The sequence below is a fragment of the Cupriavidus oxalaticus genome (assembly GCF_038900635.1).
Taxonomy (GTDB): domain Bacteria; phylum Pseudomonadota; class Gammaproteobacteria; order Burkholderiales; family Burkholderiaceae; genus Cupriavidus; species Cupriavidus oxalaticus_B.
This window is the reverse complement of sequence record NZ_JAYMRX010000031.1, coordinates 1-56022: the sequence shown is the minus strand read 5'-3', so window position 1 is coordinate 56022 and position 56022 is coordinate 1. Positions and strand designations below refer to the sequence as shown.

Genomic DNA, 56022 nt, shown 5'->3' with positions numbered 1-56022 from the left:
CCACGCAGCAGGGCACGCTCGACGCCGTGCTGGAAATCCAGCGCGAGGGCATCGAGGCCGCGCCGCACCTGTCGTGCGTGGGCTCGTCGCGCGATAGCATTCGCGCGGTCCTGCAGCAGTACCGCGAGGGCGGCATCCGCCATATCGTCGCGCTGCGCGGCGACATGCCGTCGGGCATGGGCGAGATCGGCGAGTTCCGCTACGCCAACGAGCTGGTGGAGTTCATCCGGGCCGAGACCGGCGACTGGTTCAATATCGAAGTCGCGGCGTACCCGGAGTACCACCCGCAGGCGAAGTCGCCGCGCCATGACCTCGACAACTTCGTGCGCAAGGTCAAGGCCGGTGCCGATTCGGCGATCACGCAGTACTTCTACAACGCCGACGCATACTTCCGCTTTGTCGACGACGTGCGCGCGCAGGGCGTGGACGTGCCGATCGTGCCGGGCATCATGCCGATCACCAACTACTCGCAGCTGATGCGCTTCTCCGAGATGTGCGGCGCCGAAGTGCCGCGCTGGGTGGCCAAGCGGCTGGAGAGCTTCGGCGACGACCGCGAATCGATCCGCGCCTTCGGGCTGGACGTGGTCACCGCGCTGTGCGAGCGACTGCTCGCCGCGGGAGTGCCGGGGCTGCATTTCTACACGCTCAACGCGGCCGGCGCGACCAAGGCGATCTGGCAGCGGCTGAAGCTGTAACGCACCAGGACGCGCCATGGCCACGCGCCGCCCCGATCCCTTCGTCGAACACCTGCTCGAGCTGATGGGGCCGCTGGCGGCGCGCATCGGGCCGGTGACGGCCAGGCGGATGTTTGGCGGCCACGGCCTGTTCTATGACGGGCTGATGTTCGCGCTGGTGTCCGGCGGCACCTGCTACCTGAAGGCGGATGACGCCACGCGCGGCAAGTTCGACGCCGAAGGCAGCGAGCCTTTCCGCTACCAGTCCGCGAAGCGCGAGGTCACCATGCGCCACTACCTCAGCCTGCCGCCCGCCGCGCTGGAGTCGCCTGCGGCGATGACGCCGTGGGCGAAGCTCGCGGTGGAGGCGGCGCTGCGGCTGGGGAATGCGGACTGAGCCTGCGCCAGCGCGCAATCCATGCGGAATCGGTGCCATACTCGCCCCATGGTCACCGCCACCTTCCGCTTCTACGAGGAACTGAACGACTTCCTCGCGCCGGACCAGCGCCGGCGTGACCTGCCCTGCGCGTGCGCGCGCGCCGCGACCGTCAAGCACATGATCGAGGCGCTGGGCGTGCCGCACACCGAGGTCGAGCTGATCCTGGTCAACGGCGAATCCTCCGGTTTCGAGCGCCAGCTGCAGAACGGCGACCGGGTCTCGGTCTATCCCAAGTTCGAACGCCTCGACGTCACGCCGCTGCTGCGCGTGCGCGAACACCCGCTGCGCGCGATGCATTTCGTTGCCGACGCGCACCTGGGCGGACTGGCGCACCTGCTGCGCATGACCGGCTTCGACACCCTCTACGACAACCATTTTGAAGACAGCGAGATCGAGCGCATTGCGGTCGACGAAGGCCGCATCGTGCTGACGCGCGACCGCGAACTGCTCAAGCGCCGCGGTATCACGCACGGCTGCTATGTGCGCGCGCTCAAGCCGCGCCAGCAGGTGCGCGAGATCTTCGCGCGGCTGGACCTGGCGCGCAGCGCGCGGCCGTTCTCGCTGTGCCTGGACTGCAACGTGCCGCTGCACGCGCTGGAAGCGGCCGCCGCGGCCGGGCGCGTGCCGGACGGCGTGCTCGAGCGCCATCGCAGCTTCGTCACCTGCGACCAGTGCCGGCGGGTGTTCTGGGAAGGCTCGCACTGGCGCTGCATGCGCGCGCTGGTGGACGAGCTGGTGCAGGCCGGCTGAACCCCGGGCCCGCACGCTGCCGTCACCCTCTCGGGCTAGAACGCTCCCGCTTCAGTGACGATCCATTCCATCGCCACGTCATGCGGCTGCGCGGGCAGTGCGATGCGGCACGCTTCATAGCCGATGCCGATCGCCACGGGCCGATGCGCCATCGCCGCGAGCGTGCGGTCGTAGAAGCCGCCGCCGTAGCCCAGGCGGAACTTGTCCGGGCTGAAACCGACACAGGGAATGAGCAGCGCGTCGGGCGTCACGGCCTCGGTGCCGTCGGGGACCGGGATGCCGTAGTGGCCCTTGGTCATCGGCGTGTCCGGGTCCCACAGGTGAAAGTCCAGCGGCGCGCCGGGGCGGCTTACCGCCGGCAACGCCGCCTGGCGCCCGGGCACCGCCGCGAGCCATTGCGCGACCGCGCCGCGCGCGTCGAACTCCTGCTGGATTGGCCAGTAGAAGCCAAGGCAGCGCACGGCCAGGCCCGCCAGCAGCTCGGACAACGCGGCGGCGATGCGCGCATCGGCATCGTTGCGCGCTGGCAGGCCGGCACGCAATGCCAGCAGGCGCGCACGCTGCGCGCGGCGGTCTTCAGTCGCGTCCGGGAGCGGGGTGGCAGGAGAGGTGGCGGCCGAGGGGGCGGAACTTGAGGACATGGCGTGGGATAATGCCCGCGTCCGAACCAACACGGACGGCGGAAGCTGCTGCGGCCCTTGCCTTGCATGGCGGGCACCGGCGCCGCCGTCATCGACAAGGAAGCAAAGAATGCTGAAGGGAGTATATCTGCAGCGTGCAGGGCGGGCCGCCTGGATTGCCATGGCATGTGCACTGCTTGTCACGCCGGTCCATGCGCAGAAGCGCCCGCAGGCGCCCGTGCGCCAGCAGCAGCCGGCGGTGATCCCGAGCGATCCGGACGAGGCCTTCGCCGCACTGCGCGAAGCGGCGCGCAAGAATGACGTGGAGCGCGCCTACGCGATCTCGGCCACACTGGTCGACTACCCGATCCCGTCGTACGTCGAGTATTTCCGCATCAAGCCGCAGATGTTCGACGCCAGCGGCCTGGCGCGCATCGACGCGCCCGATGACCAGGTGCGCGCCTTCCTGCAGCGCTACAAGGGCCAGGCCATCGCCGACCGCATGCGCAACGACTGGCTGCTGGTGCTGGGCAAGAAGCGCGACTGGGCCAACTTCGATGCCGAGTACCCGCAGTTCGCGCTCAAGGACGACACCCAGGTCGAATGCTATGCGCTGCTGTCGCGCGCGCTCAAGGGCCAGAACGTTGCCGCCGAGTCGCGCCAGGCGCTGAGCGATCCGCGCTATTACGGCGAAGGCTGCGTCGACCTGATCGGCTACCTGGTGCAAAGCCAGCAGATCCAGCCCAGCGATGTCGCCTTCCAGGCGCGGCTGGCGCTGGAGCAGAACTACCTCACGCTGGCCGGCAAGATCGCCGCGCTGCTGCCCGATGCGCGCGTCGACGGCGACACGCTCGCCACCCTCGTCAAGATGGCGCGTACCGACCCGAACCAGGCCGTCGCCTACCTCGGCACCGTCCAGGGCACCTTGTCGCGTGATGAGCAGGGCGCGGCCTGGGGCGTGATCGGCCAGTTCGCGGCCAAGAAGCTGCTGCCCGAAGCGGCAACCTACTACCGTCGCCAGATGGACCTGGGCGGCAACCAGTGGCTGTCCGACGACACCCAGGAATGGCGCGTGCGCTCCGCGCTGCGCCAGGGCGACTGGAAGCAGGTGCGCCAGGCGGTCGAGCTGATGCGTCCCGAGCTGCGCGCCAAGGACCCGGCGTGGCTCTACTGGTACGGCCGCGCACTCAAGGCCGAAGGCCGCGACACCGAGGCGCAGCAGAACTTCCAGCAGATCGCCGGCCAGTTCAACTTCTATGGCCAGCTCGCCAGCGAAGAACTGGGCAACCGCATCACGCTGCCCGCGCGCACTGCCGTCAGTGATGCCGAAGCCAATGCCATGCGCTCGCGTGCCGGCTTCCAGCTCGCGCAGAAGTTCTATGCGATGAACATGCGCTTCGAGGGCAACCGCGAATGGAACTGGGAGCTGCGCGGCATGAACGACCGCGAGCTGCTTGCCGCGGCTGAATACGCGCGCCGTCTCGAACTGCTCGACCGCACCGTCAATACCGCCGACCGCACCCGCAACGAGCATGACTTCGGGCTGCGCTTCCTGATGCCGTACCGCGACATCATGCAACGCGCGACCGACGATGTCGGCCTCGACATGGCGTGGGTCTACGGACTGATCCGGCAGGAATCGCGCTTCCTCATGAACGCGCGCTCGTCCGCCGGCGCGCACGGCCTGATGCAGGTGATGCCGGCGACGGCCAAGTACGTGGCGCGCAAGATCGGCATGAACGATTTCTCGCCGCAGATGATGGGCGATCCCAACATCAACATCCTGCTGGGCACCAATTACCTGAACATGGTGCTGACTGACCTGGACAGTTCCTGGACGCTGGCGTCGGCCGCGTACAACGCCGGTCCGGGCCGGCCCAAGGCCTGGCGCAGCACGCTGGCGCGGCCCGTGGAAGGCGCGATCTTTGCAGAGACCATCCCGTTCAATGAAACGCGCGGCTATGTGAAGAATGTGCTTTCCAACGCCACGTACTATGCTGCATTGATGAGTGGCCGTCCGCAGTCGCTGAAATCGCGCCTTGGGACGGTCGCGCCGTCGCCGGTGACCACCACCAGCCTGCCCTGACGGGCACCCGACGGAACGGGCCGCTGGTGTGCCGTGCCGGGCGCGTTGCGGCGGCCCGGCTGGCACAATGCGCCGCGACGTGCAGTTCACTTTGCACGGAGGCATCATGCAGACCAGCAACGTCCTCGTCATCGGTGGCGCCGGCTTTATCGGCAGCCACCTTGTCTCGCGCCTGGCCGGCGCCGCCTCAGCCTCCGGTGCGCCGCTGGAACCGGGCAGCAATCCCGATTCGCCGATCGCGCCCGACCGCATCGTGGTCGGCACCCGCAACGTCGAGCACGCACAGCACCTGCTGCTGCTGCCGCGTGTCGAGGTAGTGGAACTGGGGCTGGCCGACAATGCCGCGCTCGATGACGCCATCGGTTCGCTCGGGGTCGACGGCATCGTCGTCAACCTGGTGGGCGTGCTGCACGGCGAGCGTGCCGATCCCTATGGCGAGGCCTTTGCCAGCGCCCACGTGGAAATGGTGCGCCAGATCGTGGCCTCGTGCCTGTCCACCGGCGTACGCCGGCTGTTGCATATGAGCGCGCTCGGCGCCGACAGCCAGGGGCCGTCGATGTACCTGCGCAGCAAGGGCGACGGCGAACGCATCGTGCGCGCCAGCGGGCTGGACTGGACCATCCTGCGGCCATCGGTGGTGTTCGGCCCGGACGATCATTTCCTCAACCTGTTCGCGCAGATGCAACAGATGGCGCCGGTGGTGCCGCTCGCGTGCGCGCAGGCGCGCTTCCAGCCGGTGTTCGTGCAGGATGTGGTGCAGGCCTTCCTCAATGCCATGGTCAACCCCGCCACCATCGGCCGTGGCTATGAACTGGGCGGCCCGCAGGTCTATACGCTGGAGGAGCTGGTGCGCTTCGCCGGCCGCGCATCCGGCCATCCGCGTCCGGTGATCGCGCTGCCGGACGCGCTGGCGCGGGTGCAGGCGACCATCATGGAACATATGCCCGGCGATCCGCTGCTGTCGCGCGACAACCTCGATTCGATGCAGCTGGACAACGTGCTCGAGCATCCGGTCGCGCCGGAGCTGGACCTGCATCCGGCCAGCCTGGAATCCGTGATGACCGACGCGCTGGCCGGGCGCAACCGCGATGCGGCGCTGACTTCGATGCGCGCCAGCGTGCACCGCTGAAGGGCGGACGGCCCGGGCCGCGGGTGGCCTATGTGACCCATTTTCGGATCGGTTGCGAGAGCATTTCACTTTGAGGCAGGCGGGCGCGCTGGCAAAATGACCGGTCCGGCGCGCCGCCGCCGCCGTCTCCCTTCGCCTCTCCCAAGGACCTACGATGAAGCTCGTCATCGGCAACAAGAATTACTCCTCCTGGTCGCTGCGCCCCTGGCTGCTGCTGCGCCAGGCCGGCATTGAATTCGAAGAGGTACAGGTGCGCCTGTTCACCGCCAGCTTCGCCGCCGAGATCGCGCGCTATTCGCCGGCCGGCAAGGTTCCCGCGCTGGTCGATGGCGATGTCACCGTGTGGGACTCGCTGGCGATCGCCGAATACGTGGCCGAGCGATTCCCGGAAAAGACGCTGTGGCCCGCCGACCGCGCCGAGCGCGCGGTGGCGCGCGCGGTCTGCGCCGAGATGCATTCGGGCTTCGGTAACCTGCGCAGCCAGTTGCCGATGAACGTGACCGCGGTGCTGCCCGGATGCGGCTGGAACGTGGCGGTGCAGCGCGACGTCGACCGCATTGCCGCGATCTGGAGCGGGTTGCGCCAGCAGCATGGCGCGCGCGGCCCGTTCCTGTTCGGCGAATTCACCGTGGCCGACGCCTTCTTCGCGCCGGTGGTGAGCCGCTTTGCCACCTACGGCATCCATCTGCCGGAAGACGCCAAGGCCTATGCCGACTTCATGCTGGCGCTGCCGACGATGCAGGAATGGATTGCCGCCGCGCGCGAGGAGCGCGATTTCCTGGCCGACGACGAGCCTTACCGCGTGGCGCCCGACCGGCCCGACGCGATCATCGTCAATCACTGAACAACCACCGAGCAATTCGCGCCGGCGCCGGGCGCCGGCACCAGCACCAGAAAAAGGGTCACAACGATGCAGGTGTATGCCGTCGGCGGCGCGATCCGCGACGAACTGCTGGGCAAGCCCAGCCAGGACCGCGACTACGTAGTCGTCGGCGCGACCCCGCACGAGATGGAAGCCGCGGGATATCGCCCCGTCGGCAAGGATTTCCCGGTCTTCCTGCATCCGCGCACCCATGAGGAATACGCGCTGGCGCGCACCGAGCGCAAGACCGCGATGGGCTACAAGGGCTTTGCCTTCTACTGCGAGCCCGATGTCACGCTGGAAGACGACCTGGTCCGGCGCGACCTGACCATCAACGCGATGGCGCGCGAGGTCGATGCCGACGGCAACCTGGTCGGCCCGGTGCTCGACCCGCACGGCGGCCAGCGCGACCTGCAGGCCCGCCTGTTCCGCCATGTCTCGGATGCCTTCGCCGAAGACCCGGTCCGCATCCTGCGGCTGGCGCGCTTCGCCGCGCGCTTCCACGAGTTCACCGTCGCTGCCGAGACCCAGCGCCTGATGCGCGAGATGGTGACGGCAGGCGAGGTCGATGCGCTGGTGCCCGAGCGCGTCTGGCAGGAACTCGCGCGCGGCCTGATGGAAGCGCATCCGTCACGGATGTTCGAGGTGCTGCGCGACTGCGGCGCGCTGGCGCGGCTGCTGCCCGAGCTTGATTGCCTGTGGGGCGTGCCGCAGCGCGCCGACTTCCATCCCGAGGTCGATACCGGCGTGCACGTGATGATGGTGATCGATACCGCCGCCGCGATGGGCGCGCCGCTGCCGGTGCGCTTTGCCGCGCTGGTGCACGACCTGGGAAAGGGCACGACGCCCGAGGACGTGCTGCCGCGCCATATCGGCCACGAGACGCGCAGCGTCAAGCTTCTGGAAGAGGTCTGCGTGCGGCTGCGCGTGCCCAACGATTGCCGCGACCTGGCGCTGGTGGTGGCGCGCGAGCACGGCAATATCCATCGTTCGCTGGAATTCAGCGCCGCCGCGGTGGTGCGGCTGCTGGAACGCTGCGATGCGCTGCGCAAGCCCGACCGCTTCGCGCTGGCGCTGCAGGCGTGCGAGGCCGACAAGCGCGGCCGCAAGGGCTTCGAGCACAGCGACTATCCGCAGGCGGCGCGGCTGCTGGCGGCGCGCGAAGCCGCGGCCGGTGTCGACGCCGGCGCGATCGCGCATGCCTGCGCGGACGACGTAGGGCAGATCAAGGACCGCGTCCATGCGGCCCGGGTCGCGGCCGTGGCGCAGCGGCTGGGCGAGCACGCGCCGGAGTGAGATGCCGCGGCGGCTGTTCCTACAACAGCTTGCCGATCACCAGCGCCACCAGCGACAGCAGGATCGTCGATGCGAACGGCAGCACGAATTCCCGCCCGAACAGGCGGAAGCGCACGTCGCCCGGCAGCCGTCCCAGCCCGATTTTCTGCAGCCACGGCAGCGCCGCGGACAGGATGATCACGCTCAGGAAGATGGTGAGGGTCCAGCGCAGCATCGCGTTCGCTATCGCTTACAGGGTGTGGCAGCGGTCGCCGCGGGCGAAGCCGGCCAGCGGCTCGCCCTGGTCCGTGCCGTCGTCGAGGCCCCGCGTCAGCGCGATGACCTTGAACAGCTCGCCCATTTCCGCTTCGGACAACAGCTTCTGCACGGCGTTGGCCTGCGGCAGGAAGGCGCGCGCATCGGACGGGTCCAGCGCCATCAGCAACTCTGTTATGCCGGCGTTCATCAGGAAGCGCGCCTGCGAGGCAAAGCCCGACACTGTCATCCCGGTTTCCACCGCGGCGGCGGCGATGCCGCTGAAATTGACGTGCGCGGTGATGTCCTGCAGGCCCGGATAGAGGAAAGGATCCGGGTGCGCGTGATGCCGGTAGTGGCACATCAGCGTGCCGCCGGCGCGCTGCGCATGGTAGTACTCGGCGGCGGGGAAGCCGTAGTCGATGAAGAAGGCCGCGCCGCGCGCCAGCATCGCGCCGACGGCGCGCGTGAAGCCCTCGGCTTCGGCGTGCGTCTCGGTGACGACATCGTGGTCGCCGGGGATGTCGCGGAGCATCGGCGGCACGTCGGCAGCGGCGAGCACGCGGTCCTCGAAGCGGAACGCGGCAGCCGCGCCGGCTTCGGTGCATTCGGCGCGCGCCACGCCGCGCTCGTGCCAGCGGCCGCCGGTGCGTGCGTAGAGCTGCACCGGCATCGCATCGAGCACTTCGTTGCCGACGATGACGCCTTCGAAGCGGTCGGGCAATGCATCCAGCCAGCGCACGCGCGCGGCCAGGTGCGGGGCGCGCTGCGCCAGCGTTTCCTGCTGGCGCGCGCGCAGCTCGCCGGACAGTTCGACGATCGCGTATTCCTCCGGCAGCCGGCCTTCCTGTTCCAGCCCCAGCAGCAAGTCCGCGGCCAGGCGGCCGGTGCCGGCGCCGAACTCCATCATCCGCGGCAGGTCTTGCGCCACCAGCGGCGCGAACTGGCGCGCCAGCGTGCGCGCGAAGAACGGACTCAATTCCGGTGCGGTGATGAAGTCGCTGCCGTCGCGGGCATCGCGGCCGAACTTGGCCGAGCCGCCGCTGTAGTAGCCCAGGCCGGGCGCGTACAGCGCCAGCGCCATATAGCGGTCAAAGCCGGTCCAGCCGCCGGCCGCATCGATCGATTCGCCAATACGGGCAGCAAGGGTATCGGAGGCGGCCTGCGCGTCGGCGGGGGGAAGGGGTAAACTAGCGGCTTTCTGCATCCCGCGATTGTAGCAATGCCCGCATCCGATACCCCGGCACCCGCTGCCGCCAATCCTGCCGCCGCTGCAGCCGGCACTGTCGCCGTCCAGTCCTCTGCCCGCGGCATCGCCCTCGTCACCGGCGGCGCGCGCCGCCTGGGCCGCGCCATTGCGCTGGAACTGGCCACGCAGGGCTGGGACGTGGCCGTGCACTGCCACCGCTCGGTGGACGAGGCCGAGGCGCTGGCGACCAGGATCCGCGCGCTCGGCCGCCGTGCCGCGGTGCTGCGCGCCGATCTCGCCGACGAGGCCGCCACCGGCCGCCTGATCGCGGACTGCATCGCCGCGCTGGGCCTGCCGACCTGCCTGGTCAACAACGCCTCGCTGTTCCAGTACGACGTGGCGACCAGCTTCTCCTATGCGTCGCTCGATACGCATATGCGCACCAATGTTGCGGCGCCGCTGCTGCTGGCGCGCGAAATGCACAAGGCGCTGGCCGCCGCTGCCCCGGCCGGCGACAAGGACAAGGCCGCCGGACCGAGCGGCGTGGTGATCAACCTGCTCGACCAGAAGCTGGATAACCTGAACCCGGATTTCCTGTCGTACACGCTGTCCAAGGCCGCGCTGCAGACCGCCACGGTGCAGCTGGCGCAGGCGCTGGCTCCCCGCATCCGCGTGGTCGGCGTGGCGCCGGGCATCACGCTGGTGTCGGGCGAGCAGTCGGAGCAGAGCTTCCGCCGCGCGCATCGCGTGACGCCGCTGGGCCAGTCGTCGACGCCCGAGGATATCGCCCAGGCGGTTGCCTATTTGGCCCAGGCACGCGCGGTCACCGGCACTACGCTGTACGTGGACGGCGGCCAGCACCTGATGCCGCTGTCGCGCGACGTGATGTTCCTGACCGAGTAAGCTGGCGTTTATATACCAGTCAGCCGGCAAGCCGTATGATGTGCCGCGCCCGCCGGGCGCGGCATTCCCTTTTCCGCCGCCTTTTTTGTCCCATCCCCAGCCATGACCATGCTCGCCGCTCTTTCCCACCCCAGCCTGCAGGACTGCCGCCGCATGTTCCTGCGCAACTATGAAGTGCAGATCAATATCGGCGTGCATGAGTTCGAGAAGAAGGGCGAGCAGCGCGTGCTGATCAATATCGACCTGTTCGTGCCGCTGGAAGAATGCACCCCGCACGCCGACAAGCTCGACGAAGTGGTCGACTACGATTTCATGCGCAACACCGTGGCCGAGCGCATGGCGCAGGGCCACGTGCACCTGCAGGAAACGCTGTGCGACGACGTCGCGCGCGCCATGCTCAGGCATCCCAAGGTGCGTGCCGTGCGCGTGTCGACCGAGAAGCCTGACGTGTACCCGGACTGCGATTCCGTCGGCGTCGAGGTGTTCCACATCAAGCAGGGCGCCTGACGTTGTATCTGGCCGGCGCCTGCGGCGCGCGGGCGCCTAAAGTAAAATGTTGCCCCTTCGCGCGCTGCCGGCCATTCCATCCGGCAGGCGCCATGCAACAGGATGCTCCATGAGCCACTCGAACAATTTCTATCGCCTCGAGACGAGGCTGCAATCGCAAACCGGCAAGGCCATCGGCGACTTCGGCATGATCGAGGACGGCGACACCGTGCTCGTCTGCTTGAGTGGCGGCAAGGACTCGTACACCATGCTGTCGGTCCTGATGGCGCTGCAGAAGCGCGCGCCCATCAAGTTCAGGCTGATCGCGATGAACCTGGACCAGAAGCAGCCGGGTTTCCCGGAGCACGTGCTGCCTGAATACCTGAAGTCGGTGGGCGTCGAATACCTGATTGTCGAGGCCGATACCTACTCGATCGTCAAGGAGAAGGTGCCCGAGGGCAAGACCACCTGCTCGCTGTGCTCGCGCCTGCGCCGCGGCGTGATCTACCGCACCGCCAAGGAACTGGGCGCCAACAAGATCGCGCTGGGCCACCACCGCGACGACATCGTCAACACCTTCTTCCTGAACATGTTCTTCGGCGGCAAGATGAAGGCCATGCCGCCCAAGCTGGCCACCGACGATGGCGCGCATATCGTGATCCGCCCGCTCGCGTACTGCTCGGAGAAGGACATTGCGTCGTACGCACGAGCGATGGAGTTCCCGATCATCCCGTGCAACCTGTGCGGCTCGCAGGAGAACCTGCAGCGCAAGAAGGTCAGCGAGATGCTACAGGAGTGGGAGCGGCAGAACCCGGGCCGTATCGACAACATCTTCTCGGCGCTGCGCAACGTGGTGCCTTCGCACCTGGCCGATACCGAGCTGTTCCCGTTCACGGGGCTGGCCACCGGGCTCGCCAAGGTGGACGAGGCTTCGTTGTTTGGCGAGACCACCTTCCAGCAGCAGCCGCTGGTGTTCGCGGGCAGCATGGAAGAGAACCGGATGGAATTCGTGCGTTTCGAACGTCCGCCGGCGTCCGCGCCCGAGGCGGAGCAGGCCGGTGCGCCGCAGTAACCGCTACCGCATGGCGCCGCTACATGGCGCCGCCACATAGCAAAATGCCCGCGCGAGCGGGCATTTTGCATTGAGGGCAACCGAAACTCAGTTTGTCGCCGCCGACTGCACCGGGGCGTTCGCCTTCTCCCGCATCAGCGCGTTGGTATCGTCGATCCACCTCTGGAAGCGGTCCTGTGCATGCGCCTTCTGCTTGGGCGTGGTCAAGTTGGCAATCGCCACGGTCAGCGCGATCCCGGCGGTGGTGCTGGCATCGTGGCGCGCCGCCTGCCTGGCGGGCGGGTTCTGCCAGTATTCGCGGAAGCGCCGCAGCAGGTCGATCACCTGCGGCTTGGACGGCTGCGTGGCCTGTACGTAGCGCACCATCTTGATCCACTCCTGCTGCCGCGCCACCCGCTCGGCATAGCGCGACTCGGCATTCTCGACCACGGGCAGCACCGCCGCGCGGATCTGCTTTTCCTGCTCGCCGGAGAAATCGCCATAGACCAGCCGCGCGTAGTCCATCACCTTGTCGAAGCGGGCATCGACCCGCTCGGCCGGGTTGGGATTCAGGAATTTCTTGCGGTACTTGGCGTTGCCGTCGGCGAATTTCTTCTCCATGCGGGCGATCTGGTCGGGCGTCAGCGTCAGCAGCAGGTCGGCCATGTCGGGCATGGCCTGCTCGTAGGAGCGGCGCGCCAGCTGCTGCGAAGCGTCCTGGAAGTGCTCGACCATGGCCGGCGTCACCGGCTGGCGGACCTCGGCCTTGGCCTGCTGCAGCAGGCCGGAAATCTCGGGCAGCTGAGACTTGCGGTGCCAGGAGAAGAAGCGCGCGATGGCCTCGCGCGTGAGCGGCTCCTGGGCCGAGGTGACATCGACATAATTGTCAATCCACCAGTAGGCCAGGCGATCCCCCTGCTGGTAGCCGAGTTTCATCGCGTTGCACGCGCACAGCGCCGCAGCGCTGAAAATCACCAAAATCCGCCGCGCCCAGCGATTGTGAAATTCGGAAACAGCGCCGCGTTGCGCAGAAATCGCCATGTTAAAATCGGCGCGCATTGCAGCCGGGCCGCTTCGATCGCCGCCAGCCCAAGACTGGCAAGGGTTTGCGGGATTCCGCACCGACCGGGCCCGGGCCTGCAGCCAAGCTGGGAGGCAAAGACCGCGAATCACCCGGCTGGTGTTTTTTAGAATATTTTCGGACACACTCACTTAGGGGTCTCCTTGTGAATATCGTCATTCTCGCCGCGGGCATGGGCAAGCGAATGGTTTCCGATTTGCCCAAGGTACTGCACCCGGTTGCCGGGCGGCCCATGCTGGCGCACGTCCTGGATACGGCTCGCGCGCTGTCGCCGTCGCGGCTGGTCGTGGTGGTCGGCCACGGCGCCGAGCACGTGCGCGAGGCGGTCGCCGCCGACGATGTCGCCTTCGCCGAACAGGCCCAGCAGCTTGGCACGGGCCATGCGGTGATGCAGGCACTTCCATTGTTGGACGACAGCCAGCCTACATTGGTTCTGTACGGTGATGTGCCGCTCACAACCGCGGCCACGCTGAAGGCACTGGTGGCCGAGGCCGGCACCGAGCGTTTCGGCGTGCTGACGGTCGAAATGCCCGATCCCACCGGCTACGGCCGTATCGTACGCGACGCCGCGGGCAGTATCGTCCGCATCGTCGAGCAAAAGGATGCCAGCGAGGCCATCAAGGCCATCCGCGAGATCAATACCGGCATTATCGTGTGCCCGACAGGCCACCTCCGGCGCTGGCTGTCGACGCTCGGCAACGACAATGCGCAGGGCGAGTACTACCTGACCGACACGGTCGAGCGCGCCGCCACGGAAGGTGTCGAGATCGTCTCGGCGCAGCCTGCGGCAATCTGGGAGACGCTCGGGGTCAATAGCAAGCTGCAACTCGCTGAAGTCGAACGCATCCACCAGGGCAACCAGGCGCGCCGCCTGCTCGAATCCGGCGTGACGCTGCTCGATCCGGCGCGCATCGACGTGCGTGGCGAGCTGACCTGCGGGCGCGATGTCACCATCGATGTCGGCTGCGTGTTCGAAGGCCGCGTGCACCTGGAAGACGGGGCCAGCATCGGCGCCCATTGCGTGGTCCGCAACAGTACCGTGGGTGCCGGCGCGCAGTTGCACCCGTTCTGCCATGTCGACAGCGCCAGGATCGGTCCCGCCGGGCGCATCGGGCCGTATGCGCGGCTGCGTCCGGGCACGGAACTGGGCGAAGATGTCCATATCGGCAACTTCGTCGAGGTCAAGAATGCCCAGGTGGCGGCGCACAGCAAGGCCAACCACCTCGCATATGTTGGAGACGCCACAGTGGGTTCGCGCGTCAATATTGGCGCCGGCACAATCACCTGCAACTATGACGGTGTGAACAAGCACCGTACGGTGATTGAGGACGACGTCTTTATCGGCTCCGATACGCAATTGGTGGCACCGGTGACGGTACGCCGCGGCGCCACGCTGGGCGCGGGCACTACGCTGACCAAGGAAGCGCCTGCTGACAAGCTGACGCTGTCGCGCGCCAAGCAGATGACTGTCGACGCCTGGCAGCGTCCGGTCAAGCAGCCGAAGAAGTAATCGTCAGGCCGCCGCGTGAGCGGCCATGGAAAGCGCCGGCCCGGCCCGGGCGGCGCGATTGATTGGATTGGGCGCCGCAGTGGGCGCCAGCAACGGGGGTTCAGCATGTGTGGCATCGTCGGCGCGGTTTCGACGCGCAATATCGTTCCGGTCCTGATCGAGGGGCTGCGCCGCCTGGAATACCGCGGCTATGACTCGTGCGGCGTCGCGGTCGTGCGCGACGATGCGGTCGAGCGCGCCCGCACCGTGTCGCGCGTGGCGGACCTGGACGCGCAGACGCAGGCTTCAGGCCTGTCCGGCTTCACCGGCGTGGCGCATACGCGCTGGGCCACCCATGGCAAGCCCGATACCGTCAACGCCCATCCCCACCTGTCGGGCGAGACCATCGCGCTGGTGCATAACGGCATCATCGAGAACTACGAGCCGCTGCGCGAGGAACTGCGCGCGGTCGGCTACGGCTTCGAGTCGCAGACCGACACCGAAGTCGTCGCCCACCTGATCCACCAGGCCTACACCTATCCCAGCAGCGCCACCCGCGGCGACCTGTTCGCCTCGGTGCGCGCCGTCACCAAGCGCCTGCACGGTGCCTATGCCATCGCCGTGTTCGCCAAGGACCAGCCCGGCGTCGTGGTCGGCGCCCGCGCCGGCTCGCCGCTGGTGGTGGCGCTGGGCGAGAACGAGGCCTTCCTCGCGTCCGACGCGCTCGCCGTGGCCGGCACCGCGAACCGCATCATCTACCTCGAAGAGGGCGATGTGGTCGAGATCTCGCTCGACGGCGTCGTCATCCATGACGCGCAAGACCACGCGGTCGAGCGTGAGGCACGCCTGGTCGAGGCCCATGCCGCATCCGTCGAGCTGGGGCCGTACCGGCACTTCATGCAGAAGGAGATCTTCGAGCAGCCGCGCGCGCTGGGCGACACGCTGGAAGGCGTGGAAAGCATCACGCCGGCGCTGTTCGGCGACCACGCCGCCGAGGTCTTTGCCGGCATCGACAATGTGCTGATCCTGGCCTGCGGCACCAGCTACTATTCCGGCTGCACCGCCAAGTACTGGCTCGAAAGCATCGCCAAGATCCCGACCCAGGTCGAGGTCGCCAGCGAATACCGCTACCGCGATACCGTGCCCAACCCGCGCGCGCTGGTGGTGGTGATCTCGCAGTCGGGCGAAACCGCCGACACCATGGCCGCGCTGCGCCACGCGCGCGCGCTCGGCCACGTTCATACGCTGGCGGTCTGCAACGTCGCTACCAGCGCCATGGTGCGCGAGACCGAACTGCGCTTCCTGACCCGCGCCGGCACCGAGATCGGCGTGGCCTCGACCAAGGCCTTCACCACGCAGCTGGCCGCGCTGTACATGCTGACGCTGGCGTTGGCCAAGGTCCGCGGCCTGCTGACCGAGGAGGCCGAGGCCAGGGACCTGGCCAACCTGCGCCACCTGCCGGCCGCGCTGCACGGCGTGCTGGCGCTGGAGCCGCAGATCATCGCCTGGTCCGAAGACTTTGCCCGCCGCGAGAACGCGCTGTTCCTGGGGCGCGGCCTGCACTACCCGATCGCACTCGAAGGCGCGCTCAAGCTCAAGGAAATCTCGTACATCCACGCCGAGGCGTATCCGGCCGGCGAACTGAAGCACGGCCCGCTGGCGCTGGTGACCGAAGCGATGCCGGTGGTCACGGTCGCGCCCAACGACGCACTGCTGGAAAAGCTCAAGTCCAACATCCAGGAAGTGCGCGCGCGCGGCGGCCGCCTCTATGTGTTCGCCGACAGCGATACGCAGATCCAGTCGTCGGACGGCATCCAGGTGATCCGCATGCCCGAGCACTATGGCGACCTGTCGCCGATCCTGCACGTGGTGCCGCTGCAACTGCTGGCCTATCACACGGCATGCGCGCGCGGTACCGATGTGGACAAGCCGCGGAATCTGGCGAAGTCGGTGACGGTGGAGTAAGGAAGCGGCGGCAGGGGCCACGACGCGTTGACGTCCCTGTCGCGGCGCACCTCAGGCAAAGAGGCCCTTCGGGGCCTCTTTGCTTTGCGCCTCAACGGGACGGTCCACGCCATCCTGGTGCTGGTGCTGGTGCTGTTGAGCCAACTCTTGCTGGCGATGGTCGGCAACCGGCGCAGAGTAGTGAAAATCTCTAGCGAACCGGTACGGCGCCAGACCCCGCCGCCGGATAGTCCGCCAGGGCCGCGTGCACCTGCGCCACGAACGCGCGCGTCGCCGGCGACGGCGTATGCCCGGCCAGCGACACGATACCGTACTGCGCGCGCAGGTCATGGCGCGGGCGCATCTGCAGCGGCACGGCCGCGCCCCGGGCGCACGCGTCGGCCATCATTGCCACCGGCACCAGCGCGACCGCGTCGCCGGACAGCATCAGCGCGCGCAGCGCATGCATGTCATTGCAGGTGGCGGTGAGCAGGCCGGTGCTGTCGTCGTCGGCTGCGCCGCTGCCGGCGGCCTGCATCGCCTCGCGGAAGAACTGCCGGATATGGGCCGGCAGCCGCGGACCGGCCACGGGATAGTCGCGCAGCCTGGCAAGGCTGATATCGCCTTGACGCGCCAGGGGGTGCGCGGCGCGCACGAAGAAGCCGGTCTCCAGCGCCGGCAGGCGCTCGATCTGCAAGTGGCCGAATTGCGCCAGGCTGCGGCTTTCGCCGACGAAGACATCGAGCCGTTCGGCTTCCAGCGCGTGCAGCATGGTGGTGGTGTCGGCGGTCTCCACGTCGATGCGCAGGCGCGGGTAGCGCCGCACCAGCGCTTCCAGTACCGGGTCGAGCAGGAACGATGCCGCGAACGGTCCGAAGCCGGCGCGGATCTCGCCGATCTCCACCTCGTCCAGCAGTTGCAGGTCGCGGCGCAGTTCGCGGCTTTCACGCAGCATCCGGCGCGCGCGTTCCAGCACCAGCGTGCCGGCGGCGGTGGGGCGAACCTTGCCATAGCTGCGGTCGACCAGCGTGCCGAGGTCGGCCTCCAGCGCCTGGATGCTGCGCGTCAGTGCCGGTTGCGACAGGTGCAGCGCCGCGGCCGCGCGCGCGAAGCTGCCCTGTTCGACCAGGGTAACGAAGTGATGCAGCTGGCGCAGGCCCATCAACTTAACCGTTCATGCATGGAAATCTGAAAAATATTGCATTGGACGTATTTTCTCAAGCCCGCTACCGTTGTTCTCCAAAACCATAAAGACGATCTGGAGACGACATGAATCGACGCGCATGGCTCGCGCTCGCAATCAGCGGGCTTTCGCTCAGCCTCGGCCTGCCGGCCGCGGCACAGACCTATCCGGCCAAGCCGATCCGCCTGGTGGTGCCCTACGTGGCCGGCGGCGGCACCGATACCATCGCCCGTGCCATGGGCGAGAAGCTCAGCAAGCGGCTGGGCCAGCCAGTGGTGGTGGAGAACAAGGCCGGCGCGTCCGGCATCATCGGCACCGATGCCGTGGCCAAGGCGGCGCCGGACGGCTACACGCTGCTGATGACGCTGACGCAGTCGGTGCTCACCAACCAGTTCCTGTTCGAGAAGCTGCCGTACGACCCGCGCAAGGACCTGACCATGATCAGCGTGCTGGCCGACGCGCAGCTGGTGCTGGTGGCACACCCGTCGGTGCCGGCACGCACGCCGCGCGAGCTGGGCGACTATGCCCGCGCCCAGGCCGGCAAGGCTACCTATGCCTCATGGGGCGTGGGCTCGCTGTCGCACCTGAGCGGCGCCTACCTCAGCAAGCTCACACGCGGCAATGCCACGCACGTGCCCTACAAGGGCGAGGCGCCGATGCTGCAGGACCTGCTCGGCGGCCAGGTGCAGTTCGGCTTTGCCAGCATCCTGACAGCCAGGCCGTATATCGAGAGCGGCAAGCTCAAGGCGCTGGCCGTTACCGGCACGCAGCGCAGCAGCGCGCTGCCCGCAATGCCGACCTTTGCCGAGCTGGGCATGCAGGACAGCGCGTTCAAGACGGTAGGCTGGATCGGGCTGGTGGCTCCGGTCGGCGTGCCGGCGCCGATTCTGGCCAGGCTCGAAAGCGAGGTGAAGGCGATCCTGCAGACTCCCGACATGCAGGCGCGCATGGTCGCGCTGGGGCTGCGCACGGTTGGCAGCTCGCCGGCAGAGGCGCAGGCGCTTTATGCGCGCGACTGGCCGGTGCTGAAGACGCTGGTCACGGATTCGGGTGCGCGGCTCGACTGATTTCCTTCCGATTCCTCCCATGGCGGGCGGCGCGGCAATATGCCGTGTCCGCCCGTTTCTTATTCGCCAATATGTCCGGAAGGCCCGCGTATTAATGCGAATGCGGCTTTTCATGCGCTAACGAAAACCGAATGGAAACCATTGCCATTCTCATGTGCAATAGCGCTGAATAATCGGCAAGAATCAGGCGAATTTGCTTGATGTCCCTCTTTGCCGGCCTACCATGAAAGGCACGGCGCGATATTGGCCGCAGCAGCGCGCTGACCACGATAATGAGAATTGATCCACCCAAATCGAGGGGTCGTTGGTGCTGTCATGAAAAGCGACAAGAAAGCGATTCAGATGCTCAATGGCCAGCTCAGGCATGAGCTGACCGCCATCAACCAGTATTTCCTGCACGCGCGCATGTACCGGCATTGGGGCCTCAATGCCCTGGGCAAGCACGAGTACGAGGAATCGATCGAGGAAATGAAGCATGCCGACAAGCTGATCGAGCGCATCCTGCTGCTCGATGGCTTGCCCAACCTGCAGGACCTCGACAAATTGCTGATCGGCGAGAACACCGAAGAAATGCTCGGCTGCGACCTGAAGCTGGAACAGGTTTCGCAGGCCAGTTGCAAGGATGCGATCAAGTATCTGGAGTCGATCGGCGATTATGTTTCGCGCGAGGTGGTGGTCGATATCCTGGAAGCCACCGAATCGCATATCGACTGGCTCGAGGCGCAAATCGAACTGATCGGCAAGGTCGGCCTGCAGAACTACGTCCAGTCGGCCATGGGCGAGATCGGCGACTGACTGGCGCCGGTGCCGGCGCTGCCACCCGCGCAGCGCCCTGCAGACTTTTCCATTTCCCGCTAAACTGCGGCCCGCAGCACGACGCGCCGGTATGGCGCGCCATCCACGGCGGGGTGGCAGAGTGGTGATGCAACGGCCTGCAAAGCCGTGTACGACGGTTCGATTCCGGATCCCCGCCTCCAGTTTTCCTCTTCTGTTGCGCCATTCCCTTCCTTGCACCTGCGCCGCGTGATGCACGCGATGGGGTGCGCCTGCGCCACGTTGCCGCAATTGCCCTGTGCGTAATGCGGCGGGCAGATTTCCGACACCGGTTTGCCCTGTTCTTCCCTGATAGTACAAAGCCATCGAATCGGTTAGTGTTGGGCGGTCAGGCCAGACCGGCCTGTGCGCACAGAGTGCCGCCTGGATGGCGGCGCAACCATGCCGGGCTTCCATGGTGTTCCCGTCGCCAAGTGATGTGAAGAAGAGAGGCTCCTGATGATGAAAGACCTGCGAATCCGGGCGGCGATGCCCTCGGACGCGCCAGCGGTGGGGGCGCTGCTAGAGCGCTGCGGCCTGCCGACCGACGATGTGTTCCGCGTGCTGGAGCACTTCCATGTGGCCATCCTCGAATCGCGGATCATCGGCTGCGCCGCCGGCGAGCCGTTCGGCCAGACCGTGGTGATCCGCTCGGTGGCGGTATTGCCCGAGCACCGCGACCAGGGCGTGGCGACGCACGTGGTGCGTGCCGCACTGATGCGCGCGCGCGCGAATGGCCTGCAGCGCGCGGTGCTGCTGGCATCGAGTTGCCCGAGCTATTTCGCGCGCTACGGCTTTACGCTGGTGCCGGCCTCGAAGCTGCCGCAGGAGGTGCTGTCGTCCAGCGAATTCCAGCGACATACCGATACGCCGCCGCTGTGCATGTGGTGCGAGCTGAGCTGAGCTGAGGTCAGCAAAAGCAGACGCGCGCCAGGGCTGGCGCGCGCTTTGTGCGTGCTGCGTGACGCGGGTGTTTCAGTGCGCGGCCTCGCAGCGGCTGATCTCGACGGTCACGTGCACCAACTCCTCATGCACGGACAGCGCCTGGCGCACGCGCTGCGGCGTCAGCGTGGCGTCATGCGTGACCAGGCAGACGATGCAGGCAAAGTGCTGGCGGCCGACGCGCCAGACATGCAGGTCCGACACGCGGGTACCTTCGTCGCCAGGGCGGCTGTCGCGGTCCAGCGCGGCGAGCACCTCGCGCACTTCTTCGACCACTGGGTGATCCATCTCGCGATCCAGCAGCACGGTGCCACTCTGGCGCAGCAGGCCGATCGCCCACTTGCCGACCAGCGCCGCGCCCACCAGTCCCATCACCGGGTCGAGCCAGGCCCAGCCCAGCCACCAGCCGCCGGCCAGCGCCACAATCGCCAGCACCGAGGTGGCGGCATCGGCCAGCACGTGCACGTAGGCCGCGCGCAGGTTGATGTCGTGGTGGTGGTGGTCGTGGTCGTGGTGGTTGTGATGCGCATGGCCTTGATGGTGGTGCCCATGGTCATGCCCGTGGTCATGCCCGTGTCCATGCGCATGTCCGCCCAGGATCAGCGCGCAGCCGAGGTTGACCAGCAGCCCCAGCGCGGTCACGACCATCGCCTCCCGGTAATGGATTTCCTGCGGGCTGAACAGCCGCTCGACCGAACCCGCCGCCATCAGCGCCGCAATGCCGAGCAGGAACACGGCACTGGCAAAGGCGGCCAGCACTTCGATCTTCCATGCGCCAAAGGCAAAGCGCCGGTCGCTGGCGTAGCGGCGCGCGGCCGCGTAGGCAAAGGCGGAAAGGCCGATGGCCAGCGCGTGCGAGCTCATGTGCCAGCCGTCGGCCAGCAGCGCCATCGAGTTGAACCAGAGGCCGGCGGCGATTTCCACCACCATCACGACGGCGGTGATCATCATCACCAGGCGCGTGCCGCGCTCGGCGTTGCGGTTGCCACCATCGAACGTGTGGCTGTGGGTCCATGCGGACAGGTCTTGGGTATGCATGGTCGGATCTTGCTATGGCTGGAAGTCGGTACGGATGCTGCAAGGGTAGCAGAGCGCCGCTGTGCGGCCGGCGGCATCCCTGCCGGCGGCAGGGGCGCGCGGTCAGGATTGGATTCATGAATCCATTGACCGAATGAGTGTCGCCGCAGGAAATCCTGTCGCACCGCTTAGTGATTACACTAGCCTGCACGGATGCAGACGGCCGCCCGCCGGCCATGGAGACAGACGATGTTCGAAGGATTCACGCCGCACCGGATCGAATGCGGCGACGTTGCCATCCACGCGGTGGCCGGCGGCCAGGGGCCTGCCTTGCTGTTGCTGCATGGCCACCCGCAGACCCATGCGATCTGGCACAAGGTGGCGCCCGAACTGGCGCAGCACTTCACGGTGGTGGCCGCTGACCTGCGCGGCTATGGCGACAGCGGCAAGCCCGCGGGCTTGCCGGATCACGCCAACTACAGCAAGCGCACCATGGCCGCCGACCAGCTCGCGCTGATGCGCGCGCTTGGCTTCGAACGGTTCAGCGTGCTGGCGCACGACCGCGGCGCGCGCGTGGCGCACCGGCTGGCGCTGGATCAACCACAGGCGGTGACGCGGCTGGTGACGCTGGATATCGCACCCACGCTGGCGATGTACGCCCAGACCAGCGAAGCCTTTGCCCGCGCCTACTGGCACTGGTTCTTCCTGATCCGGCCGGCGCCATTCCCGGAAACGCTGATCGAAGCGGATCCCGCGCTCTACCTGCGCCAGACCATGGGTGCCCGCAGCGCCGGGCTGGCGCCGTTCACCGATGCAGCCATGGCCGAGTACCTGCGCTGCCTGAGCCTGCCCGGCGCCGCCCACGGGCTGTGCGAGGACTACCGCGCCAGTGCCACCATCGACCTCGAACATGACCGCGCCGACCTCGCCGCAGGCCGCATGGTCGAGTGCGAGATGCTGGCGCTGTGGGGCGAGCAGGGCGCCGTCGGGCAGTGTTTCCGGCCACTGGACGAATGGCGCAAGGTGGCGCGCCGCGTGCGCGGGCATGCGCTGCCGTGCGGCCACTACATTGCCGAAGAGATGCCGGAGCGGCTGCTGGAGGAGGTGCTGCCGTTCCTGCGCGGCTGACGTACCCACACCCCCCGGTTACCCGCCCGACCCGCGGCATCTTGCCGCATCAGCGCCTTTCGCATGCCGCGACAGGCGCTTTTTGCTTTCTCACGTTACGAAAAGTCCCCAAGTCATCTCAGGGAAATACGATTTCCGCTTACATACATTCATGAATGGATGTATGATTTTGCGAAAAATTCACATTCCCGCAACGACTTTATTGTCGCCCCTGAGATGACATATCGCTTTATTGCTATCGCACTGGTGGCCTGGGTGGGCATCTGCGCCACCGCAGGCCTGGTCGTCGAACGCCTCTGGAGTTGAGGCAGCACCCTGGGAGCGGTGCCTGCCCGAGCTCCCGCCACGAACAACAACAAGACCACAATCAGAAGAAGAAGGCTTTCGCATGCGTACTGTCGCCGCCATGCTTGCCGCCAAGGCCACGAATGCCACGAATGCCACGAAGGCCGGTATCGCTGCCGTCCTGCTGCTGATCGGCGCTCTGCCGCTTGCTGGCACCGCCCATGCGGATCCTGCGGTCTACGCGGCATTCGGGCGCGATCCCGGCCATGGCATCAATAAATACGAGATCGGCGTGAACTGGGATTCCGGCTTTGCCTGGGGCAATCCGCACGGCTGGCTGGCCAGGCTGCAGTGGGAAGTGGCGCTGGCGCAATGGAACGCACGCAGCGGCACCAACCGGCAGGACGTGACGGAATTCGGCTTCTCGCCGATCCTGCGCGTGGAAAAACGCGGCGGCGCGGTGGTGCCGTTCCTGGAAGCGTCGGTGGGGGCGCGCGTGCTCAGCCATACCAGCACGTCGGACGAGCATCGCTACAGCACGGCGTTCCAGTTCTCGGACATGATCGGCTTGGGCCTGGCCTTCGGGCCGCGCGCGGCGGCCGAGGCGGGCTTTCGCTTCCAGCACTTGTCCAATGCGGGCATCAAGGGCCCCAACCCCGGCACCAACTTCTATACCGGGTACCTGCGCTACCGCTTCTGAGGCAGCCGGATCTCAGGCCGCGGCGGCACGAGGCGCCTGGGCCAGGCTGTCGAAAAACTGCCACAGCTGCGGCGCGTCGCCGGTGGCCACGTTGAAGCGAATCCACGGCGAGTCGGTCTCGTCAGGCTCGAAGTACGAGCCCGGCGCCAGCCAGATGCCGTGCTCCAGCGCCAGCGTGGCCAGGCGGTTGCCGCCCAGCGGCTCGCCACGCCGGCTCGCCTGCAGCCGCTCCCGGAGGTCTTCGCGCAGCCGCGCCCAGGCGAACATCCCGCCTTCGGGCCGCAGCAGCACCTCCAGGCCGTGCGCCTCCATCTTTTCCGTCACCAGGTCCTGCTGCGCGCGCAGCCGCTCGGCCAATGCCGCCACGTGGCGACCGTAGTGGCCGCTGGTCAGCACCGAGTAGACCAGGCGCTCGGTCACTTCCGACGAGGTCAGCCCGACCGCCATCTTGGTCCGCGCGAAGGCCTTGGCCAGGTCCGGGCTGGCGGCCAGGTAGCCCACGCGCAGCGAGGGCGTGATGGTCTTGGAAAAGCCATTGACGTAGACCACCTGCGACAACCCGTCCATGGCCGCCAGCATCGGCGAGCCGGCCGGCGCCAGCTCGCGGTAGATATCGTCCTCCACCACCAGCAGCCGGTGCTGCTCGGCGAGCTGCAGCACGCGGAAGGCGTTCATGCTGCTGAGGCTGGCGCCGGTCGGGTTCTGCAGCACGGTGTTGACGAAGAGCGCGCGCGGGGCGTGGGCGCGGATCGCGTCTTCGAGCGCATCGGTGTCGAGCCCGGCCGCCGAGCGCGGCACGCCGATCACGTGCAGCCCCGCCAGCCGCAGGATCTGCAGCAGGTTGCAGTAGCAGGGCGATTCCACCAGCACGGTGTCGCCGGCGCGCAGCAGCGTGCGCACCACCAGGTCCAGCGCCTGGGTCGCGCCCTGCGTCAGCACCACCTGCTGCGCCTGCAGCGGGATGCCGTACTGGCCGAGGCCGGTGGCGATATGCTCGCGCAGCGGCGCGAAACCGTACGGATGGCCATAACCCGACAGCTGCGCCGCCGGCACCCGGGCGGACGCGCGCATGGCCTGGTGCAAGCCCTCCTCGTTGAGCCAGTCGCCAGGAAGCCAGCCGGCGCCGGCCTTGATCGGCACGGAATGATCGGCGAACACGTCCGACAGCAGCCAGGCCGCGTTCAGTCCCGGCGCCTCCCATTGCGGCGCGCGGGCGCTGCCGGTGGGCGCGTGACGATGCGCCACGGTGTAGCCGGAGCCCGGCCGCGCGGCAAGGTAGCCCAGCGCGGTCAGCCGCCCGTAGGCCTCGGCCACGGTGAAGGTGCTGACCTGGTGGTGCTGGGCAAAGCGCCGTACCGACGGCAGCGTGGCGCCGGCGCGCAGCGCGCGCTGTTCCACCAGCGCGGCGATGCCGGCGACGATCTGCTCGGTCAGGGTTTCGCCACCGCGGCGGCTGCGGGTCAGGTTCAGGGTCAGCATCGGAAGCGTCGCACTATGCACCTCGAAAGGCGCGAACCTGTACAGTTTAACGGGCGGGCAGGGCGCCGTGCGCGGTGCCATTCCGCGTTGCGAAAATTGCCGCAGTGCAGCGTGGGATGCCGCACGGTGCCGGCAAGAACTACGTGCCAGGGTGGCCGGTCGCGGTGGGTGCCGCGTCTGCTTGCCTGTACGGTTAGGCGTGATCAAACTGTACGGAAAGGCGGTGCTGTCCGGACTGTATATTTTGTCGGCCAGACGCCGCCGGTAGAGTGGCCGTCATTGCCGCCGTTCCGGTGCCCGCCATTCGCGGCTGTGCCGGAACGACACCAGCCAACCGACCGCCCAATTGCCCCGAGGAGGACGTATGGACGCCGCCAAGACCGTGATTCCCGATCTCGATGCCCTGTGGATGCCATTCACAGCCAACCGCCAGTACAAGGCGGCGCCGCGCCTGCTGGCGTCGGCAAGCGGCATGCACTACACCACCCACGACGGCCGCCAGATCCTGGATGGTTGCGCCGGCCTGTGGTGCGTGGCGGCGGGCCACTGCCGCAAGGAGATCGCCGACGCCGTCGCGCGCCAGGCCGCAACGCTGGACTATGCGCCACCGTTCCAGATGGGCCACCCGATCTCGTTCGAGGCCGCCACCAAGGTGGCAGCGATCATGCCGCAGGGGCTGGACCGCATCTTCTTCACCAACTCGGGTTCGGAGTCGGTCGACACAGCGCTGAAGATCGCGCTGGCATACCACCGGGCGCGCGGCGAAGGCCAGCGCACCCGCTTTATCGGCCGCGAGCGCGGCTACCACGGCGTGGGCTTCGGCGGCATGGCGGTGGGCGGCATCGGCCCGAACCGCAAGGCCTATTCGGCCAACCTGATGCCGGGCACGGACCACCTGCCGGCCACGCTCAACATTGCCGAGGCCGCCTTTTCCAAGGGCCAGCCGCAATGGGGCGCGCACCTCGCCGACGAGCTGGAGCGCATCCTCGCGCTGCATGACCCGGCCAACGTCGCCGCCGTGATCGTCGAGCCGCTGGCCGGCTCCGCCGGCGTGCTGGTGCCGCCGGTCGGCTACCTGGAAAAACTGCGCGAGATCACCAGCAAGCACGGCATCCTGCTGATCTTCGATGAGGTGATCACCGCCTTCGGCCGCCTCGGCGCGGCCACCGCGGCCGAGCGCTTCAACGTGACGCCGGACCTGATCACCATGGCCAAGGCGATCAACAACGCGGCAGTGCCGATGGGCGCCGTGGCGGTGCGCCGCGAAGTGCACGACGCCGTGGTCAATGCGGCCGCGCCGGGCACGATCGAGCTGCTGCATGGCTACACCTACTCCGGCCATCCGCTGGCCGCCGCCGCTACCGTGGCCACGCTCGACCTGTACCAGCGCGAGAACCTGTTCGGACGCGCGGCCGAGCTGTCGCCGGTGTTCGAAGCGGCGGTGCACAGCGTGCGCGGCGCGCCGCACGTGAAGGACATCCGCAACTTCGGCATGGTGGCGGGGATCGAGCTGGAGTCGCGTCCGGGCCAGCCCGGCGCGCGTGCCTACGAGGCCTTCCTCAAGTGCCTGGAACTGGGCGTGCTGGTGCGCTACACCGGCGACATCCTGGCGTTCTCGCCGCCGCTGATCATCTCGGAAGCGCAGATCGGCGAGTTGTTCGATACGGTGAAGAAGGCGCTGCAGGACATCAAATAAGCGGCGCACGCCGCATCGCATTGCCGCCGGCCCTTCGAGTTTTCTGGGCCGGCTCTCTGATTGCAAGCCACGGCGCGCGCCGTGGCCATCGAAGGAATCCCAGGTGAGCATCGCAGAAAACCGGCAACTGGCCGAAATCCATCATTACATCGGCGGCGCCGTGCGCCGCGCCGGCGGCCAGCGCCTGGCCGACGTCTTCAACCCCGCCACCGGCGAAGTAGCCGCGCGCGTGGCGCTCGGCACCGCGCAGGACGTTGCCGAGGCCGTTGCCGCCGCCAAGGCCGCGTTTCCCGCATGGTCCGAGACGCCGCCGCTGCGCCGGGCGCGCATCCTGTTCAAGTTCAAGGAACTGCTCGACCAGCACCATGACGACCTGGCCGCGCTGATCACGCGCGAGCATGGCAAGGTGTTCTCCGATGCCAGGGGCGAAGTCACGCGCGGCATCGAGGTGGTGGAGTTTGCCTGCGGCATTCCTAACCTGCTCAAGACCGATTTCACCGACAACATCGGTGGCGGCATCGACAACTGGAACCTGCGCCAGCCGCTGGGCGTGGTGGCGGGGATCACGCCGTTCAACTTCCCGGTGATGGTGCCGATGTGGATGTTCCCGGTGGCGCTGGCGTGCGGCAATACCTTTGTGCTGAAGCCGTCGGAGCGGGATCCGTCGCCCAGTTTGCTGATTGCCGATCTGCTGCGCCAGGCCGGCTTGCCCGATGGCGTGTTCAACGTCGTGCAGGGGGACAAGGAGGCGGTCGATGCGCTGCTGGCGCATCCGGATGTGCAGGCGTTGTCGTTCGTGGGCTCGACGCCGATTGCCGAGTACATCTATACGGAAGGGACCAGGCATGGCAAGCGGGTGCAGGCGCTGGGCGGGGCCAAGAACCACCTGGTGGTGATGCCGGATGCGGATCTGGACCAGGCGGTCGATGCGCTGATCGGTGCGGCCTATGGCTCGGCGGGCGAGCGCTGCATGGCGATCTCTGTGGCTGTGGCCGTGGGCGAGGTTGCCGACAAGCTGGTGCCGCGGCTGGCGGAGCGCGCGCGTGCGCTGAAGATCCGCAACGGCATGGAGTCAGACGCCGAAATGGGTCCGCTGGTGACCGGGGCGCACAAGGCCAAGGTCGAGGGCTATATCGCCAGGGGCGTGGAAGAAGGCGCGACGCTGGTGACCGATGGGCGGGGGCACAAGGTCGACGGGCATGAGAATGGGTTCTATGTCGGCGGCACGCTGTTCGACCATGTGAAGCCCGACATGACCATCTACAAGGAAGAGATCTTCGGGCCGGTGCTGTCGGTGGTGCGGGTGGATGACTTTGCCGAGGCCGTTGCGCTGATCAATGCGCATGAGTTTGGCAATGGGGTGTCTTGCTATACCAGTGACGGTGGGATTGCGCGGGCGTTTGCGCGGCAGATCCAGATAGGCATGGTTGGGATTAATGTGCCTATCCCTGTGCCGATGGCATGGCATTCGTTTGGTGGATGGAAGCGGTCGTTGTTTGGGGATCATCATGCGTATGGGGAGGAGGGCGTGCGGTTCTACACGCGCTACAAGAGCGTGATGCAGCGGTGGCCGGACTCCATTGCCAAAGGGGCGGAATTTACGATGCCGGTGGCTAAGTAAATGTTGGTTTGATCTTTGTGTTGGGCTGCGGCTGGGCATCAGGTGGCTATTTGATATGCCCGGTTCCGCCCTGAAGGGCGGGTAACTTTTTGTCCGAGCGACAAAAAGTCACCAAAAAGCGCGTTTACGGCCCTGCGGGCGGCCACTCTTATCATAGTGAGCGAGGGCTTTCGTACGGGGCTTGGCTTCGTTGCAGGGCAGGGCTGCCTGACGCCTTGGTGCGCCACGGGGTTCGGCGTTGAAGCGATGTTTGGACGAGCCCAGAGCTGTAAGTGGCCCCTGCTGCGGGCGGTGTGGTAGGAACGCCTACGGCTGCGCTGCGCGCGGCTCTTAGTTGGCAGCAGTTGCGATATGCGTATTGTCTGCACGCGCCTGTCTGTACGCCCTCGGCGTGGCCGCCTCGGCCTTGTTCCAGCAGGCGCGAAAGGCTTGCACGCTGGCGAAGCCGCTCTTCAACGCAATTTCCTCCACGGCCAGGCTCGATGACGTCAGCAGCTTGCGCGCGCGTGCCATGCGTAGCGTGAGCTGGTATTGCTTGGGCGTCAGGCCGGTTTCCTCATGGAAGATGCGGGACAGGTGCCGCACGCTGATGGCGAAGCGGTCGGCGAAGTGCGGGTCGGCGACGTTGGCGTCCAGCTCGCGCGCGATCGCGTCCTGCACCGCATGCACCAGCGCGTTGCCATGCGAGCGCGCGCGAAACGGCGGCGCCAGCTGCGGATCGCCGCTGAAGCGGCGGAAGGGCACGACGTTGTCGCGCGCGACGGCGATGGCGGCGTCGTCGCCATAGGCGTCGGCGACCAGCCGCAGCGCGAGGTCGATGCCAGAAGCCACGCCGGCCGACGTCCACACATTGCCATCGCGAACGAAGACCCGGTTGTCCACGACCGACGCGGCGGGGTGCCGCGCGCGCAGGCGGCGGGTGTGCACATGGTGGGTGGTGCACAGGCGGCCGTCGAGCAGGCCGGCGGCGCCCAGCAGGAAGGCGCCGGTGCAGACGGCGGCGACCTGTACGTCGGCATTCCGGCCGTCCGCAAAGGTTTCCCTGAGCCACGCGGCACTATCGCGCCACGCCGGCGAACTCGTCAGCGTGTCCAGAAGTTTGCTGCCGATGGCCAGCACCAGGTCGCCGGGCGCCACGCGCGCAGGCAGCCTTTCGACCTGGCCCAGCGCCGGTCCCTGGAACGAAGTCACGCTCGAATGCGGTCCGACGCATCGTACCCGCAGCGGTGCGATGCCCAGTTCCGCTACGCTGGACAGGATCTGAAGCGGGCCGCCGAGGTCGAGCATGTGGACGTTGGGCAGCACCAGCAGATAAGCGTTGGTCATCGCGGCAAGGAAGAATCGAGCGGTCCGATGCCGCCATTCTCGCGCGATCCGGGCTCGCTGTGACGGCGATGGCTGAAAATTTGCTTTTCTGGTCTGCGGCATTGCCGTGGCGACAGCATGGCGTTGCTTAGCATCTCGGCAAGCCCGCACGACAAAGGAACCGCCATGACCCGCACCCGCATCCCCGCCATTACCCTCGCGCTGGTTGCCATCGGCTTTGCCGCGATGTTCGTCTCGACCGCGGTGAAGGGCTTGTACCAGGTGTACTTCGTCGACCTCGCCGCCCACTTCGGCCAGGGCCGGGCACAGTTCGCCTGGTCGGGCAGCGTGTTCATGCTGGCGACGGGACTGATGTCGCCGGTGGTTGGCGCACTGAGCGATCGCGTCGGGCCGCTGCGCACGGCGGCGGCGGGCGCATTGGCAGCAGGGCTGGCGCTGGGCAGCGTGGCGTGGTGGCACCAGTCGCTCGCATTCTTCGTGCTGGCGTTCGGGGTGGCGGGCGCGTTCGGATTGGCGGCAATGACATTCGTGCCGATGGGCATCCTGGTCGATCGCCTGTTCGAGGAGCGCAGGAAGGGCCTGGCCTACGCGGTCGTGACGAACGGTACCGCGATCGGATTCATTGTGCTGTCGCCGCTGTGGATCTGGCTGCAGCCGCGGGCGGGATGGATCACGGCCTTCGGCGTGGCAGGTGTGGTGTTCGCGCTGCCCGTGGCTGGTGCGCTGTGGCTCGCCGCGCGGCGGGAGCCGCGATCCGCGCCGGCACCGCAAGCGGTGGAAGTCTCGGCATGGGCAGTGGTCCGGCGCGACCCGGTCTTCTACGCGCTGGCAGCGGGCTTCTTCGGCTGCGGCGCGACCATGGCCTTCATCGACGTGCACCTGGTGGCGCACTGGCAAGGGCAAGGCGTGCCGCGCCTGGCGATGGGTACCGCGCTAAGCGCGCTTGGCGTGCTGGAGCTGGCCAGCGGCATCGTCTCGGGCGCGCTGGCGTTGCGGTGGGACAAGCATCGCCTGCTGGCGGGGTTCTATGTGCTGCGCTCGCTGTCGATGGTGCTGCTGCTAGTGCCGGGCCTTGGCGTGCTGCCCTTCGCGATGGGTTTCGGCGCCAGCTACCTGGGCACGGTGATCCTGACCTCGATGTTCTGCTTCGAGCGCTATGGCAGCCGGATCAAGGGCAAGGTGTTCGGCCTGCTGTTCCTGGGTCACCAGCTCGGCGCCTTCCTGACGGTGCAGCTGGGCGCGTGGTCGTTCGATGCCACGCGCGGCTACCGGCACACCATTGTCGCGCTGGTCGCGATCACGCTGTGCTCGGCGGCGTGCTCGTGGTTCGGGCTGCGCCGTGCGGGGGCGTTGCCGGTGGAGGACGATGGCCAGGCGCAGGCTGTGGCGCCGAGCCGTTGAAGCGGCGCCATGTTGCTGAAGCTTCTGCTGATGACCGCCACGCTGGCTCCGCTGGTGGCGGCCGCGTGCACCATGCTGTGCGCGCGGCACGCACGGATCGCCGTGCTCTCGGTGCTGGCGCTCGCCGGCGCCGCCATGCTCATGCTGGACCCGCTCTCCACCGCGCTGGCGCGCGTGGACGGCATTCTTTCCGCGCCTGGCTGCGGCGGCTGAGGCCGGCTTGTCGCTCGTCAGCTCCGGACGATCGCGCGCTCCCTATCATTCCGATGTCGTGTCCGCCGGGCGCGGGCGCCGAATGTGACGTCTGCGCAGTGCGGCAGGCGTAAACTAGCGCGCTTTTTCCGGGCCGCCGCCAATGCAGAAGCAGGCGCTCCCGGCTCACTGCTGCAGGAGTCTGAATGAGTTTGTTCCGCACCAAGGACATCGACGCGATGCTGGCCGTCGCGCGCGATGACGGCCTCAAAAAGGTGCTGGGTCCGGTCGACCTGGTGATGATGGGCATCGGCGCCATCATCGGCACGGGGATTTTCGTGCTGACCGGCACCGGCGCGCTGACCGCCGGGCCGGCGCTGACCGTGTCCTTCGTCATCGCCGCGCTGGCGTGCGGCTTTGCCGCGCTGTGCTACGCGGAGTTTGCCTCGGCGATTCCCGTATCGGGATCGATCTATACCTACAGCTATGCCACGCTCGGCGAGATCGTCGCGTGGATGATCGGCTGGGACCTGCTGCTGGAATACGGGCTGGCCACCTCGGCCGTGTCGGTGGGCTGGTCGGGGTACTTCCAGTCGCTGATGGCGGGCTTCGGGCTGAAGCTGCCGGCGGCGCTGACCGCCGCGCCGGGCTCGGTGCCGGGTGTGGAGACCATGATCAACCTGCCGGCCTGCCTGATCATGCTGGCGATCACCTGGGTCGTGTCGTACGGCGTGCGCGAATCCACGCGCGTGAACAACCTGATGGTGGCCGTGAAGATCGGCGTGGTGCTGCTGTTCATTGCGGTCGGCGTCTGGCACGTGCAGCCGGCCAACTGGGAGCCGTTCGCGCCGTTCGGCTTCAGCGGCATCTTCAATGCGGCGGCGCTGGTGTTCTTTGCCTTTATCGGCTTCGATGCGGTGACTTCGGCAGCCGAAGAAGTGCGCAACCCGCGCCGCGACCTGCCGATCGGCATCATCGGCTCGCTGGCGGTATGCACGGTGCTGTATGTCGTGGTGGCGGCGATCATGACCGGCATCGTGCCGTTCGCCAGGTTTGCCGGCGTCGACCACCCGGTGTCGCTGGCGCTGCAATACGCCGGGCAGAACTGGGTCGCGGGCTTTGTCGACCTGGGCGCGATCCTGGGCATGACCACGGTGATCCTGGTGATGACCTACGGCCAGACCCGCGTGATCTTCGCCATGTCGCGCGACGGGCTGCTGCCCGAGCGGCTGTCGTCGGTGCATCCCGTGCATGCGACGCCTTACTTCGCTACCTGGACCGTGGGCCTGGTCTTCGCCGCGATCGCCGGCTTCGTGCCGCTGAACGTGCTGGCCGAGTTGATCAATATCGGCACGCTGGCGGCCTTTACGCTGATCTCGGTGGCGGTGCTGGTGCTGCGCAAGACCCGTCCCGACCTGCCGCGCGCATTCCGCTGCCCGGGCGTGCCGGTGGTGCCGCTGCTGGCGATCGGCTTCTGCCTGTTCCTGATGGCGCACCTGCAGGCGCTGACGTGGATTGCCTTCCTGGTGTGGCTCGCGCTGGGGCTGGTGATCTACTTCGCCTACGCGCGGCGCAACGCCGTGCTGCATAACCACGGCGGCTGACCTCCTACGGAAACTCAGCGCGCGCCGCGCTCCGCCGCGGCCTTCATGAAGGCCACCGCGCGCGGCTCGTTGGCATAGGCGGCGTTGATGCGGATCCAGGCCGACGCCTCGCCGCCGGGCCGGAAGTAATTGCCCGGCGCCAGCGTCACGCCGTATTCCTCGCCCAGCGTCACCAGGTCGCGCGAATCCTCGATGCAGGGCGGCCGCGCCCACAGGAAGTTGCCGCCGGTCGGCTCGCAGAACACTTCCCAGCCGCAGCCGGTCAGCTGCCGCACCGCGTTGGCCGACGCCTCGCGCACGCGCAGGCGCAGGCGCTCGATGTACTTGCGATAGCCGCCGCGCTCCAGCAGCGCCGCCGTCACCGCTTCCGCGAAGTGCGAGCCGGCGACGCTGGTCAGCACCTTGACGTCGACCAGGTCCTTGACCAGCGCCTTGTCGGCCACCAGGTAGCCGATCCGCAGCGACGCCGACACCGTCTTGGAAAATCCGCCGATATAGATCACGTGCTCGAGCTGGTCCAGCGTGGCCAGCCGGTCGGTGAAGTGCGTCTGGAAGTCCGAGAAGATATCGTCCTCGACAAAGCGGAAGCCGTGCCGGCGCGCCAGCTCCAGCAGCCGGAACGCGACCGGCGGCGCCAGCGTGGAGCCGGTGGGGTTCTGCAGCACGCTGTTGGTGAAGAACAGCTTGGGCTTGTGCTGGCGCAGCAGCGCCTCGCACGCGTCGGGGTCCGGGCCGTGGGGCGTGTGCGGCACGCCCACCAGCTGCACGCCATGCAGCCGCAGCAGGCCGAACAGGTTGTAGTAGCCGGGGTCCTCCACGAACACCGTATCGCCCGGCTTGAGCAGGTGGCGCACCACCAGGTCCAGCGCCTGGCTGGCACCGCTGGTAATCAGCACTTGCGGCAACTCGGCCGCGATGCCGAGCTGTCGCACGCGCAAGAGCACTTGCCGGCGCAGTTCCGGATGGCCCAGCGGCGTGGCGTAGTGGATCACGCTGTCGATCTCGGTGCGCGAGATCGCGCGGATCGCCTGCTGCAGCCCTTCCACGTCGCGCCAGGTTTCCGGCACGAAGCCGCCGGCCAGCTTCAGCGTGCCGCTGGGGTGGTTGAACTGCTCCAGGATGTGGCCGGAAAGATCCTCCGCCAGGCTGGGATCCGACCAGCCGCGCGCGGAGCGCCCCGCGAGCGGGCTGTCCGCCACATAGAAGCCCGACCCTTGCCGGGAATCCAGCAGCCCCTGCGACACCAACCGGTCATAGGCCTCGATCACGGGGAAGCGGCTGATGCCGTTTTCCGCCGCCAGCTGGCGGATAGATGGCAGTTTTGCCCCCGGCCGGGCGTCGCGGTTGCCGATCCACGACTTCACGCCATTGACGATCTGATCGGTCAGTGGAATTCCGGTGGAAGCATCTAAGATTAGTTTCATAGGCAGGCAGCCGGGGGAAACCGGGATATGCAACTGTCAGGGAAAACTACTGAACAGTTCATCGAAAACTGTTCACAACTGTACATGGGATTGTAGTGAGGGATGCGCATAATGGAAGCGTGGCGGACATAGCGAGATCGCTCGAGACCGCCAGGCTGACAAGGAGTGCATCATGCGCGAACTACGGACTTTCGAACTGGACGAGCCCGGACAGCCAGTGAGCTGGCGCGCCGGTTACGGGCAGACCGTCTGCGCGGCGGCGGGCAAGCTGTGGGTGACGGTTGAGGGCAATCCCAACGATATCTGGCTGGAGCCCGGCCAGGAGCTGGCGCTGCCGGAAGGCTATCGCGTATGGCTGTCGGGCGATGGCCCGGGGGCACGCTTCACGCTGGCACAGACGCCCGCACCGTGGTCGATGCGGCGGATGGCGGCGTGGCTGCACGCGCTGCGTCATCGGGTCGAAGAGCACAGTACGGATGCGTTTGGGGAATGCCCGCGGATATGGGCGCTGTGCCGGTGAGATCCGGCGCTGCTGGCGAAGTACCCGGGAAGGCCACCGCGAGGTGGCCTTTTGATTGCCTGCTATCCACCGCGGCCACCTACTCTATAAGCACCGCTGCGCCGCGCCGTTGGGGTTCTGCCCCATTGATTGACGTTTACGTCAACGTCATATAATCGACCAGCCCCAACCCGGGCCCAGCCCGCGCAATTCCAGCCAGGCCGGCACAGACCAGCACCCCAGGCGGACCTCGCGGTGGCAGCAGCCAACACCCAGAGACGGTGGAGACAATGACCGACCTTTCCGATGTGCATGATGTGCGCCGCGGCGCGCCGCAGCCCAAGCAGGCGGAGCAGGGCCGCGGTCCGGCCAACAAGGTGCGCTTTGTCACGGCGGCGTCGCTGTTCGACGGCCATGACGCCTCGATCAACATCATGCGCCGCATCCTGCAGTCGCACGGTTGCGAGGTGATCCACCTGGGCCACAACCGCTCGGTCGAGGAAGTGGTGACGGCGGCCTTGCAGGAAGACGCGCAGGGCATTGCCATTTCCAGCTACCAGGGCGGCCACGTCGAGTACTTCCGGTACATGGTCGACCTGCTGCGCGAAAAGGGCGGCGAGCACGTGCAGGTCTTCGGCGGCGGCGGCGGCGTGATCGTGCCGGACGAGATCCGCGAGCTGCAGGCCTACGGCGTGACGCGCATCTACAGCCCGGAAGACGGGCAACGCATGGGCCTGGCCGGCATGATTGCCGACATGGTGCAGCGTTGCGACATCGACCTGTCGCGCTACGCGCCCACTTCGCTCGACCCCGTTGCCGGCGGCGACCGCCGCGCGCTGGCGCAGCTGATTACCGCGCTGGAAAACGGCAAGGCCGATTCCGCGCTGGTGCAGGCGATGCAGGCGCAGGCGAAGCAGGCCGCGATCCCGGTCCTCGGCATCACCGGCACCGGCGGCGCCGGCAAGTCGTCGCTGACCGACGAGCTGATCCGCCGCTTCCGCCTCGACCAGCAGGACGCGTTGTCGATCGCCGTGATCTCGATCGACCCGTCGCGCCGCAAGTCGGGCGGCGCGCTGCTGGGCGACCGCATCCGCATGAACGCGATCAACCATCCGAACATCTTCATGCGCTCGATGGCCACGCGCGAGGCGGGCTCGGAGATCTCGCAGGCATTGCCGGACGCGATCGCGGCATGCAAGGTGGCGGGCTTCGACCTGGTGATCGTGGAGACCTCGGGCATCGGGCAGGGCGACGCCGCCATCGTGCCGCACGTGAACCTGTCGCTGTATGTGATGACGCCCGAGTTCGGCGCGGCCAGCCAGCTCGAGAAGATCGACATGCTCGACTTTGCCGACTTTGTCGCCATCAACAAGTTCGACCGCAAGGGCGCGCAGGATGCGTGGCGCGACGTGGCCAAGCAGGTGCAGCGCAACCGCGAGCAATGGCATGGCAAGGCCGAGGACATGCCGGTGTACGGCACGCAGGCGTCGCGCTTCAATGACGATGGCGTGACCATGTTGTACCAGGGTTTGCGCGCGGCGCTGGCCGAGCGCGGCCTGAAGTTGCGGCCCGGCTCGCTGCCTGAGCTGTGGGGGCGCATCTCTACCGGCCAGAACGTGATCGTGCCGCCGGCACGCAGCCGCTATCTCGCCGAGCTGGCCGACACCGTGCGTGCTTACCACCGCCGCGTGGCCGGGCAAAGCCGGATAGCGCGCGAGCGCCAGCAGTTGCGCGAATCGAGCCGCATGCTGCAGGCCGCGCAGGGACAAGGCGACGGCGGCACCGCACTCGATGCGCTCGCCGCGGAACGCGACACTGCCCTCGGCCAGGTCGAGCGCAAGCTGCTGGCGATGTGGCCGCAGATGCGCGAAGCCTACAGCGGCGACGAATACGTGGTGAAGATCCGCGACAGGGAAATCCGCACCGGCCTGGTCACGACGACGCTGTCAGGCACCAAGGTGCGCAAGGTGGTGCTGCCGCGCTTCGAGGACGACGGCGAGGTGCTGAAGTGGCTGATGCGCGAGAACGTGCCCGGCAGCTTCCCGTACACCGCCGGCGTGTTCGCCTTCAAGCGCGAGAACGAGGATCCCACGCGCATGTTCGCCGGCGAGGGCGATGCCTTCCGCACCAACCGGCGCTTCAAGCTGGTGTCCGAGGGCATGGATGCCAAGCGCCTGTCGACCGCGTTCGACTCCGTCACGCTGTACGGCGAAGACCCGCACGTGCGCCCGGATATCTACGGCAAGGTCGGCAACTCGGGCGTTTCGATCGCCACGCTCGACGACCTGAAGGTGCTGTATGACGGCTTCGACCTGACCAACCCGTCGACGTCGGTGTCGATGACCATCAACGGCCCCGCGCCGACCATCCTGGCGATGTTCATGAACACCGCCATCGACCAGCAGCTCGACAAGTTCCGCGCCGACAACCAGCGCGAACCGACCGCCGACGAAGAGGCCAAGATCCGCGCCTGGGTGCTGCAGAACGTGCGCGGCACGGTGCAGGCCGATATCCTCAAGGAAGACCAGGGCCAGAATACCTGCATCTTCTCCACCGAGTTCTCGCTCAAGGTGATGGGCGATATCCAGGAGTACTTCGTGCACCACCAGGTGCGCAACTTCTACTCGGTGTCGATCTCCGGCTACCACATCGCCGAGGCCGGCGCGAACCCGATCTCGCAGCTTGCCTTCACGCTCGCCAATGGCTTCACCTACGTGGAAGCCTACCTGGCGCGCGGCATGCATATCGACGACTTCGCGCCCAACCTGTCGTTCTTCTTCTCCAACGGCATGGATCCGGAATACAGCGTGCTCGGCCGCGTCGCGCGCCGCGTCTGGGCGGTGACGATGCGCGACAAGTACGGCGCCAACGAACGCAGCCAGAAGCTCAAGTACCACATCCAGACCTCGGGGCGCTCGCTGCACGCGCAGGAAATCGACTTCAACGATATCCGCACCACGCTGCAGGCGCTGATCGCGATCTACGACAACTGCAATTCGCTGCACACCAATGCCTACGACGAGGCCATCACCACGCCCACCGGCGAATCGGTGCGCCGCGCATTGGCGATTCAGCTGATCATCAACCGCGAATGGGGCGTGGCGAAGTGCGAGAACCCCAACCAGGGCAGCTTCCTGATCGAGGAACTGACCGACCTGGTGGAAGAGGCGGTGCTGCAGGAGTTCGAGCGCATTGCCGAGCGCGGCGGCGTGCTGGGCGCGATGGAGACCGGCTACCAGCGCGGCAAGATCCAGGAAGAATCGCTCTACTACGAGCAGCTCAAGCACGACGGCACGCTGCCGCTCATCGGCGTGAACACCTTCCGCAATCCGGATGGCGACCCGGTCCCGCAGAAGCTGGAGCTGGCGCGCTCCAGCGAGGCCGAGAAGCAGAGCCAGCTGGACCGCCTGCACGCGTTCCAGCAGGGCCATGCCGACGAGGCGCCGGCGATGCTGCAGCGGCTGCGCCAGGCGGTGATCGACAACCAGAACGTGTTCGCGGTGCTGATGGACGCGGTGCGGGTCTGCTCGCTGGGGCAGATCACGCACGCGCTGTTCGAGGTCGGCGGGCAGTACCGGCGCAATATGTAGACCCCGGTTCACGTGGGTCCGGCGCATGGCCGGCGCAGTGACCCGCAGTGCCCAGTAATTGGCGCAGGGCGGCCGCAGTGAAGGGCCGCCCTGCGTTACACTCGAATGCTGCGCCGCACCGTAGCGCCCGGCGGCAACCCATCCCGAGACAACCGCAATACAAGACCATGGACAGCCAGTACAACCCGAACAATATCTTTGCCAAGATCCTGCGCGGCGAGATGCCTTGCATCAAGGTGTACGAGGACGACGACACCATCGCCTTCATGGACATCATGCCGCAGGCCGATGGCCATACGCTGGTGGTGCCCAAGGAAGCCGCGGTCAATCTCTTCGACCTGTCGGAGCAAGCCGCACAGGCCGCCATCGTGGCCACCCAGCGCGTGGCGCGCGCGGTGCGCGCGGCCTTCAGCCCGGACGGCATCTCGATCGGCCAGTTCAACGGCGCCGCGGCGGGCCAGACCGTGCCGCATATCCATTTCCATATCGTGCCGCGCTACAACGACCAGGCGCTGCGCGGCCACGCGCGCGACATGCAGGAGCCGGAAGTGCTCAAGGGGCATGCCGAGCGCATCATCGCCGCGCTGGGCAAGCAGGCGGACTGAAACAAGATCGATAAGCATCCAGCAAGCAACCAGCAAACAGAGGAAGAGAAGATGGCAATCAGGACAGTAGGTATCGTCGGTGCCGGCACCATGGGCAATGGCATCGCGCAGGCGTGCGCAGTGGTCGGCCTGAACGTGGTGATGGTCGACATCAGCGATGCCGCCGTGCAGAAGGGCGTGGCCACCGTGGCGGGCAGCCTGGACCGGCTGATCAAGAAGGAAAAGCTGACCGAGGCGCAGAAGGCCGACGCGCTGGCGCGCATCAAGGGCAGCACGTCGTATGACGACCTCAAGGCCACCGACATCGTGATCGAGGCCGCCACCGAGAACTACGACCTGAAGGTCAAGATCCTCAAGCAGATCGACGGCATCGTCGGCGAGAACGTGATCATCGCGTCCAACACCTCGTCGATCTCGATTACCAAGCTGGCCGCGGTGACCTCGCGCGCCGACCGTTTCATCGGCATGCACTTCTTCAACCCGGTGCCGGTGATGGCCCTGGTCGAACTGATCCGCGGCCTGCAGACCAGCGACGCCACCCACGCCGCCGTGGAAGCGCTGGCCAAGGAACTGGGCAAGTACCCGATCACGGTCAAGAACAGCCCGGGCTTTGTCGTCAACCGCATCCTGTGCCCGATGATCAATGAAGCCTTCTGCGTGCTGGGCGAAGGCCTGGCCTCGCCGGAAGAGATCGACGAGGGCATGAAGCTGGGCTGCAACCACCCGATCGGCCCGCTGGCGCTGGCCGACATGATCGGCCTGGACACCATGCTGGCCGTGATGGAAGTGCTGTACACCGAATTCGCCGATCCGAAGTACCGTCCGGCGATGCTGATGCGCGAGATGGTGGCCGCTGGCTACCTCGGCCGCAAGACCGGCCGCGGTGTGTACGTCTACAGCAAGTAATTCAGGCGGCACTTGCCGCGATTGACATGTCGCTCCGCGCCGGGGCGACGCCCGTTGTACCGCTCAGGGGTCGCCATGTGCGGCCCCTGTCATTCCCCGTTGGCGACTTTCGCCAAATCCCGCTTACACGTCGTTATAAATGGAAACACTCCGCCGCATCCAGTAACAGGAATGCCGGGTACAGTGCACCCATTCCTTTTACGACAAAAAGAAACCCAATGCTGCCTCCGGTTCTTGTAGCTGCCCTGCTGGCGGGCGCGATGTCGCTGCTTGCCGCGCGTTCCGCCATGGCCCATGTCGATGTCGGTGTGCATATCGGCACGCCCGCGCCAGTCTATGTCGCCCCTGCGCCGGTCTACGTGGCGCCGCCGCCGCCGGTGGTCTATGCGCCGCGCTATCACGGCTGGCATGGCGACCGCTACTGGGATGGGCGCCGCTGGTATGGGCGGCATGAATGGCATGGGCATCGCCATCACCATCGTCACCATCGGCACCACCACCATCGCCACGGACATGGCCACGGCCACGGCCATCACGGCCACCGCCACTGAGCGGCCGCAGGCCTGAGGGGCCCCGCTCAGCGCAGCAGCACCAGCCGCGGCACCGCGTCGGCGCCGCTCCACACCAGCGCGTTCTGCCCGTACTTCTGGCCCAGCGAGCGCGCATCCTCGAGCGACAGGCCCGGCACCAGATAGCTGGGCTCGGCCGGCCATCCGTTGGCGGGATGCTCGCCGGCGGCCTCGATCGCACGCAATCCCATTGCCGCCACGTCCCGCGCCAGCGCCTGCTGGCGCGCCGCGTTGGCGTCGTCGTCGCAACGCTGGCTGAAGGGGTTGGCCGCGGTAATGAAGGCACTGCACGCTACGCCCAGCAACTTGTGCAGCGTTGCCAGCGGCGCGCTGGCCTGGTCCACCCGCAAGGTCATCGGCGCATCGCCCAGCACGCGATAGTGCGTTTCGCGGTAGGCCTGCAGCGTGGCTGCATCGATGACGGTGGCCACCGCTACTCCCCGTATTGCCGCAATCCGTCCAGGTCCAGCACTTCGATCACGCCGTAGTCCACCCGCATCAGCTTCTGTTGCTCCAGCACCTTGAGCGCCTGGTTGGCGCGCTGGCGCGAGATGCCGGCAAGCAGGCCGATCTCTTCCTGCGAGATCTCCAGCGTCTTGCCGATGCCGGGATACAGGTGCTCATTGAACAGCGACGACACCGCGCGCGCCACGCGTGAATCGATATCGAGCGAGCGTTCGTATTCCACCGCCGCGATGAACTGGCCCAGGCGCTCGTTGAGCTGCGTCAGCAGGAAGCGCGTGAACGGCAGGCTGGTCTCCAGCAGCCACTGAAAAGTCTCGAGCGGCAGGAAGGCGATGGTCGAGCGGCGCAGCGCCATCACGTCGTACTTGCGGATCTCCGACTTGAGCACCGCGCCTTCGCCGAACCAGCCGCCGGTGGGCACGCCGGTAAAGGTCACCGACTTGCCCGAGGGCGAGACCGTGGTGATCTTGACGATGCCCTCCAGCACGCCCAGCCAGTGCTCGGCCCTGTCGCCCTTGTGGCAGACGTAGTCGCCCTGGTTGTATTCACGCACGCACATCGCGCGGCGCACGCGTTCACGTTGCGCGGGGCTCAGGTCTGCTGCCCACACGCAGCGGTCGACAAAATCGTTCAGCATGGCCTGAAAAAGCTCCCGTAGGGATTAACCCGGAATTGTCACCGGCGTGACAACCCCGGTGGTTGGCATGGGCTATCGTACGATCACAACGGAACCGCGGGTGCCAGAAGGGCACGCCGGGAAGGCAGAAGACGCTTCCCCCGGCCCCTGCAGACAAGGCACAGACGGGCTTGATGCGATGCGGCAGATGCCGCCGGGCAAAGCAAGCCAAGTATAACGACCGGACCGGCGCTTGACACCGGGCGTGGACCCCCACGCCGGAGGGACAGGAGACAGCGATGCAGGAATCGTCGGCGACGACCTTCCCGCGATGGCTGCTGGCGCACGCCCAGCAGCGGCCGGAGCATCCGGCCTATCGCGAGAAGGATCTCGGCATCTGGCAGACATACAGCTGGGCCCAGGCGGCACAGCAGGTGAGGGCGCTGGCATGTGGTCTGGCCGCGCTCGGATTCAGGCGCGGCATGAACCTGGCGGTGGTGGGCGACAACCGTCCCCGCCTGTACTGGGCCATGACCGCGGCGCAGGCGCTGGGCGGCGTGCCGGTGCCGCTGTACCAGGACGCCATCGCCAACGAGATGGTCTACGTGCTCAACGATGCGGAGATCGACTTCGCCATCGTCGAGGACCAGGAGCAGGTCGACAAGCTGCTGGAAGTCGAGGCGCAGCTGGCCGAGTCCGGCCGCGCCGTGCGCCATGTCATCTATGAAGACCCACGCGGCCTGCGCGATTACGAGCATCCCTCGCTGATGTCGTACGAGCGGCTGCAGGAGCTGGGGCGCGAATACGACCAGGCGCATCCGGGCTTCTATGACGAAGCGATTGCCGCGGGCCAGCCCGACGACACCGCGATCATCCTCTACACCTCCGGCACCACCGGCAAGCCCAAGGGCGTGTGCCATTCGCATGCGGGCCTGATCGGCTCGGCACGCCATGGCTGCGCGTTCGACCGCCTCACCGCGAAGGACGACGTGCTGTCGTACCTGCCGATGGCATGGGTGGGCGACAACCTGTTCTCCTATGCGCAGGCGATGGTGGCGGGCTTCACGGTGAATTGCCCGGAATCGCGCGAGACCGTGATGACCGACCTGCGCGAGATCGGCCCGACCTATTACTTCGCGCCGCCGCGCATCTATGAAGGCCTGCTGACGCAGGTGATGATCCGCATGGAAGATGCGGGCTGGATCAAGCGCAAGCTGTTCCACTGGGCGATGGACGTGGCGCGCCGCTGCGGCGCGGATATCCTCGACCGGCGCCCGGTGCCTGCAATGGAGCGCGCGCGCTATGCGCTGGGCGAAGCGCTGGTCTACGGCCCGCTGCGCAATGTGCTCGGCATGAGCCGCATCCGCGTGGGCTATACCGCCGGCGAGGCCATCGGGCCGGACCTGTTCCGCTTCTACCGCTCCATCGGCGTGAACCTGAAGCAGTTCTACGGCCAGACCGAGACCTGCGCCTACGTGTGCCTGCAGCCCGACGGCCAGGTCAAGTTCGATTCCGTGGGACCGGCCGCGCCGGGCATGGAGATCCGCATCGCCGACAACGGCGAGGTGCTGGTGCGCGGCGTGGGCCTGCTCAAGTCCTACTACAAGCGCGACGATGCCACGCGCGAGGCCATCAACGACGAGGGCTACTTCATGACCGGCGATGCAGGCGTGATCGACGCCGACGGCCACCTGAAGATCATCGACCGCGCCAAGGACGTGGGCAAGCTGGCCGACGGCACGATGTTCGCGCCCAAGTACATCGAGAACAAGCTCAAGTTCTTCCCGTACATCAAGGAAGCGGTGGCCTTCGGCAACGGCCGCGACCAGGTCTGCGCCTTCATCAACATCGACTTCGAAGCAGTGGGCAACTGGGCCGAGCGCCGCCACCTGCCGTACGCCGGTTACGTCGACCTGGCCGCGCAGCCGGACGTGATCGAGATGATCGGCGAATGCGTGAACCAGGTGAATGCCGACCTTGCCAACGACCCCATGCTCGCCGGCTCGCAGGTCGCGCGGTTCCTGATTTTGCACAAGGAGCTGGACCCGGACGACGACGAGCTGACGCGCACGCGCAAGGTGCGCCGCGGCTATATCGCCGAGAAATACGGCGTGCTGGTGGATGCGCTCTACGTGGGCAAGTCCGAGCAGTTTATCGAGACGCGCGTCAAGTTCGAGGACGGGCGCGAGGGCAGCGTGTCGGCCACGCTGAAGCTGGTCGATGCGAAGCGCCTGCCCCCGGCGGCGCGCGCGGCATAAGAGCATAGGGCGGAGGCATCAACATGACGCAAGTGGCCTGGCAAGGCGGCGGCAAGCCTGAATGGACCGGCACCGCACGTACCGATGCGAGCGCGGCCGGCGGCAGCGGCGCGATGGCGCCCGCGGGCCCGCTGTCCCCGGCGGGACTGGCGGACGACAGCAGCGCGCAACCCGGCACGCATCACGCGCAGCGCACCGGCGAGCACGCGCGCACCGGTGGCGAGGTGATCCTGGACCTGCAGCACATCTCGCTGTCGTTCGGTGGCGTGAAGGCGCTGACCGATATCTCGTTCGACGTCTGCGAGCACGAGATCCGCGCCATCATCGGCCCCAACGGCGCGGGCAAGAGTTCGATGCTGAACGTGATCAACGGCGTGTACCACCCGCAGCAGGGACGCATCGTGTTCCGCGGCGAGGAGCGCAAGCAGATGCACCCGACCGCCGCCGCGCGGCAGGGCATCGCGCGCACGTTCCAGAACATCGCGCTGTTCAAGGGCATGACGGTGCTCGACAACATCATGACCGGGCGCAACACGCAATTCCGCACCGGGCTGTTCGCGCATGCGCTGTGGTGGGGGCCGGCACGCAATGAAGAGATGCGCCACCGCCAGAAGGTGGAGGAAGTGATCGATTTCCTGGAGATCCAGTCGATCCGCAAGACGCCGGTGGGGCGCCTGCCGTATGGCCTGCAGAAGCGCGTTGAGCTGGCGCGCGCGCTCGCCGCCGAGCCTTCGATGCTGCTGCTGGACGAACCGATGGCCGGCATGAACGTGGAAGAGAAGCAGGACATGTGCCGCTTCATCCTCGATGTGAACCGGCAGTTCGGTACCACCATCGTGCTGATCGAGCATGACATGGGCGTGGTGATGGATATCTCGGACCGCGTGGTGGTGCTGGACTACGGCAAGAAAATCGGGGATGGAACGCCGGAGGAGGTCAAGGGCGATCCGGACGTGATCAAGGCGTATTTGGGAACATCGCACTGATTGTTTGCTCCCCTCTCCCGCGCGCGGGAGAGGGGCCGGGGGAGAGGGCAGGCGCTGGCAATATCGACGCGCGTCACTTCGTTGAGGCTCCGGCCCTCTCCCCCAACCCCTCTCCCGCTAGCGGGAGAGGGGAGCAACACCAGAGCGTGAGCAATGCTGATAGGCAAGCAAGCAAAGGCAAACCATGACGTTCTTCTTTGAAATCCTGCTCGGCGGCCTGCTCTCCGGCCTGATGTACTCGCTGGTCGCGCTGGGCTTCGTGCTGATCTACAAGGCCTCGGGCGTGTTCAACTTCGCCCAGGGCGCGATGGTCTACTTTGCCGCGCTGGCGGTGGTGGGGCTGATGGACAAGGGCATGCCGATGTGGGCGGCGGTGATCGGCGCCTTCGTGGTGATGATCCTGGTCGGCATGAGCACCGAGCGCTTCGTGCTGCGCAAGCTGGTCAACCAGCCGCCGATCACGCTGTTCATGGCGACCATCGGGTTGTCGTTCTTCCTGGAAGGGCTGGGGCCGCTCTTGTTCGGCAATGAAGTGCGCCCGATCAACCTGGGCATCGTCGACGAGCCGATCGAATCGATCCTGACCAGCTTCAACATCGTCCTCTCCAAGTTCGACCTCGCCGCCGCAGCGATTGCCGGCGCGCTGGTGGGTTCGCTGGCGCTGTTCTTCCAGTACACCAAGGTCGGCCGCGCGCTGCGCGCGGTGGCGGATGACCACCAGGCCGCGCTGTCGCTGGGCATTCCGCTGCAGAACATCTGGGCGATCGTGTGGGGTGTGGCGGGCTTCGTCGCGCTGGTGGCGGGCATGCTGTGGGGGTCGCGCAATGGCGTGCAGTTTGCGCTGACGCTGACTGCGCTGAAGGCGCTGCCGGTGCTGATCCTGGGCGGCTTCACTTCGGTGCCCGGCGCCATCGTCGGCGGGCTGATCATCGGCGCGTCGGAGAAGCTGGCCGAGATCTATATCCCGCCGGTGTTCCAGTCGATGTTCGGCGGCAATTTCGGCGGCATCGAAGGGTGGTTCCCGTATGTGTTTGCCTTGCTGTTCCTGCTGGTTCGGCCCGAAGGGCTGTTCGGCGAAAAACATATCGATCGCGTCTGACCGACTTCGCACAGGAGAGTTGCCATGTTTTATCGTGAAGCCGGCCAGTTCAAGACCAGCTACGTTGCCGACAGCCAGATCTTCCCGATCCGCCAGGACCGCATCGGCTTTGCCGTGCTGATGGCCGTGGCGTTCGTGGCGATCCCGTTCGTCGGATCGGAATACTGGTTCTCGGCCATCCTGATCCCGTTCCTGATCTTCTCGCTGGCGGCACTGGGCCTCAATATCCTGACCGGCTATGCCGGGCAGTTGTCGCTCGGCACCGCGGCCTTCATGGCGGTGGGGGCCTACGCGGCCTACAACTTCCAGTTGCGCATCGAAGGCATCCCGGTGCTGCTGTCGTTCCTGCTGGCCGGGCTGTCGGCGGCGCTGGTGGGCGTGGCGTTCGGCCTGCCTTCGCTGCGGATCAAGGGGTTCTACCTGGCCGTGGCCACGCTGGCGGCGCAGTTCTTCGTGGTGTGGGCGCTGACCAAGTTCCCCTGGTTCTCCAACAACAGCTCGTCGGGCGTGATCACGGCGCAGCGGCTGGATTTGTTCGGCATTGCCATCGATACGCCGGTGAAGAAGTATTTGTTCGTGCTGGCCATCGTCACGGTGCTCGCGCTGATCGCCAAGAACCTGGTGCGGTCGGCGACGGGCCGCGCCTGGATGTCGGTGCGCGACATGGACGTGGCGGCCGAGGTGATCGGCATCCCGCTGATGCGCACCAAGCTGATGGCGTTCGCGGTCAGCTCGTTCTACTGCGGCGTGGCCGGCGCGCTGTATGCGTTCTGCTACCTGGGCTCGGTCGAGCCGGACGGCTTCTCGCTGGACCTGTCGTTCCGCGTGCTGTTCATGATCATCATCGGCGGCGTGGGCAGTATCCTGGGCTCGTTCCTGGGCGCGGCGTTCATCCTGCTGCTGCCGATCTTCCTGGACAACGTGCTGCCGCCGCTGGCCGGGCTGCTGCACCTGCCCTTTACCAACGCCACCGTGTCGCACATCCAGCTGATGGTGTTCGGCGGGCTGATCATCTTCTTCCTGATCGTGGAGCCGCACGGGCTGGCCCGGCTGTGGCAGATCGCCAAGGAGAAGCTGAGGCTGTGGCCATTCCCGCACTGACGGAGCGGGGTTCCCGGGGTTCCTTGTCTCACCGCAAATACCGCAGGTCCTGAGTGAAGTACTGAAGCCTACGCATAACGAAACGCCCCACCGAGGGCGAAGGAGACTGTCATGACCAACCTGATACATAACGTGCAACGCGCCGCCCTGGTGGTCAGCGCCGCGGCTGCACTGCTGGCGCCGGCGGTGCCGGCACTGGCGCAAAGCAACGAGCAGTTTGTCGCGCTGCCGAGCTATCGCGTGGGGCCATATGGCGCCAACGGGCAGTCGTGGTATGGCGGCTTCATCGACTACCTCAACTACGTCAACCTGAAGGACGGTGGCGTCAACGGCGTCAAGCTGAGCTGGGAAGAGTGCGAGACGGAGTACAACAACGCCAAGGGCGTGGAGTGCTATGAGCGCCTGAAGTCGAAGAACGCGACCACCAAGGGCACGGCATACCACGCCATGTCCACCGGCATTTCGTACGCGCTGGTCGACAAGACCGCTGCTGACAAGGTGCCGCTGGTGATGATGGGCTACGGCCGCACCGATGCCGTGGATGGCTCGGTGTTCCCGTATGCGTTCCCGCTGGTGACCACGTACCAGATGCAGGTCTCGGCCATCGTCAAGTACCTGGCGACCAAGAGCGGCGGCTCGCTGGCCGGCAAGAAGATCGTCTACCTGTACCACGACTCGGCCTATGGCAAGGAGCCGATCGTCGCGTTGCAGGCCGAGGCAAGGCTCAACAAGTTCAACCTCGTCGAGATCCCGGTGGCGCACCCCGGCAACGAGCAGGGCGCGCAGTGGCTGAAGATCCGCCAGGAGAATCCCGACTACGTGATCTTCTGGGGCTGGGGCGTGATGAACCAGACCGCGCTGAAGGCCGCGCAGAAGGTGGGTTTCTCGCGCGAGAAGATGATCGGCTCCTGGTGGGCGGGCTCCGAGGAAGACACGGTGCCGGCGGGTGATGCCTCCAAGGGCTACATGAGCGCGACCTGGAACGTCGCGGGCAAGAGCGTGCCGCTGATCGCCGACATCGAGAAGGTCGTGTACGGCGCCGGCAAGGGCAACATGCAGGACAAGAACAAGATTGGCTCGGTGCTGTACAACCGCGGCGTTTCCGCGGCGGTGGTGACGGTGGAAGCGGTGCGCGTGGCGCAGGCCAAGTTCGGCAAGGGCAAGCCCATGACCGGCGAGCAGATGCGCTGGGCCTTCGAGAACCTGAACCTGACCAACGCGCGCCTGCAGCAGCTGGGTGCCACCGGCCTGCTGCCCGAGATCAAGACCAGCTGCGAGAACCACGAGGGCTCGGGCAAGGTGAAGATCCAGCAGTGGGATGGCAGCAAGTGGGTGGTGGTGTCGGACTGGATCGAGGGCAACAAGGGCCTGATCCACCCGCTGTTCAAGGCGACGGCGGCGCAGTATGCGAAGGAGAAGGGGATTACGCCGGGGTGCTCGAAGTCTTGATGGCCCGCAACCTCCGACTGTTTGCTCCCCTCTCCCGCTCGCGGGAGAGGGGCCGGGGGTGAGGGCGGGCGCTGGCAGCAGGACGAACGTCAGCACTTCGTCGACGCGCCCACCCTCACCCCAACCCTCTCCCAGAGGGAGAGGGAGAACCCAGTCGGGACAGTGAAAGCTCAACGCAATACCGTCACACCATACCCGCACCATGAGCCTCCTATCCATCAACAACATCGAAGTCATCTACGATCACGTGATCCTGGTGCTCAAGGGCGTTTCGCTCGAGGTGCCGGAGGGCAAGATCGTGGCGTTGCTGGGCGCCAACGGCGCGGGCAAGACCACCACGCTGAAGGCGATCTCCAACCTGCTGCACGCCGAGCGCGGCGACGTGACCAAGGGCACCATCGAGTACCGCGGCGACCGCGTCGACCAGCTCACGCCCAACGACCTGGTGCGCCGCGGCGTGATCCAGGTGATGGAGGGGCGCCACTGCTTCGCGCACCTGACCATTGAAGAGAACCTGCTCACCGGCGCCTACACGCGCGGCCTGTCGCGCTCGCAGACGCGCGACGAGCTGGAGAAGATCTACAACTACTTCCCGCGCCTGAAGACGCGCCGCAAGTCGCAGGCGGGCTACACCTCCGGCGGCGAGCAGCAGATGTGCGCGATTGGCCGGGCCATGATGGCCAAGCCGGCGATGATCCTGCTCGACGAGCCGTCGATGGGCCTGGCGCCGCAGATCGTCGAGGAGATCTTCGAGATCGTGCGCGACCTGAATTCGCGCGAGAAGGTCAGCTTCCTGCTGGCCGAGCAGAACACCATGGTGGCGCTGCGCTATGCCGACTACGGCTACATCCTGGAAAACGGCCGCGTGGTGATGGACGGCGACGCGGAGTCGCTGCGCACCAACGAGGACGTGAAGGAGTTCTACCTGGGCGTGGCCGCCAACGACGCGGATGGCGGCGCGCGCAAGTCCTTCCGCGACGTGAAGAGCTATCGCCGGCGCAAGCGCTGGCTGGCATAGCGCCGCGAGGCTTATCCCTGTCGTTGCCAACGCGCCGTGGCGGAATTGCGCCGGCGCGATGGCAATCCGCATCCTTCCCTGACGCAACAGCACCATGCCCGAATACTTCGATTCGCTCGAAACCCGCGCGCCGGCAGTCCGCGAGCAGGCGCTTCTAGCCGCCCTGGCACGCCAGGTGGCCCACGCGCGCGACAACGCGCCGTACTTCGCTGAACTGCTGCGCGACGTGGACCCGCGCTCGCTGACGTCGCGCGAAGCGCTGGCGGCGCTGCCGGTGACGCGCAAGTCGGACCTGACCGCACGCCAGCGCGCGCTGCCGCCGCTGGGCGGGCTCAATGCGACGCCGCTGGGCAGGCTGCGCCATGTATTCCAGTCACCCGGCCCGATCCACGAGCCCGACGGCCACGACGCCGACTGGTGGCGCACGGCCCGCGCCATGCACGCCGCGGGCTTCCGTGCCGGTGACCTGGTCTACAACACCTTCTCCTACCACTTCACGCCGGCCGGCATGATGATGGAGACCGGCGCGCACAAGCTGGGCTGCTGCGTGTTCCCGGCTGGCGTCGGCCAGACCGAGTCGCAGGTGCAGGCGATGGCCAGCCTGCAACCGGCGGCCTACGCGGGCACGCCTTCGTTCCTGAAGCTGCTGCTGGAACGCGGCGACGAGATGGGCCTGCCATGCACCAGCCTCACGAAGGCGCTGGTCTCCGGCGAGGCGCTGCCGCCGTCATTGCGCGCGTGGTTCCAGCAACGCGGGGTGCGCGTGCAGCAGATGTACGGCAGCGCGGATCTCGGGCTGATCGCCTACGAGTCTGAGGGCGGCGACGGCTGGGTGGTGGACGAGGGTGTGCTGGTCGAGATCGTCGAGCCGGGCGGCACGCGGCCCATGCCCGAAGGCGAGACCGGCGAGGTGGTGGTGACGGTGCTGGGCAACGGCGATTATCCGCTGATCCGCTTCGGCACCGGCGACCTGTCGGCGGTGGTGGCGGAGTCCTCGCAGCGGCCAAGCCCGTGCGGGCGCACCAATATCCGGCTCAAGGGCTGGCTGGGACGCGCGGACCAGGCGACCAAGGTCAAAGGCATGTTCGTGCATCCGGGGCAGGTGGCCGACGTATTGCGCCGCCATCCGGAGATCCGCGCGGCGCGGCTGGTGGTGACCGGCGATCCTGGCGCGGACGTGATGACGTTGCGCTGCGAGGCAACGCGCGAGGATGCGGAGTTGCAGCGCGCGGTGGCCGAGTCGCTGCGCGAGGTGATGCGATTGCGCGGGGAGGTGGCGTTCGTGGCGGCGGGGTCGTTGCCGCAGGATGGGAAGGTGATCGAGGATGCGCGGCGGTATGAGTGAGTGAGCTGGGCCCGGGGGCAGGGCTTCGTGGATACGCCGGCCCTCACCCCCGGCCCCTCTCCCGCGCGCGGGAGAGGGGAGCAAACCGTCGGTGTATGAGGGCTTTCGAGCTAGCCATCGCCCGCGGCATTCGCACCCCTCTCCCGCTTGCGGGAGAGGGGTGGGGGTGAGGGCCGGCGCATCAACGAAGTGCCGCGCGCAAATCCACCGCGCGGCCTTACCCCTCCGGCCCTTCCCCCGGCCGCGTCGGCAACCGGATCATCCACACACTCACCCCCACCGCGCAAGCCAGCAACGCCGCCGACGCAACCGGCCGCCCCCGCAGCAGCCAAGCCGTGGTCCCCATCGACACCCACATCATCGACAGCGCGAGGCACTTCGCCTTGAACGGAATGCTCCGATGCCGCTGCCAGTCGCTGACCAGCGGCCCGAAGCGCGGATGCCCCATCAGCCAGCCGTGGAAGCGCCGGGAGCCGCGCGCGAAGCACGCCGCGGCGAGCAGCACGAACGGCGTGGTCGGCAGCACCGGCAGGAAGATCCCGATCACGCCCAGCAGCAGGCAGAGCCCGCCCGCCGCCACCCAGACGGCGCGCAGCGCGCGCTGGCGGTGGCTCGGCACGGCTTCAGGGTCGGGCGAAAGGTCAGGGTTGGAAGAGGGCAATGGTCGAACAAAGGGCCGCTAAGCGGCCCCGGTGATTGGATCGGTCAGCGCGCAATCCCCAGCCGCGCCTTGGCCGCATCGTACTCCGCTTTCATGCGCGCGACGATCTCGCCGGCGCTCGGGATGTCGTGGATCTGGCCCACGCCCTGGCCGGCGCCCCAGATGTCCTTCCACGCCTTGGCCTTGGAGCTGCCGCTGGAGAAGTCCATCTTGGTCTTGTCGGCCACCGGCAGGTTTTCCGGGTCCAGGCCCGCGTTGCTGATGCTCTCGCGGATGTAGTTGCCGTGCACGCCGGTGAACAGGTTGGTGTAGACGATATCGGCGGCGGCCGAGCTGGTGATCGACTGCTTGTACGTTTCGGCCGCGTGCGCCTCCTGCGAGGCGATGAAGCGCGTGCCGACGTAGGCGAAGTCGGCGCCCATGGCCTGTGCCGCCAGCACTGCCTCGCCGGTGGCGATCGAGCCCGACAGCGCGATCGGGCCGTCGAAGATCTTGCGCACCTCGCCCACCAGCGCGAACGGCGACAGCATGCCGGCATGCCCGCCTGCGCCGGCCGCGACCAGGATCAGGCCGTCGACACCGGATTCGATCGCCTTTTCGGCATGGCGCAGGCTGATCACGTCGTGCAGCACGATGCCGCCGTAGCTGTGCACCGCGTCGATCAGCTCCTTGGGCGGCGCGCGTAGCGAGGTGATGAAGATCGGCACCTTGTGCTCGACGCAGACCTTGATGTCGTGCTCTAGCCGCGCGTTGGATCCATGCACGATCTGGTTGACCGCGACCGACCCCACCGGCGCGCCGGGGTTGGCGGCCCTGAACGCGGCCAGCTCTTCCTCGATCTGCGTCAGCCACTCGTCGAGCAAGTCCGCCGGGCGCGCGTTGAGCGCGGGGAACGAACCCACGATGCCGGCCTTGCACTGCGCCAGCACCAACTCGGGATAGCTGACGATGAACATGGGCGAGGCAATCACGGGCAGGGCCAGGTTCTGCAGGACCTGGGGCAGTTGCTTGGCGGCGGGCATGGTGTCTCCTGAACCACTGGCGGGCACGCTGAACGTGCCCTAAATGAACGGTCGTTCGATTATAGGGAGTTTCTGGGGTGCGTCGCTAGAAGCCCCAGTCTATGCCGATCCCGCGCGCCATGGCAGGCGGGTCAGTCCGCGGGCAGCTCCAGTTCGGCCAGCGCGCCGCCGCCCGGCCGGTTGGCCAGCCTCACGCTGCCATGATGCAGCGCCGCCACCTCGCGCGCAAAGCACAGGCCCAGGCCAGTGCTCTTGTCGGCGCCCCGCGGGCGCGGCAGCGAGTAGAAGCGCTCGAACACGCGCGGCAGCGCGTAGTCGGGGATGCCCGGGCCGTGGTCGGCCACGGTGATCGCCAGCTGCGCGCCGCGCCGTTCCAGCGCCACCGCGATGTCGCTGTCCTGCGGCGCGAAGTCGATGGCGTTTTCGAGCAGGTTGGCGATAGCCTGGCGCAGCAGGAACGGGTCGCCCGCCACCACGTCGGGGCCCGGCGGCGCCTGCAGCCGCAGCGCCACGCCGCGGTGCCGCGCGCGCGGCTCCAGCTCGGCGCACAGTCGGGCCAGCAGCGCGCCCAGTTGCACCGGCTCGCGGGTTTCCAGCCGTTGCCGTTGTTCCACCTCCGCCAGCGCCAGCAGCTTGCGGATCATGGTTTCCAGCCGGCCCGACTGCGCGCGGATGTTGGCGACGAAGCGCTCCCGGTCCGCCGCCGGCATGTCTTCCTGCAGCAGCTCGGCGGCGCCGCCGATCGCAGCCAGCGGGCTCTTCATCTCGTGCGTCAGCGTGTGGATGTAGTGCTCGACATATTGCTTGTCTTCGAGCCGCTCGCGCATGCCCTGCACCGCGCGGCCGAGCTCGGCCAGCTCGCTGGTGCCGCGCAGCGGCATCTCGGCGCGCTCGCCGGCGGCCACCGCGCGCGCATAGCCGCGCAGCCGGCGCAGGCCATGCACCAGCCACAGCGTGCAGGCCAGGCCGATCACGCACGCGGTGCCGATCAGCAGCCCGCCGTACAGCAGGATGCGGTGCTGGCTGCGCGCGATGAAGGGCGCCATCGCGGCATTGGGCTTGGCCACGGTGAGCGCGCCGATGATGCGGTCTCCGTCGCGTATGGGGGCGGCCACATACATCACGGTGCTGGCCTCGTCCTCGGGATCGCTGCGCGTGCTGCGCGCGCCGTACTGGCCGCGCAGCGTCAGGTAGACATCGTTCCAGCGCGAGTAGTCGCGGCCCACGTCGGTGCCGGTGGAGTCGTAGCGGACGATGCCGCCGGCGTCGGTGACATAGACGCGGTAGCCGATGCTGTCCTTGTGCAGGCCCCATACGTCGGCATTGACCGGCGCTTCGCGCAGCGCCGCCATGCGCCGCGCGAAGTCGCCGTCGGCGATGCGGCCGGCCTGCATGTCGTCGGCGGCCAGCGCGGCCAGCACGTGGGCGGTGTCGATCAGCGTGTCTTCCATCGCCTGCCGCACGCCCGGCTTGACCTCCTGCACGAACACGCGCAGCGTCAGCACCGTCGCCAGGCCGACGATCAGGAAGAAGCCGAAGAAGATGCGCAGGCCGATCCGCATGGCGCGCGCTCAGGTGTGCACGGGATCGAGCGAATAGCCCATGCCGCGATGCGTGCGGATGCGCTCGGCGCCCTCGCCTTCCGGGGTGGCGTCGCGCAGCTTGGCGCGCAGCGTCTTGACATGGGTGTCGACGGTGCGGTCGCTGGTGTCGAGCGCGTCCTGCCAGACCAGTTCCATCAACTGCGCGCGGGTGTAGATGCGGCCCGGGTGTGCCACCAGCAGTGCCAGCAGCAGGTATTCGTAGCGGGTCAGGTCCAGCCAGCGGCCGCGGTAGGCCAGCCGTGCGCCGTCGGCGTCGTGGGTGAAGCCGGAGTCGGCGGCTGCGGGTGGGGGAGCGGGTGCGGCGCCGCGCGCGCGGCGCAGGATGGCGCGCACACGCGCGGCCAGCTCGCGCGGCGAGAACGGCTTGACCACGTAGTCGTCGGCGCCGATCTCCAGGCCGACGATGCGGTCGATCTCCTCGTGGCGCGCGGTCAGGAAGATCACCGGCGCATCGCAGAAGGTACGCAGCGAGCGGCAGACCTCGAAGCCGTTCACATCGGGCAGGCCAACGTCCAGGATCACCAGGTCGGGCGCATCGGCGCGCACCCGCGCCAGCGCGGCGCTGCCCAGCGTGCAGTGCTCGGCCCGCATGCCATCGGTGCGCAGGGCGTAGAGGATGGTGTCGGCGATGGCTTGCTCGTCTTCCACCACCAGGATGCGCGGTTGTTCCATGCCCGGCATTCTAGTCCACGTCAGCGGCCGGGCACGGTGCGCGGCGGCGGCGCGGCCTGGTCGCCGCGGCGCTTGTGGAAGTAGATCTGCTCGGCGGCCCAGCGTAGCGGCGGTGAATACAGCATCAGGTCGAAGGGCCAGTCGCACTGGAAGCGGTCGAACATCCAGCGCAGCGCTTGCTTGCCGCGAAAGCGTGGCGCGCTGCCGGTGGCAACGGCTTCCGGCGCCGGGCCGTTGTGCAGCAGGTGTCCGGCGATGGCGTTGCCGATGGATTCGCCATGGGCAAAGGCGTAGTGGATGCCGCCGGCGGTCAGCGGCGAGACAATGCCGGCTGCGTCGCCGGTCAGGATCACGCCGTCGCGCGCGAGTGGCATGGCAGGGCCGCCGCATGGGATCAGGCCGGCGCGCGTCGCGGCGGGCTGCGTCAGTTCGGGCAGGCCGGCACGGGTGCGTACATGGGCGAGCAGGCCGTCGAGATCGGGGGCGCGGCCGTGGCGGGGCAGGTAGCGCAGTGCCAGGCCGGCCTGGACACCGGTGGGGTTTTGCGCGATCCAGCCTATGTAGCCGGGCGCAAAGCGGCGGGTGATAAAGCAATGGAGCATGGCGGGATCGGGCAGGGACAGGCCCGGGAATTCGTATTCGATGCCATACAGGAAATTGTGCGTGCGGCCGAGGCCTGCGCATTGCGCCACGCGTGAATTGGCGCCGTCGGCGCCGATCAGGTAGCGGGTGGTGCCGACGCCGGTCACGTGCCAGCCGCCACGGCTTGGCACGGCGCGGACGAAGGCCTGGCCGAGCCGCAGCAGCGCGCCGTGGCGCACCAGCTCGGTGGCCAGCCAGCGCATCAGGCTGGGGGTATCGGTGGTGTGGAAGTAGTAGCCCGGGGCGGCCAGGTCCACGCTGCGCAGGCGTGGAGAGTAGAGCCGCACGCGGTTGACTCGGTGTATGCAGTCGGCGGGGGCGCGGCCCAGCCAGGTTTGTTCGACGGCTTCCTTGACGAGGATGCCGGTGGTGTGGAGTTTCTCGCCTGGGTCGGGTTTGCGTTCGAGGACCAGGGCGCGCAGGCCGGCGCGGGCGGCGGCCAGTGCGCAGGCCGCGCCGGCGAAGCTGGCGCCGGATACCACGAGGTCGTAGTCGAAGGCTGGCATTTTGGAGCGTTTTTTTGGTGAGGGGCTCCAGTGTTTGGTTGGTGGGTGAGGGGAGTGTGGGGTGGGTGTGAAGTGGGTGGGGATTTTTGCGGACTGTGGCTGGCTGCTTGTTTTGACATGCTGTCGGCGGCTTGAAGCTGTGTTGTCGCTGTTGATGACATGCTGTCGGCCGTTGGATTTGCCCCCGTGTCCGCGGACACGGTCACACCCTTAGGTTGATAAGGCCATCGCACGCCTGAACTCGCGCGGAGAGCGGTAATTCAGGGCGCTATGGGGGTGCTGCTCGTTGTAGTGCTCA

At 67.2% G+C, this 56022-nt stretch carries 51 protein-coding genes and 1 tRNA gene (1 of these 52 only partly in view); 36 read left to right on the top strand and 16 right to left on the bottom strand.

The window, feature by feature from the left end; translation table 11 throughout:
- The 3 genes in view from metF to VSR71_RS31190 are tightly spaced (at most 48 nt apart) and all read left to right on the top strand, a layout consistent with a single transcriptional unit that may run on beyond the window.
- Nucleotides 1–695 carry the 3' portion of a methylenetetrahydrofolate reductase [NAD(P)H] gene (gene metF, locus VSR71_RS31200; RefSeq protein WP_209763678.1) on the top strand. 136 nt of this gene lie to the left of the window's left edge, so only the last 695 of its 831 coding nucleotides appear in the window; its start codon lies off the left edge, out of view; it ends in the stop codon at nt 693–695.
- Between the two features lie 16 nt (nt 696–711).
- Entirely contained in the window at nt 712–1071 is a 360-nt protein-coding gene (locus VSR71_RS31195) for a TfoX/Sxy family protein (RefSeq protein ID WP_342917424.1), read from the top strand.
- A 48-nt stretch (nt 1072–1119) separates the two neighbouring features.
- Nucleotides 1120–1863 (top strand): Mut7-C RNAse domain-containing protein, encoded by a 744-nt coding sequence (locus tag VSR71_RS31190; RefSeq protein WP_342917423.1) that lies wholly within the window; start codon nt 1120–1122, stop codon nt 1861–1863.
- A gap of 35 nt (nt 1864–1898) precedes the next feature.
- Here the strand turns inward: VSR71_RS31190 and VSR71_RS31185 are convergent, their stop codons facing one another.
- Complete coding sequence (locus VSR71_RS31185) at nt 1899–2504, bottom strand: 5-formyltetrahydrofolate cyclo-ligase (RefSeq protein WP_342917422.1); 606 nt, start codon at nt 2502–2504, stop codon at nt 1899–1901.
- A 109-nt stretch (nt 2505–2613) separates the two neighbouring features.
- On the opposite strand from VSR71_RS31185, the gene VSR71_RS31180 reads away from it, so the two are divergent.
- From VSR71_RS31180 to VSR71_RS31165, 4 genes are all read left to right on the top strand, one after another.
- On the top strand, nt 2614–4569 hold the full coding sequence (locus VSR71_RS31180) for a lytic transglycosylase domain-containing protein (RefSeq protein WP_342917421.1): 1956 nt from the start codon (nt 2614–2616) through the stop codon (nt 4567–4569).
- A gap of 106 nt (nt 4570–4675) precedes the next feature.
- A complete protein-coding gene (locus VSR71_RS31175; RefSeq protein WP_133098177.1) occupies nt 4676–5698 on the top strand; it encodes a complex I NDUFA9 subunit family protein in 1023 nt (340 codons plus the stop codon).
- A gap of 154 nt (nt 5699–5852) precedes the next feature.
- Nucleotides 5853–6542, top strand: coding sequence for a glutathione S-transferase family protein (locus tag VSR71_RS31170; RefSeq protein ID WP_342917420.1), 690 nt, complete (start codon nt 5853–5855; stop codon nt 6540–6542).
- Nucleotides 6543–6608: 66 nt separating this feature from the next.
- Nucleotides 6609–7856 (top strand): multifunctional CCA addition/repair protein, encoded by a 1248-nt coding sequence (locus tag VSR71_RS31165; protein ID WP_342917419.1) that lies wholly within the window; start codon nt 6609–6611, stop codon nt 7854–7856.
- Between the two features lie 19 nt (nt 7857–7875).
- Here the strand turns inward: VSR71_RS31165 and VSR71_RS31160 are convergent, their stop codons facing one another.
- Both VSR71_RS31160 and VSR71_RS31155 read right to left on the bottom strand, forming a co-directional pair.
- Entirely contained in the window at nt 7876–8070 is a 195-nt protein-coding gene (locus VSR71_RS31160) for a DUF2905 domain-containing protein (protein WP_116316920.1), read from the bottom strand.
- Between the two features lie 15 nt (nt 8071–8085).
- Nucleotides 8086–9297 (bottom strand): class I SAM-dependent methyltransferase, encoded by a 1212-nt coding sequence (locus VSR71_RS31155; protein ID WP_342917418.1) that lies wholly within the window; start codon nt 9295–9297, stop codon nt 8086–8088.
- Between the two features lie 15 nt (nt 9298–9312).
- Between VSR71_RS31155 and VSR71_RS31150 the strand changes: the two genes are divergently transcribed.
- From VSR71_RS31150 to ttcA, 3 genes are all read left to right on the top strand, one after another.
- Nucleotides 9313–10182: an SDR family oxidoreductase gene (locus VSR71_RS31150; protein WP_342917417.1), complete on the top strand. Its 870-nt coding sequence runs from the start codon at nt 9313–9315 to the stop codon at nt 10180–10182.
- Nucleotides 10183–10284: 102 nt separating this feature from the next.
- Nucleotides 10285–10689 (top strand): dihydroneopterin aldolase, encoded by a 405-nt coding sequence (locus VSR71_RS31145; protein WP_209763688.1) that lies wholly within the window; start codon nt 10285–10287, stop codon nt 10687–10689.
- Nucleotides 10690–10798: 109 nt separating this feature from the next.
- Nucleotides 10799–11740, top strand: a complete 942-nt coding sequence (gene ttcA, locus VSR71_RS31140) for a tRNA 2-thiocytidine(32) synthetase TtcA (RefSeq protein ID WP_342917416.1) — start codon at nt 10799–10801, stop codon at nt 11738–11740.
- 87 nt (nt 11741–11827) lie between these two features.
- Here ttcA and VSR71_RS31135 read toward each other — a convergent pair whose 3' ends face one another.
- Nucleotides 11828–12694 carry a DUF6279 family lipoprotein gene (locus tag VSR71_RS31135; protein ID WP_342917415.1) on the bottom strand — a complete coding sequence of 289 codons (867 nt, stop codon included), beginning with the start codon at nt 12692–12694 and terminating at the stop codon, nt 11828–11830.
- Nucleotides 12695–12945: 251 nt separating this feature from the next.
- On the opposite strand from VSR71_RS31135, the gene glmU reads away from it, so the two are divergent.
- Both glmU and glmS read left to right on the top strand, forming a co-directional pair.
- Nucleotides 12946–14310, top strand: coding sequence for a bifunctional UDP-N-acetylglucosamine diphosphorylase/glucosamine-1-phosphate N-acetyltransferase GlmU (gene glmU, locus VSR71_RS31130; RefSeq protein ID WP_342917414.1), 1365 nt, complete (start codon nt 12946–12948; stop codon nt 14308–14310).
- A gap of 105 nt (nt 14311–14415) precedes the next feature.
- A complete protein-coding gene (gene glmS, locus VSR71_RS31125; RefSeq protein WP_342917413.1) occupies nt 14416–16254 on the top strand; it encodes a glutamine--fructose-6-phosphate transaminase (isomerizing) in 1839 nt (612 codons plus the stop codon).
- 190 nt (nt 16255–16444) lie between these two features.
- Here glmS and VSR71_RS31120 read toward each other — a convergent pair whose 3' ends face one another.
- On the bottom strand, nt 16445–17395 hold the full coding sequence (locus VSR71_RS31120; RefSeq protein WP_342917412.1) for a LysR family transcriptional regulator: 951 nt from the start codon (nt 17393–17395) through the stop codon (nt 16445–16447).
- A gap of 107 nt (nt 17396–17502) precedes the next feature.
- Between VSR71_RS31120 and VSR71_RS31115 the strand changes: the two genes are divergently transcribed.
- The 4 genes from VSR71_RS31115 to VSR71_RS31100 all read left to right on the top strand — a co-directional run bounded on the left by VSR71_RS31115 (nt 17503) and on the right by VSR71_RS31100 (nt 20199).
- Entirely contained in the window at nt 17503–18483 is a 981-nt protein-coding gene (locus tag VSR71_RS31115; RefSeq protein ID WP_342917411.1) for a tripartite tricarboxylate transporter substrate binding protein, read from the top strand.
- A 315-nt stretch (nt 18484–18798) separates the two neighbouring features.
- Nucleotides 18799–19278, top strand: a complete 480-nt coding sequence (bfr, locus tag VSR71_RS31110; RefSeq protein ID WP_342917410.1) for a bacterioferritin — start codon at nt 18799–18801, stop codon at nt 19276–19278.
- A gap of 107 nt (nt 19279–19385) precedes the next feature.
- A tRNA-Cys gene (locus VSR71_RS31105) sits at nt 19386–19460 on the top strand.
- Nucleotides 19461–19755: 295 nt separating this feature from the next.
- On the top strand, nt 19756–20199 hold the full coding sequence (locus VSR71_RS31100) for a GNAT family N-acetyltransferase (protein WP_342917409.1): 444 nt from the start codon (nt 19756–19758) through the stop codon (nt 20197–20199).
- Nucleotides 20200–20271: 72 nt separating this feature from the next.
- Here VSR71_RS31100 and dmeF read toward each other — a convergent pair whose 3' ends face one another.
- Nucleotides 20272–21276 (bottom strand): CDF family Co(II)/Ni(II) efflux transporter DmeF, encoded by a 1005-nt coding sequence (gene dmeF, locus VSR71_RS31095; RefSeq protein ID WP_342917408.1) that lies wholly within the window; start codon nt 21274–21276, stop codon nt 20272–20274.
- 228 nt (nt 21277–21504) lie between these two features.
- Between dmeF and VSR71_RS31090 the strand changes: the two genes are divergently transcribed.
- The 3 genes from VSR71_RS31090 to VSR71_RS31080 all read left to right on the top strand — a co-directional run bounded on the left by VSR71_RS31090 (nt 21505) and on the right by VSR71_RS31080 (nt 23368).
- On the top strand, nt 21505–22383 hold the full coding sequence (locus VSR71_RS31090; RefSeq protein WP_342917407.1) for an alpha/beta hydrolase: 879 nt from the start codon (nt 21505–21507) through the stop codon (nt 22381–22383).
- A 63-nt stretch (nt 22384–22446) separates the two neighbouring features.
- Entirely contained in the window at nt 22447–22689 is a 243-nt protein-coding gene (locus tag VSR71_RS31085) for a hypothetical protein (protein ID WP_342917406.1), read from the top strand.
- A gap of 100 nt (nt 22690–22789) precedes the next feature.
- Nucleotides 22790–23368, top strand: coding sequence for an acyloxyacyl hydrolase (locus tag VSR71_RS31080; RefSeq protein ID WP_428979478.1), 579 nt, complete (start codon nt 22790–22792; stop codon nt 23366–23368).
- Nucleotides 23369–23380: 12 nt separating this feature from the next.
- Here the strand turns inward: VSR71_RS31080 and VSR71_RS31075 are convergent, their stop codons facing one another.
- Nucleotides 23381–24847 carry a PLP-dependent aminotransferase family protein gene (locus tag VSR71_RS31075; RefSeq protein ID WP_342917404.1) on the bottom strand — a complete coding sequence of 489 codons (1467 nt, stop codon included), beginning with the start codon at nt 24845–24847 and terminating at the stop codon, nt 23381–23383.
- A gap of 364 nt (nt 24848–25211) precedes the next feature.
- Between VSR71_RS31075 and VSR71_RS31070 the strand changes: the two genes are divergently transcribed.
- Nucleotides 25212–26543: an aspartate aminotransferase family protein gene (locus VSR71_RS31070; protein ID WP_342917403.1), complete on the top strand. Its 1332-nt coding sequence runs from the start codon at nt 25212–25214 to the stop codon at nt 26541–26543.
- Nucleotides 26544–26646: 103 nt separating this feature from the next.
- Nucleotides 26647–28164 (top strand): CoA-acylating methylmalonate-semialdehyde dehydrogenase, encoded by a 1518-nt coding sequence (locus tag VSR71_RS31065; protein ID WP_342917402.1) that lies wholly within the window; start codon nt 26647–26649, stop codon nt 28162–28164.
- A 330-nt stretch (nt 28165–28494) separates the two neighbouring features.
- Here the strand turns inward: VSR71_RS31065 and VSR71_RS31060 are convergent, their stop codons facing one another.
- Entirely contained in the window at nt 28495–29490 is a 996-nt protein-coding gene (locus VSR71_RS31060) for a GlxA family transcriptional regulator (RefSeq protein WP_342917401.1), read from the bottom strand.
- 165 nt (nt 29491–29655) lie between these two features.
- On the opposite strand from VSR71_RS31060, the gene VSR71_RS31055 reads away from it, so the two are divergent.
- The 3 genes from VSR71_RS31055 (at nt 29656) to VSR71_RS31045 (ending at nt 32687) form a co-directional block, all read left to right on the top strand.
- On the top strand, nt 29656–30891 hold the full coding sequence (locus VSR71_RS31055; RefSeq protein ID WP_342917400.1) for an MFS transporter: 1236 nt from the start codon (nt 29656–29658) through the stop codon (nt 30889–30891).
- Nucleotides 30892–30900: 9 nt separating this feature from the next.
- Complete coding sequence (locus VSR71_RS31050) at nt 30901–31104, top strand: hypothetical protein (RefSeq protein ID WP_342917399.1); 204 nt, start codon at nt 30901–30903, stop codon at nt 31102–31104.
- A gap of 185 nt (nt 31105–31289) precedes the next feature.
- Nucleotides 31290–32687, top strand: coding sequence for an amino acid permease (locus tag VSR71_RS31045; protein WP_342917398.1), 1398 nt, complete (start codon nt 31290–31292; stop codon nt 32685–32687).
- A 14-nt stretch (nt 32688–32701) separates the two neighbouring features.
- Here the strand turns inward: VSR71_RS31045 and VSR71_RS31040 are convergent, their stop codons facing one another.
- On the bottom strand, nt 32702–34111 hold the full coding sequence (locus VSR71_RS31040) for a PLP-dependent aminotransferase family protein (RefSeq protein ID WP_342917397.1): 1410 nt from the start codon (nt 34109–34111) through the stop codon (nt 32702–32704).
- A 172-nt stretch (nt 34112–34283) separates the two neighbouring features.
- On the opposite strand from VSR71_RS31040, the gene VSR71_RS31035 reads away from it, so the two are divergent.
- The 5 genes from VSR71_RS31035 (at nt 34284) to VSR71_RS31015 (ending at nt 40262) form a co-directional block, all read left to right on the top strand.
- Nucleotides 34284–34631, top strand: coding sequence for a DUF2917 domain-containing protein (locus VSR71_RS31035; RefSeq protein WP_342917396.1), 348 nt, complete (start codon nt 34284–34286; stop codon nt 34629–34631).
- Nucleotides 34632–34900: 269 nt separating this feature from the next.
- Nucleotides 34901–38200, top strand: coding sequence for a fused isobutyryl-CoA mutase/GTPase IcmF (gene icmF, locus VSR71_RS31030; RefSeq protein WP_342917395.1), 3300 nt, complete (start codon nt 34901–34903; stop codon nt 38198–38200).
- A 167-nt stretch (nt 38201–38367) separates the two neighbouring features.
- The gene (locus tag VSR71_RS31025; protein ID WP_342917394.1) at nt 38368–38805 is read left to right on the top strand and encodes an HIT family protein; all 438 of its coding nucleotides are present in this window, start codon (nt 38368–38370) and stop codon (nt 38803–38805) included.
- Nucleotides 38806–38856: 51 nt separating this feature from the next.
- Nucleotides 38857–39711: a 3-hydroxybutyryl-CoA dehydrogenase gene (locus tag VSR71_RS31020; RefSeq protein ID WP_342917393.1), complete on the top strand. Its 855-nt coding sequence runs from the start codon at nt 38857–38859 to the stop codon at nt 39709–39711.
- A gap of 218 nt (nt 39712–39929) precedes the next feature.
- Nucleotides 39930–40262, top strand: coding sequence for a hypothetical protein (locus tag VSR71_RS31015; RefSeq protein WP_342917392.1), 333 nt, complete (start codon nt 39930–39932; stop codon nt 40260–40262).
- A 26-nt stretch (nt 40263–40288) separates the two neighbouring features.
- Here the strand turns inward: VSR71_RS31015 and VSR71_RS31010 are convergent, their stop codons facing one another.
- Both VSR71_RS31010 and VSR71_RS31005 read right to left on the bottom strand, forming a co-directional pair.
- Nucleotides 40289–40711: a DUF3293 domain-containing protein gene (locus VSR71_RS31010; protein WP_342917391.1), complete on the bottom strand. Its 423-nt coding sequence runs from the start codon at nt 40709–40711 to the stop codon at nt 40289–40291.
- A gap of 2 nt (nt 40712–40713) precedes the next feature.
- Nucleotides 40714–41382 carry a Crp/Fnr family transcriptional regulator gene (locus VSR71_RS31005; protein WP_342917390.1) on the bottom strand — a complete coding sequence of 223 codons (669 nt, stop codon included), beginning with the start codon at nt 41380–41382 and terminating at the stop codon, nt 40714–40716.
- 278 nt (nt 41383–41660) lie between these two features.
- Between VSR71_RS31005 and VSR71_RS31000 the strand changes: the two genes are divergently transcribed.
- From VSR71_RS31000 to VSR71_RS30970, 7 genes are all read left to right on the top strand, one after another.
- Complete coding sequence (locus tag VSR71_RS31000) at nt 41661–43619, top strand: AMP-dependent synthetase/ligase (RefSeq protein ID WP_342917389.1); 1959 nt, start codon at nt 41661–41663, stop codon at nt 43617–43619.
- A 23-nt stretch (nt 43620–43642) separates the two neighbouring features.
- Nucleotides 43643–44605 carry an ABC transporter ATP-binding protein gene (locus tag VSR71_RS30995; protein WP_342917388.1) on the top strand — a complete coding sequence of 321 codons (963 nt, stop codon included), beginning with the start codon at nt 43643–43645 and terminating at the stop codon, nt 44603–44605.
- 184 nt (nt 44606–44789) lie between these two features.
- Nucleotides 44790–45704 (top strand): branched-chain amino acid ABC transporter permease, encoded by a 915-nt coding sequence (locus VSR71_RS30990; protein ID WP_342917387.1) that lies wholly within the window; start codon nt 44790–44792, stop codon nt 45702–45704.
- Between the two features lie 24 nt (nt 45705–45728).
- Nucleotides 45729–46805, top strand: a complete 1077-nt coding sequence (locus VSR71_RS30985) for a branched-chain amino acid ABC transporter permease (RefSeq protein ID WP_342917386.1) — start codon at nt 45729–45731, stop codon at nt 46803–46805.
- A 111-nt stretch (nt 46806–46916) separates the two neighbouring features.
- Complete coding sequence (locus VSR71_RS30980; RefSeq protein WP_342917385.1) at nt 46917–48254, top strand: ABC transporter substrate-binding protein; 1338 nt, start codon at nt 46917–46919, stop codon at nt 48252–48254.
- Between the two features lie 202 nt (nt 48255–48456).
- Entirely contained in the window at nt 48457–49272 is an 816-nt protein-coding gene (locus VSR71_RS30975; RefSeq protein ID WP_029046690.1) for an ABC transporter ATP-binding protein, read from the top strand.
- Nucleotides 49273–49366: 94 nt separating this feature from the next.
- A complete protein-coding gene (locus VSR71_RS30970) occupies nt 49367–50617 on the top strand; it encodes a phenylacetate--CoA ligase family protein (RefSeq protein ID WP_342917384.1) in 1251 nt (416 codons plus the stop codon).
- A gap of 217 nt (nt 50618–50834) precedes the next feature.
- On the opposite strand, the gene VSR71_RS30965 is transcribed toward VSR71_RS30970, so the two are convergent.
- From VSR71_RS30965 to VSR71_RS30945, 5 genes are all read right to left on the bottom strand, one after another.
- Nucleotides 50835–51236, bottom strand: coding sequence for a YbaN family protein (locus tag VSR71_RS30965; protein WP_342917383.1), 402 nt, complete (start codon nt 51234–51236; stop codon nt 50835–50837).
- Between the two features lie 86 nt (nt 51237–51322).
- Complete coding sequence (locus tag VSR71_RS30960) at nt 51323–52300, bottom strand: nitronate monooxygenase family protein (protein ID WP_342917382.1); 978 nt, start codon at nt 52298–52300, stop codon at nt 51323–51325.
- Between the two features lie 131 nt (nt 52301–52431).
- Nucleotides 52432–53862, bottom strand: coding sequence for a two-component system sensor histidine kinase CreC (gene creC / locus VSR71_RS30955; protein WP_342917381.1), 1431 nt, complete (start codon nt 53860–53862; stop codon nt 52432–52434).
- A gap of 9 nt (nt 53863–53871) precedes the next feature.
- Nucleotides 53872–54585, bottom strand: a complete 714-nt coding sequence (gene creB, locus VSR71_RS30950) for a two-component system response regulator CreB (protein ID WP_342917380.1) — start codon at nt 54583–54585, stop codon at nt 53872–53874.
- A gap of 11 nt (nt 54586–54596) precedes the next feature.
- Entirely contained in the window at nt 54597–55724 is a 1128-nt protein-coding gene (locus VSR71_RS30945) for an NAD(P)/FAD-dependent oxidoreductase (protein ID WP_342917379.1), read from the bottom strand.
- Nucleotides 55725–56022: the final 298 nt, after the last annotated feature.

Excerpts from the sequence above, each read along its gene's own strand:
- VSR71_RS31195 (WP_342917424.1), top strand. The coding sequence starts at position 712 with ATGGCCACGCGCCGCCCCGATCCCTTCGTCGAACACCTGCTCGAGCTG.
- VSR71_RS31190 (WP_342917423.1), top strand. The coding sequence starts at position 1,120 with ATGGTCACCGCCACCTTCCGCTTCTACGAGGAACTGAACGACTTCCTC.
- VSR71_RS31185 (WP_342917422.1), bottom strand. The coding sequence starts at position 2,504 with ATGTCCTCAAGTTCCGCCCCCTCGGCCGCCACCTCTCCTGCCACCCCG.
- VSR71_RS31180 (WP_342917421.1), top strand. The coding sequence starts at position 2,614 with ATGCTGAAGGGAGTATATCTGCAGCGTGCAGGGCGGGCCGCCTGGATT.
- VSR71_RS31175 (WP_133098177.1), top strand. The coding sequence starts at position 4,676 with ATGCAGACCAGCAACGTCCTCGTCATCGGTGGCGCCGGCTTTATCGGC.
- VSR71_RS31170 (WP_342917420.1), top strand. The coding sequence starts at position 5,853 with ATGAAGCTCGTCATCGGCAACAAGAATTACTCCTCCTGGTCGCTGCGC.
- VSR71_RS31165 (WP_342917419.1), top strand. The coding sequence starts at position 6,609 with ATGCAGGTGTATGCCGTCGGCGGCGCGATCCGCGACGAACTGCTGGGC.
- VSR71_RS31160 (WP_116316920.1), bottom strand. The coding sequence starts at position 8,070 with ATGCTGCGCTGGACCCTCACCATCTTCCTGAGCGTGATCATCCTGTCC.
- VSR71_RS31155 (WP_342917418.1), bottom strand. The coding sequence starts at position 9,297 with ATGCAGAAAGCCGCTAGTTTACCCCTTCCCCCCGCCGACGCGCAGGCC.
- VSR71_RS31150 (WP_342917417.1), top strand. The coding sequence starts at position 9,313 with ATGCCCGCATCCGATACCCCGGCACCCGCTGCCGCCAATCCTGCCGCC.
- VSR71_RS31145 (WP_209763688.1), top strand. The coding sequence starts at position 10,285 with ATGACCATGCTCGCCGCTCTTTCCCACCCCAGCCTGCAGGACTGCCGC.
- ttcA (WP_342917416.1), top strand. The coding sequence starts at position 10,799 with ATGAGCCACTCGAACAATTTCTATCGCCTCGAGACGAGGCTGCAATCG.
- glmS (WP_342917413.1), top strand. The coding sequence starts at position 14,416 with ATGTGTGGCATCGTCGGCGCGGTTTCGACGCGCAATATCGTTCCGGTC.
- VSR71_RS31120 (WP_342917412.1), bottom strand. The coding sequence starts at position 17,395 with ATGGGCCTGCGCCAGCTGCATCACTTCGTTACCCTGGTCGAACAGGGC.
- VSR71_RS31115 (WP_342917411.1), top strand. The coding sequence starts at position 17,503 with ATGAATCGACGCGCATGGCTCGCGCTCGCAATCAGCGGGCTTTCGCTC.
- bfr (WP_342917410.1), top strand. The coding sequence starts at position 18,799 with ATGAAAAGCGACAAGAAAGCGATTCAGATGCTCAATGGCCAGCTCAGG.
- VSR71_RS31100 (WP_342917409.1), top strand. The coding sequence starts at position 19,756 with ATGATGAAAGACCTGCGAATCCGGGCGGCGATGCCCTCGGACGCGCCA.
- dmeF (WP_342917408.1), bottom strand. The coding sequence starts at position 21,276 with ATGCATACCCAAGACCTGTCCGCATGGACCCACAGCCACACGTTCGAT.
- VSR71_RS31090 (WP_342917407.1), top strand. The coding sequence starts at position 21,505 with ATGTTCGAAGGATTCACGCCGCACCGGATCGAATGCGGCGACGTTGCC.
- VSR71_RS31085 (WP_342917406.1), top strand. The coding sequence starts at position 22,447 with ATGCCGCGACAGGCGCTTTTTGCTTTCTCACGTTACGAAAAGTCCCCA.
- VSR71_RS31080 (WP_428979478.1), top strand. The coding sequence starts at position 22,790 with ATGCTTGCCGCCAAGGCCACGAATGCCACGAATGCCACGAAGGCCGGT.
- VSR71_RS31075 (WP_342917404.1), bottom strand. The coding sequence starts at position 24,847 with ATGCTGACCCTGAACCTGACCCGCAGCCGCCGCGGTGGCGAAACCCTG.
- VSR71_RS31070 (WP_342917403.1), top strand. The coding sequence starts at position 25,212 with ATGGACGCCGCCAAGACCGTGATTCCCGATCTCGATGCCCTGTGGATG.
- VSR71_RS31060 (WP_342917401.1), bottom strand. The coding sequence starts at position 29,490 with ATGACCAACGCTTATCTGCTGGTGCTGCCCAACGTCCACATGCTCGAC.
- VSR71_RS31055 (WP_342917400.1), top strand. The coding sequence starts at position 29,656 with ATGACCCGCACCCGCATCCCCGCCATTACCCTCGCGCTGGTTGCCATC.
- VSR71_RS31050 (WP_342917399.1), top strand. The coding sequence starts at position 30,901 with ATGTTGCTGAAGCTTCTGCTGATGACCGCCACGCTGGCTCCGCTGGTG.
- VSR71_RS31045 (WP_342917398.1), top strand. The coding sequence starts at position 31,290 with ATGAGTTTGTTCCGCACCAAGGACATCGACGCGATGCTGGCCGTCGCG.
- VSR71_RS31040 (WP_342917397.1), bottom strand. The coding sequence starts at position 34,111 with ATGAAACTAATCTTAGATGCTTCCACCGGAATTCCACTGACCGATCAG.
- VSR71_RS31035 (WP_342917396.1), top strand. The coding sequence starts at position 34,284 with ATGCGCGAACTACGGACTTTCGAACTGGACGAGCCCGGACAGCCAGTG.
- icmF (WP_342917395.1), top strand. The coding sequence starts at position 34,901 with ATGACCGACCTTTCCGATGTGCATGATGTGCGCCGCGGCGCGCCGCAG.
- VSR71_RS31025 (WP_342917394.1), top strand. The coding sequence starts at position 38,368 with ATGGACAGCCAGTACAACCCGAACAATATCTTTGCCAAGATCCTGCGC.
- VSR71_RS31020 (WP_342917393.1), top strand. The coding sequence starts at position 38,857 with ATGGCAATCAGGACAGTAGGTATCGTCGGTGCCGGCACCATGGGCAAT.
- VSR71_RS31015 (WP_342917392.1), top strand. The coding sequence starts at position 39,930 with ATGCTGCCTCCGGTTCTTGTAGCTGCCCTGCTGGCGGGCGCGATGTCG.
- VSR71_RS31005 (WP_342917390.1), bottom strand. The coding sequence starts at position 41,382 with ATGCTGAACGATTTTGTCGACCGCTGCGTGTGGGCAGCAGACCTGAGC.
- VSR71_RS31000 (WP_342917389.1), top strand. The coding sequence starts at position 41,661 with ATGCAGGAATCGTCGGCGACGACCTTCCCGCGATGGCTGCTGGCGCAC.
- VSR71_RS30995 (WP_342917388.1), top strand. The coding sequence starts at position 43,643 with ATGACGCAAGTGGCCTGGCAAGGCGGCGGCAAGCCTGAATGGACCGGC.
- VSR71_RS30990 (WP_342917387.1), top strand. The coding sequence starts at position 44,790 with ATGACGTTCTTCTTTGAAATCCTGCTCGGCGGCCTGCTCTCCGGCCTG.
- VSR71_RS30985 (WP_342917386.1), top strand. The coding sequence starts at position 45,729 with ATGTTTTATCGTGAAGCCGGCCAGTTCAAGACCAGCTACGTTGCCGAC.
- VSR71_RS30980 (WP_342917385.1), top strand. The coding sequence starts at position 46,917 with ATGACCAACCTGATACATAACGTGCAACGCGCCGCCCTGGTGGTCAGC.
- VSR71_RS30975 (WP_029046690.1), top strand. The coding sequence starts at position 48,457 with ATGAGCCTCCTATCCATCAACAACATCGAAGTCATCTACGATCACGTG.
- VSR71_RS30970 (WP_342917384.1), top strand. The coding sequence starts at position 49,367 with ATGCCCGAATACTTCGATTCGCTCGAAACCCGCGCGCCGGCAGTCCGC.
- VSR71_RS30960 (WP_342917382.1), bottom strand. The coding sequence starts at position 52,300 with ATGCCCGCCGCCAAGCAACTGCCCCAGGTCCTGCAGAACCTGGCCCTG.
- creC (WP_342917381.1), bottom strand. The coding sequence starts at position 53,862 with ATGCGGATCGGCCTGCGCATCTTCTTCGGCTTCTTCCTGATCGTCGGC.
- creB (WP_342917380.1), bottom strand. The coding sequence starts at position 54,585 with ATGCCGGGCATGGAACAACCGCGCATCCTGGTGGTGGAAGACGAGCAA.
- VSR71_RS30945 (WP_342917379.1), bottom strand. The coding sequence starts at position 55,724 with ATGCCAGCCTTCGACTACGACCTCGTGGTATCCGGCGCCAGCTTCGCC.